A 42804-nucleotide genomic window follows, 5' to 3' on the forward strand; every position below is an offset into this window, starting at 1 on the left:
CGCTGGCGGGAAGAATATAACCATGACAGGACACATTCTTCATTAAATGATCTGACTCCGGCAGAATTTATCCGAAGTCACCAAAAAAGACAGATCCTCTAATTGATCCTGGGTCAGGATATGGGAGAGGTCAATTGATGCTCCACCTCTAATCGTGCGAGGCCCGTACTGGCGGGATGTTATGTCCTGCAAGTGTAGCGCTATTATGCGAAGCTATTTAGAGTGATTTAATTGTATTGATCCGATCAAGTAACGGCGGTTGCGCGTCTTTATCGATCAACACATCAATCACAGCGGGAACACCTTTCATGATCGCCGCACGCAGCGCGGTTTCCAACTCGTCCGCCTGTGCAACCCTGACGCCATCTGCGCCCAATGCGGTGGCGAACAACGAAAAATCAACTTGAGGAATAACACAGTCCAGCGGCGGGTTGCCTAACAAGCTCAATCCTTGTCGACACATGTTGTATTCACCGTCGTTCATTATCAGCCAAATAGCCGGTAATTGATAACGGACAGCCGTACTGATTTCATTATTCATCAGCATGGAACCATCACCGATAATACCGAGGGTCGTCTTTCCTGACGCACTCAGGCCAACGATCCCGCAAGCATAGTGGCCCATGGCACCCAGCGCGGTACAAATTCGATAGCGGTTCGGTTTTTGAAAATGTAAATATCGGTTTGCCCATACAAACGTATTTCCTGCTTCCGCAGCGATCAAGCAGTCATATTCTTCAATCGCTACCTTTTGAATAATCGCCATTACCTGCTGTGGATGAACGACTCCAACCTTAACCGATATCGGAGCGCATTGCTCAGGTTCCTGTCCTCTGCAGAACATCTGGGGATGATAATAATCGGCATTTTTTTTTACTTTATCGTATACCCCATGCAGGAAATGAGAAATTTCCGCCTCAATAATCACGGCGCTGGCGGGAAGGTTCTTATTAACATCCTCATTTCTCAGTCCAATATAATATATATTAGCATGGGTCATCTGATTTTGAATATATGAGGAACTGAGCTCCCCTAGTTTCGAACCCAATATAATAACTGTCTTCAATGATGAGTCGCTTAGCTTTTCCCTAAGTTTTTCGCCATTGGATCCTAACCCGGTGGTGCCAATGTAAAGCGCGTGATTTTCGGGGAATATGCCCTTCCCTCTTGGGGTCGACATTACTGGCGTATTCGTTACAACAGCAAGACGGGTTAATATTTCTGCGGAATGAAGGCAACCGAATCCATTCCATATAATGGCTCCACCTGTTGTAAGCGCATCCGCTATTTTTTGCTGTTGATTCTCAGCGCCATTGTCCTTTTTGTAAGAAATTAAAGTGTGAAGGATTCGCTTGCTATTTATTTTATTATTTTCTTTTAAAATTTCTTTTTGAATATTCGTCGGAATGAAAATGCCCAGAACATGACCATAAGATGTCGCAACATTATTGATGGCGGCTATTGCTTCCACTAATTTTTCTTGTCTGTCGACAAAGACAATGCTGTCAAAGAAACCACTGATGCCATCGCCTGCAAGGTCGTTGATATCTTGGCGGGTTGTTTGCTGCAATCCCCATTGACCATTGTGCTCCTCAATGGTGGTTGCAGAAATGAATATCACTTTAGCGCCATCCAACTTCGCCGCGCGCAATCCTGTCAAAGCATTGGTAATACCTGGTCCGGCCGTGGAAAATACGACAGAGGGAATATTGTTATATAAACTGTACTCAGAGGCGGAAAAAGCGGCTCCGCTTTCATGCCTGCAATGGATAACCTTGATGGATGAGTCCGATAGTGCTTCCCACAAAGGGACGATAAATCCGCCTGAAACGCCAAAAGCGGCGTCAACGCCTGCTTTTTTTACATTATCGACCAGTGTTTGTATGACCGTCAGCGGTTGTCCTTCGTTCATAAATCCCACCTATAAAAATATAAAGGTTTACCATCCTTTTATATGGCAGAGTTAAATGATTGACAATCAGAATACACTATTTTGATAAAATCGCCGCATGGATATAGATACATTGCTGGCTTCCCCCCCCCCGATGAACTGCGCTCTCTGGCGTTAAAATTACTAGCAGGCCTTGAGCAAAAGACGCAGCGAAACCAGGAACAGGCAGACTACATTCAGCAGTTGGAAGAGGCACTAAAAAACGCCCGTCAGTGGCTCTTCGGTCGAAAAAGTGAAGCCTTTTAGGGAGAACAGCGCAGCCTGTTCGAAGAAATATCGAGGCTAATATCTCCGATAGGGACTTTTTATCTTAAAATATAACCCAACAATTACTTACAATTCAGTAAAATAATCCACCACACAAATCATTGATACGTTATATCTCTAAAAATCTCTCTCATTTCTATATTTAGTTGTTTACTGCCCCACAATCTGAATCCGATTAAATTTTCCTATCTAATTCATCAGACTGGGGAACAAAAATGCCATTCCGTTGTTTTTTAACGCTATTGATCACGCTTGCTACACAATCTACCGCCGCACAGGCCATCATTTACACTACGGGAAAGTGGCCGGTGATCAGCCCCCAACCCGACACAGTAGTGCAAATACTGGAAGATGTACAAAATCGGGAGCAGACGCTGTTCCCCAATCTGTACACCAGCCCGGAACAGGCTGAACGGCAGGCGCTGCTGCGGATGCAACAGCCAGACTGGCAGGAGAAGGAGGCACGGTTAACTCGCGCCTATCAGGCATTGATGGATGCATGGTCTCTGGGCATCTCCAAAGTTCCGGCAGTGGTGTTTGAAGATAAATACGTTGTCTACGGCACGACGGATATCGGGCTTGCGCGGCAAAAGCTGGAAGCCTGGCGGGAGCGGCAACCATGAAATTGCGCCGTTCCCTCTCATACGCCCTGCTGGCCGTGACGCTGCCCGCCGCCGCCATCACCACGCCGCAGATTGTAGCTTCCTCACTGTCGCCGGACTGCCTGCGATATCGGGTAGTGGGACTTTGCTATTGGCTATTATGCACGCCCTGGGGCTGTAGCGTAAAAGTCTCTATCAAGGTTAAACACAATCTGCCTGAGCTGGTGGTGTCGACGTACACCACACCCGGCGATAACCCGTGGCGGGAGATGGCCTTTATGGGGACTGCGGTCACTGGTGCCGAAGGCGGCGGCGACACCAACCCGCGTCCGGAAAACATCAAAACCAAAATTCGTTTCAAAAACGCCGACGCCATCGGCCACCCCGGCGGCGAGGTATTCAATCGTTTTCTGGGCGCATTCGGTTACAGTTGCAGCAGCGATGTCGTTCCCTTCCAGCCCTACTTTCTCAGTACCCTCGATACGCTGGCCTGGCGCGGCGCCGTGCCGGAAATGCTTTATCCCGAAGCGTTAACTCCCGGTCTGCGTGAAGTGGGACAGACCGGCGATTTATGGGGCAACGTCTACCCCCGCGCCGGCGCGTTGGGACAAACCCACGATCACAAAGCCGCGGCGGTCATGGCGCAACGCGCAGCGGATATCGTCACCCGTACCGGCCAGTTGCACGTCTATCTGCCGCTGACCGCCTCATCCCGTCCCGGTTACTGGCCGCCGTCCCCGGTGCAGGAAAACCGCTCCAACAATCACGGCTGGCAGATGCTCGTTCCCCAAACAAGCAACCAGTGCATCACCTTTCCCGACCGCAGCATCAACGACACCTACGCCGACAGGCTTGCCATTGATGGCAACTACTCCTGGACGCTCTGGCGTCCTTATTCCTGCTGCAAACGTCGCGGTCAGATATTTCTCGGCAGTACCGGAGGAGAATCCAATGAAACTGAAGTTCGCTCTGATCCCCCTATTGTCCTGCTTCCTCGGTGACATCGTGCTGGCAGCTGACGACAGCTATAGTCTGGAACAACGTGGCGCTATTGCGGACAGCCTTTATTACCAGATCGGCGGCGGGTCAGTGATCACTCCCGCCCTGACGCGCCGCAACACGCAGCTACTGAATATGCAACTGGGCTGGAATGCCGATCTGATGTGCGGAAATTTTGATATCAGCACTACGGTCAAAAACCAGCTTAACGGCGTCACAAGCGGGTTTCAGGATCTGATGGGGCAGGTTATCCAGAATGCCACAGGGGCCGTGGCCAGTCTGCCTGCGATGATCATCCAGCGAGCGAACCCTCAGCTTTATGATTTGCTTACCAACGGCATCCTACAGGGGCGGCTCGACTTTGATAAATCCATGCTCAGTTGCCGCAGGATGGCGGAGAAAATGACCGATTTTGCTTCCGGCTCGATATGGACGCAAAGTGCAAAGGCCGAAAATTACCAGACCGTCGCCGCCAGTGAAACCGATGCGGTACGCGCGGAGCAGCAGGCCAGTCGGGAAGCGGCTAAAAAAGGAAAAACCTGGGTGGGCGGGCAAAAACGAGGCGGCGCTGGGCAACGCCCCATCAAACTTATCGGCGATACCGTCAAAGCGGGCTACAACCTCCTGAATCAGCGTGACGTAACGGATACCAGCAGTGTCTCAGGCTCCTGGTGCAAAGGCGAGCTTTGTCAGGTCTGGGAAAAACCGGAAGAGGTCGCCGCATGGACAACGCGCGTTGTCGGTGAACAGACGATTAATGTCGCTCCCGATAATGATGCCGCCGGCAACAGCGAGAATAAAACCGGCGCGCAGGCGGGCGTGGGGCTTTCGCCGCTGATAGAAGAAGAGCAGGAGAAAATCGCGCAGGTGCTGGCCGAACTGGTTAACGGTTCGCTTCGGCCCACGCACGAGAATCTGTCCAAAGCCAGCGGCGGCAAGCTGTTGCTCACACGCGGCGTGATAGAGGCATTGAAAGACGATCCCGACGCCGTGGTGCTGGTACAGCGATTATCGGGAGAAATGGCGCTCGCCAGGGTAATGGAACAGGCGCTGATGGCCCGCCGCACCCTGCTGGCCGGGATGCGCGAGCCCAATATCGCCAGTGAAAAAGAAGCGCAGTCACAACTGGGACAAACCGCCCTGCAACTCGAGCAGGAACTGAACCAGTTACGCCTCGAAATGGAGATGCGCCGTGCGCTGGCGGATAACGCCAGCAGCGTCATTCTGGAACGTCAGTCCTATCGCAATCTGACGCAGGGCCGGACTATTGATACGCATGATGACATGGATAATCGCATCAACAAACTGAATACCCCGGAACAGGAGAGCCACTGATGACATTCTCCCGAACCGGTAAAATACTGCTGTATGTTGTGGCGCTGATACTGGTTGCCGCGCTGACGACCTGGCTGGGAATACAGCTAACCGGCAGTGGATCTGACTGGCGCCATTGGCTGTATCAGGCACGCTTCGGCCTGCTTTGCTGGCGTCTGGCGTTGTACCTCTGTCTGGCCGCCTCCTGGCTGTCGCTGCGCAGAACACTTCTACAACGTTATCCCGCCTGCCAGCGCTTGTCGCTGCGTACCGCCTTCCTGTTTTTTCTGCTGGTCGCTGCCGCAGAATACAGCAATCTGGTATACCTCCGGGGAGATGACGCATGACGGCCAATACCTATCTGGAATACTTCCTCACGCTGCTGGGGTGGCTCGCCAATAACGGCATCTGGTCGGTCATCACCGCGACCGGCCTGTTCGCCTTCCCGCTGCTGGCGAAGCTCATTGAAATCTGGCTAAAAGCCCGCAGTCAGGGGGCTGACGAGGGAAATCAGGGAGGACTGGCGTTAGCCTGGATGGAGCACACGGTCTACACCGCGCTGGTGGTCATCATGTTTGCCTGCGTCCCTCTGCTGGATGTCCATCTGTCCACTCTCCGCTATGATGCCTCTCGTATCTCGCAGTGTGGCCGCACCGTCGTGCAACCCTCTGATTCGGGTTACGCCTCGCTGACCAACGAACTGGGCGGCCAAACCGCGGCGGTTCCGGTATGGTGGTATTTTATTCATGCCGTATCCAAGGGCGTCACTAACGCCGCGGTCTCCACACTCCCCTGCTCTCCCGACCTGCGGCAGATCCGCTTCGAGGTACAGCATAGCCGCATCAGCGACCCGACGCTGGCGCAGGAGCTCCAGGATTTTGTGGAGGAGTGTTATGCGCCTTCCCGAGCCCGCCTGAAAAGACAAGAAGCCGGTCTGGCGCTGGATATCAGCGATGACGTGGCCTGGCTCGGCTCTTCTCACTTCCTGACGACGTCCGGCTACTACGATACCGATCACGCACGTTCGCCGCGAAGCCAATGGCCGTATGACAGCACCCGGGACGCCGGATTATTTGATGCAGGCACCGGCGGCTATCCCACCTGCAAGCAGTGGTGGCAGGACGGTAGCATCGGCCTGAAAGATCGCCTGCTGGCGCTGATTCAGCCTACCGTCTGGCAGCAGCTCAACGCGCTGGGGCAACCGAAAAGCGTTTACGAAGCGTCAGTGCTGCGTTCTCTGGTCAGTCAGCGAAACATGCAGGCATCACAAAGCGGCTCCGTTTATGGCGGATATGGCGGCAATGCCGGAATGATCTCGACCACACAAGCACTAACGAGACTAAGCAGTCTGACGGGTACCGCCGTGTCCAGTCTGGCGATGTTTCCGGCATTCGACAGCATGCGCCAGGCGCTACCGATGGTACAGGCCATTCTACAGATGGCGCTGGTGATCTGCCTTCCCATGGTCATTCTGTTCTCCGCCTATGCGCTGAAAACAGTGATCACACTGACGGCGGTACAGTTCGCCCTGTTCTTCGTCACCTTCTGGTGGGAGCTCGCCCGCTGGCTCGATAGCTGGCTGCTGATTGCGATGTACGACAGCAGTACCCATAGCAGCGTTTCGCTGAATACGCTGAATTACGGATTCCAGAACAGCAGCGACGACATCATCGTCAATATCGTGATGGGTGCCATGTTTCTGGTACTGCCGGCTTTCTGGATGGGGGCGCTGGGATGGGCGGGCATTGCGCTTGGAGGAGCCATAGAGGGTGCAATACGCCAGGGAACACATAATAGCCAGCAAGCCGGTGGTTCCAGCATGAGCGTACTAAAAAACGCTATACGAAAGTAACTATTCCGGCAATTTTACACCATTACAATAATAACCAGGCCCTTCGGGGCCATCACCGTGGTAGCCATTCAGATTTTTTCCATCGTCAAATGTGTCAGGCACAAACGCCAGAAAGTCCAGAATCAATTCGCCGACAGGTACAGCCTGATCCTGCGACTCCGACGCGGGCGATTGATCATGGCTCTGCTGCATTTGCTGCATGGCTTCCCGGCATTTATCTTCATTGGTCCATTCGTTATCCGGTGCGCTTTGCAGCCAGTTTTTGAGGCTGTTTTTCATGATTTCATTCCCTTATCCGTGTCCGCCAGCATGATGAAAGTTTACCACTTCGCACAAAAAACGCACAATATTTGTTCATTTTTGCTGGTTCTTGCGTCGTATCGCATCCAGTTTTCTGTGGCAGGCATCCAGTACCCAGGCGGAGAAATTGGCGTTAGGATTATCCGTTTTTTCCTGCTCTACGCTGGTATTGATTTCGTCGATAAGTTCATGAGGGAAACGAACCCCCTTTGTTGTAGAACGATTGTTTTTAAAACCTGTAGGCATACCGTTTTTCCTTTGTCGGTGAAGGAACACTATACAGAGGAAAAGAGTTTTTAAAAATATTGACGTGTATATGCACCTAGCGCTATGGTGTATATACACCAAGATACTTTATGGTGAATAGCGAAGCCCGGCAGTGCGCCAACACTAACCGGGCCTCTGACCACAACGTTATAGGAGTAACGCTATGGCTGATGCCCAGTCTACCCAAGCTCGTCTTAAATATCAGTACCTTTTACAACTTCTTCCCATTCTGCGAAAGGCTACTGCTCGCCTGTTGGCTCAGGAGGCGGACTATGTACGATGATACGCCACTGGAACTGGACGAACTGATCGATCAGTGCCGGGCGCTGGTTTATGCCGCTGTGAGAATTGAACGAGAGGGTGTTCGTGAGATCCTGCTGTTCATTTTGCAGGAACGGATTGAATGTCTACACAACACTTGCCAGAAGCAAATCAAAGAAGAACTGGCTGAAGCGAATGCAACTAACGGGTAGTCAACGCCAGATTGCCGTTTCCGGTCATCATTCATTTCAATAAAATCATAGCCTGTTTTTCGTCACCTATAACGAAAAAACAGGCTTTTTGCTTACATAAAACCAGAGAAGAACCATCTGCCGGGAAGTATGAATAGCGGCGACCAGGCCATTTTGCAGATGGCGCGAGTGAGTCCTAATACCCGAGCCCCCTTCTCCATCACAGTAACCCGTTAAAAAACATCATTTCAGATATCCAGTTTTCCGTATATCCACGCCACTCCGTAATCCACCATTCCCCCGGCAAGTCGCTGCTGTCGCAGCACCCGGTGAACGCCGTTCACGCCCCCGAATGCTCATACACCTGAAAACGAGCGACGCCTTACGCGCTGGTGCATGCCCTTCACATTATTCTGATATCGGAGAACCAATATGTCTGAATTAATCCAATATGGCCTTTTTTCGCCTACGGACAAAATGCTGATTGCCCGAGCTATCCAGGCAATCGAAAAACAATTTATCGGTGCATCTGAGAATACGCCGGTTTTTACCGACAACCAGATGGCGGTTGATTATCTGCGTTTACAACTGTGCGACCATGACCGGGAACATTTTATGGTGCTGTTTCTTAACTCTCAGAACAGGTTAATTGCCGCAGAGAAAGTCTTCAGCGGCAGTCTGGCGTCTGTGGAAGTTCATCCGCGAATTATTGCCCGCAAGGCGCTCATTCATAATTCCAGAAGCCTGATTCTGGCGCATAATCACCCTTCGGGTAATGCACTTCCCAGCCAGGCGGACAGGGTGCTCACCCGTAATATGGTGCAGTGCCTTTCCCTCTTCGACATTAACATTCTGGACCATATTATTATCACGCCCGGCGATGCGTATTATGCCTTTTCCCAACATGGTGAAATATAATCTGAAAGCACCCTTCAATGGAGGGTGCTTTTTAATTATGCATTCATGAAAAATGGATTTTGTTATTATCTTTGACGAACTAAAAAGGGAAAGGGCCAACGGCAAGGGATAAAGGTTTTTAAGGGTAACAGGCTTTACCGAAAGGGCCAGAGGCAAAAGGCTATTTCCCTGAACAGGAAATCCTGTTTTCATGCATTCAGTCTTTAATAAAACATGCTGGATCTGTTTTTAATTAATTACCGACCAATTAGTGATTTTCCGTCAGAGTTTCTCTTGCATTCATTCTTTTGGCTTTTCAGTATTTCATGAATTCAGGAGATCTTATGATCATCAGCTTTATCAGCCAGAAAGGTGGCGTCAGCCGTTCAACGCTCGCCCGCGCCACTGCCGTTGAACTCATTCACTCAGGCAAAAAAGTACATCTCGCCGATCTGGACAGCCAGCAGCAAACGTCCGCCAAATGGGCGGAGCGCCGCGACAACGCCGGTATTTCTCCCGCAGTGGAAACCGGCGTTTATCGCCGTCACGACGTGGCGCTAAAAGTCGCAAACAGTTATCAGTGCCTTATCATCGATACCCGTCCATTTGTCGATATCTCCTCTCTCGATATCGCCCGTCAGTCAAACCTCGTCGTGATCGCCACCGGCACCTCGCTGGATGACCTGGAACCCTCACTGCTGTTGGGCCATGAACTGGTGCACAGAGGCATTCCCCACAACCGGTTGTTTTATGTGGTCAGCAAAGCGCCCAGCCAGGCCGAAGGCCGTTCCGCCTGTCAGACCATCACCGCCTGGCAGTTTGCCTGCGCGCACACGTTCCTCACGTTTAAACCGGGTTACAGCATTGCACTGGATGCTGGACTGTCCATCACAGAAACGCCGTGGAAAACGTTGAACCGACGCGCAAAAAACGTGATCCACGAAATTTGTGGTCGTGCAGCCCGTCCCCAGCCTTAATTTCTTCCTGCCTGAAAACAGGAAAGAAGAAAAATCGGCATTCATGATTTCAGGCTCTTTCGGCATTCAGGACTTCCGATATGGCAAAAAAATCCGTACTCAAGTTGACGCCCCTTGCACCCCGTCCACTGGAGGTAACGAGCACCGAGCACCAGACCGACAATACAAAACCCATTCAGATCCGCATCGATCCCCTGATGCACCGGGAAATCAAGGCGTTTGCCGCCGAGCAGGGAAAAACCATCACGGCATTTTTACTGGAGTGCTACCAGTTTTACCGCCAGATGAACAAATAACATCATGACAGGTCACCATCATGAAAACCGGCATTCATGCAAAACTGAAATGGCTCACCAGCAAAAAGTCAATACCCGAACCGGCAACAGCCCCTGTCTATCAGGAAATCACTACCGGCTGGCTATATCCGCAGAAAGCAGAAGCGCTGCTCGTCACCCCATTGCGCCGACAACTGATGAAAATCATCTGGCAGAGAACATCGTTACCCGTCGCATTATTCAAGGAACTGTATCAACGCCCGATTGCACGTTTTTCCGAACTGGTACAACAGTTCCCGGCCTCCGAATATCATCATCACTCGCATCCGGGAGGGTTGCTGGATCACACGCTGGAGGTCATGGCATTTGCGGCAAAGCTGCGCCAGCGCCATCTCCTTCCCGTTGGCGCGGCGCCGGAAGAGCAGGCCCGAGAAGCCGAAGCCTGGACAGCGGGGATACTTTATGCCGCTCTGCTGCATGATATCGGAAAAATAGTAACGGATATTGAAGTCATGACCGACGATAACCAGCGCTGGTTGCCGTGGATGGGGCCGCTGGCGCAACCCTATCGCCTGAAATACCAAAAAAACCGCGATCACCGGCTCCACCCGGCGATCGGAAGCCTGCTGGCCCTACAGATCCTGCCGGTTTCGGCGCTCAACTGGCTGGCGCAGTACCGGGAACTCAACGAATCCTTCCTGTATTGTATCAGCGGCCATTATGACAACGCGGGTGTACTGGGTGAACTGGTACAGGAAGCGGATCGCGCATCAGTGGCACAGTTTATGGGGGGCAATGCCAGCCAGACGCTGACCCGCCCGGCATCCTCGCTGCCGGAACAACTCCTCTCTGCCCTGCGGGAACTGGTGAGAGCGGAATTCAAGCTAAGTAACCCAAGTTCAGGCTCCGATGGCTGGCTAACGGACGACGCGCTTTGGCTGATCAGCAAAACCACCGCCGACAGAGCGCGGGCGTGGTTGTTGCAACAGGGCGTAACCAGCGTACCTGAAAGCAATGTCCGGCTATTTGATGAAATGCAGGCGCATGGGCTGATTGTTCCCACGCAGGACGGTAAGGCGGTCTGGTCATGCACCGTCACCGCTGACAGCGGCTGGACGCCGGGCCGCCCACTAACATTGTTGCGCCTAGCGCCATCACGGATCTGGCCGAACTCAGAAGATCGACCCACGCCGTTTTCCGGAAAAGTGATACCAGGTAGTACGGCGACGACCATAGCCACTGAAAGAGGAAAAGCTGACAGCCAAACCGCTCCCGACATTACTGCACCTGAAAACGAACTCAGTGAGTTGGCTTTTTCTCTGTTTGCACCACCGGAACAGGAAATCGATAAACACATCCTGCCCGCATCGACAGATATAGTTGATGAATTACCGAAAGTTCAGCCCGGACAGGTAGAAGCAGAGACAGGCGGCAGGGAAAACGTCAGTCGGCAACCAGAGACGCCACGTCCCGTTGCCGTACCCGAAACCGCTCAGGTTACGGATACCGGTTTTATCGACTGGCTCAGGGAAGGCATACGAACCTATAAAATTGCGGTAAACGACACGCTGGCAAGGATCCATATGGTCGAAGGCAAAGCGTTTCTGGTCTCACCGGAAATCTTTAAGCTGTACGTCAAAACCACTACCGGCGCAACCGGCGATGAATGGAAACAGGTGCAGAAAGCATTCCAGAAACTGAAACTCCACCAGCGCGGCAACGATGGCATCAACATTTTCGTTTGCGAAGTGAAAGGTCCGCGTAAAACGCGTCGGGTGAAGGGGTATCTGCTAAACAGGCCGGAAGATATATTTGATGAAGCTGTGCCAGAGGATAATCCTTATTTGTCGGTTGTTACGGACATTCAAAGCGGTAGATGACTTTAACCATATAGCGCTATTATCAGACAGTCGGGTATGGTTAAGGGACATAAAGGAATACATACGACCCGCCCAGAGCGTTCCCCACGATATACCTTACGCGGAGATTAAACTGCGAATTTATTTTACTTACCCATGTTAATCCAGAAGTATAATTTACCTTCATGCTAAAAATTAGAGTTATTGACTTATTTTTAAAGCACTGGTTATTTGTACATTGAAAAGGAAAAAAACAGACACATTTATAAGCTATCTTTCCGAGAGGGAGTTAGCGATGTCTGACGTAAGTGCAGTGAATAATTACAACGTTCGGATACTTAGTCTGAATGGTGGTGGGGCTAGGGGGATGTTTACTATCAGTGTCCTTGCAGAGATTGAGAGGATACTTGCCAGTAAACACCCTAGCCAAGACATCAAAATTGGTGACTATTTTGATCTCATTACTGGAACATCAATAGGCGGTATATTGGCTCTCGGGCTTGCTACAGGCAAGAGTGCTCGCGATCTGGAACGAGCCTTCTTCGTTAAAGCGAATGACATTTTTCCAACCAGATGGTGGCTGACCAACCTGGTTAAGTCACTTGTTGCTCCTATTTACAGTAGCTTGCCCCTCCGGGAAACCGTTGAAGAAATGATAGGAGCTGAAACCACCTTTAATGACCTGACCCGGCGAGTGATGGTTCCGGCAGTAAACCTTTCAACAGGAAAGCCGCAGTTTTTCAAGACACCACATAACCCTGATTTCACCCGCGACGGGCCGCTAAAATTGATTGATGCCGCGCTCGCAACCTCCGCCGCACCAACGTACTTTGCCCCGCACTATTGCAAAGATCTCCGCGCGTATTTTGCTGATGGGGGTTTGGTTGCTAACAACCCTAGTTACATAGGACTTCTGGAAGTGTTCAGGGATATGAAGTCTGACTTTAATGTAGCCCACAAAGACATACACATACTCAATATCGGTACTGTCGGTGAAGAATACTCACTTAGTCCAAGGCTTCTGAGCAAAAAATGGTGGAGTGGATACTGCCACCTGTGGGGAGTGGGTAAACGACTGGTGCTTACAACCATGACGGCTAACCAGCATCTTCATAAAAATATGCTCCTGCGTGAGCTTACTCTCCATGACGCGTTCGATAACTATATCTACTTGGATGAAGTTATCCCCAATGAAGCAGCCAGTGATATCACTCTGGATAATGCCACGAAGAGTTCCCTGGAAAATCTAAGCGCAAGGGGAACACAACTCGCTAATGTGCAGTTCGCTCAGAATCAGAAGCTTAAGAACTTTTTCACTACACCTGCAAAACCCTTTAGGCGCACAATCGCGCAGGAGATACTCTGATGCGTTGGGATTTTAACAATTACTACAGCCACAATGTGGATGGCTTAATCAGTAAACTCAAACTGGGAAAGACTGAATCCGATAAACTGAAAGCGCTTCGCCAGAAAGTCCGTGAGAGAACGAGAGATGTATTTAAGGAAGCCCGGGAAGTCGCTACTGACGTCAGAAGGCAAACATTGACACTTGAGAGCGTCAGGTTAAAACTGGAGCAAACGAATGTTCGCTACCTCTCGCCCTCAGACCGTGCTGATCTTGCACGGCTCATTTTTGAAATGGAAGATGAAGCACGAGATGATTTCATCAAATTTCAGCCTCGTTTCTGGACTCAGGGAAGCTTTCAGTACGATACGTTAAACAGGCCTTTTCATCCGGGGCAGGAAATGGATATAGATGATGGTACCTATATGCCCATGACCGTATTTGAATCCGAACCTAGCATTGGCCACACTCTGCTACTTCTACTCGTAGATACTTCACTGAAATCGTTAGAAGCTGAAAACGATGGATGGAGATTTGAAGAAAAGAATACATGTGGCCGCATTAAAATTCCTCATGAGAAAACACACATTGATGTGCCTATGTATGCGATCCCGAAAGAGCAATTTCAGACCAAACAAACCGCAGCAGATTCTGCACACGTCATAAAGGCAAATTCGATGTTTGAGTCTGTAGCTATGAATAGGGATTTGCGCGAGGCATATGTCGTTGAGTCCGACAAAGTCAATTTAGCACTACGTGATGGGGTAAAAAGGTGGTCGATAAGCGACCCCAAAATTGTTGAAGACTGGTTTAACGACAGTTGCAAGCGCATCGGAGGGCACCTTCGTTCAATTTGCCGCTTTATGAAAGCCTGGAGAGATGCTCAATGGGAAGTTGGAGGCCCTTCATCAATCAGTCTGATGACTGCCGTGGTAAACATCCTCGACAGAGAGGATCATAATGGTTCCGACCTCACCGAGACGATGAAACTCGTTGCCAGACTACTGCCTGATGAATTCTGTAGTGGTCTGGAAAGTCCCGACGATACTGATGACAAGTTACTGTTCCCGGCTGAATGCGATCATAATGTACACCAGAGAACCATCGTTGAAACTATGAGAAGCTTACAGGGTATTTTACTTGATGCTGAGAGCTCAGGCAGCAGAGAAGATGCGCTACATAAAATGAATGAAGCATTTGGGAAACGAGTAACTAATGCTTCGTTAATCACATCAATTGCTGCGGCTCCGGCATTTCACAATTTGCCATCTAAAGAGCCTGCACCCGTGAAAATCAACAAAACGATGGTAAGTGGCTGATGGAGGAAGGGCTACTTCATAAAGTGATGACAGGTTGCGGGTATCGCTATACACGTGCTCGCAATCTGCCTGAGAAGGCTATTCTGCACAGCCAGGATCGTCGGAAAGGCTTTTATACGAAAGAATACGAGACTATCGCAGGTAACTTTAATATTGCTCTTGTGATCCACTCTGACCCATTTACTGAACTACCGATAGCTTGCATTTTTGAACTCCCTGAGCAATTCAGAGACCGTCTTATGCCCCATGTCAGTCTTGAAGGGATCCTATGTTATGTAGAACAAATGGAGGCGGACTGGGATTCCAACGACCTAGAAGGAACATATAGAGAAGTTGATACACAGATACACAGAACTCTAGTTAACTCGGTATTAGCAGCTATAGAAGGGCAGAATGATAAGAGAGAACTGGAAGGCGAATTTACCACATACTGGCGACCCAGTGAGAGCCTGTTTATTCTGTCAAACGCAAGCCGGGAGACAAAACTTAAAACTCGTTTGTCGAAATCATTAACGCCTGATGGTACCCCCAGACTGGAGTATATAACGGTTGAGGAATCGTCACCGGAGGACTCGGAAAGTGTTATTACAAAATGGCTTAAGCAAAGGTATCTCCACCTGAGCTCGTTAAAAGAATACCTTATCAATACGCACTACATTTCTGTAAACCCCTGCCGCCTTGCCGGGATGAAATGGCCACCGGCTTCATTTCGGGACTTATTGGATTGGCTTGAAAAGGCGGATCGCAATGCCAGAGATAGAGTCATTGAACACATCAAAGCGGAAGGCAAGAAAAGGTACATTTTTCTCTTTGATATTTTCAACCAGGATATCTTTGCTATTTATGTTGAGTTCAACACAAAGTCTATTGATTTCAGGAGACATAAGAGATCAGCCAAAAACTCAACCGCCAAATTAGCTACAATGTTGGGTGGCAAAAGCGTTTGTACAGCGTATCAAAGACTGGAGGTTATTCGTGCGGATATTGCGACATTACTTAGCCGAAATTCCCGGCGAGAAGGGGCAGCAAATCTATCAGAAAAGTGTATAGCTCTGGTCGGCTGTGGAACAATTGGTGGGTATCTTGCGGAATTATTACTCCGGAACGGGGCTGGATGCGGTAAAGGTTTCCTGCACCTCTATGATGATGATTTATATAAACCAAGTAATTTTGGTCGCCATCCCTTATCGTCACATGATTTTGGGTGGCCCAAATCCCTTTCACTTGCAACAAGACTCCAGGACTCCGTGCATTTACAGACGAAGGTTGTCGGATTTATAAAACAATTCACTATCAGTACTGATGTAATGCAGAAATACGACATTATTATTGATGCAACAGGCCGTCCTCCGGTATCCAAGCGTATGGCTGCGATAGTAAGAGAGATTCCCCCAGAGCAAAGACCAATAGTTATTCACGCATTTAATGATGGTAACGGACGAGCATCAAAAGTTTTAATCGATGACGGTCGAAGCTGCTATGTGTGTATGGTTTCTAATCCCGCAAAATACCGCAACGAGATCGATTCACGATTTTACAATCTCGATATATCAAGTGAAAAAAGCAAAAGCTGTGGTAGCACTTACACACCTTATGATGCGGCGGTGAGTAGTATAACTGCATCTTTAGCTCAACTGGCGGTGTTGAGTATTCTCGAACCCGAGCTGAAGTGGACTTATAGTGAACATATGCTTGAGGGTGGACGTTCGCTCAAACCTCAATTTTTGCCACGCCAGCCTAACTGCCCTATATGTAATGAACATAAATGAATTGGTATTCATCGATGATTTTAACAATCATGTCGTTATCATGAGTGAGGTCGTGCAACGGCTCAATTCATATCGTCAAATGCATTATGCTAGTACCGAGGCTGGAGGGACCCTGATAGGAGAACGCCGGGGGCAACACATTGTCATCACTAACATTTCGGAGCCCGGTTCTGGTGATATCAGGTCACGTAATCAGGTAGATAGAAAAGGTGTTCACCATCAGCAAAAAATTGACGAATTATTTCAACAATCAGACGGCTTCCTTGTTTATTTGGGCGAATGGCATACACATCCCGAAGATTTTCCGCAACCATCGTATACAGACATAAAATCTTGGCTGACCGGGCTAAAAGTAACTGAACCAATGGTCATGCTTATTGTGGGCAGAAAAAGAGTATGGGGAGGTAAAAAATATTGTAATGACATAAAAATTTTAAAAGAGAAAATAAGTAATAGCCAGGATTAATGGCCCATATGTATTAGCTATATTAGCTCATAGCTGCTCTGAGATATTAGCCGCCATTAACTACTGGATATTTTGTGGATACTGTCCTGTCAGATATTTCAAGTTCGGAACGGCGGCGCTGACCTGTCAACGCTGTACGGTTATCCGTCTGATATCCGCAAGGCGATTTACACCACCAACGCTATTGAGTCGCTGAATAGCGTAATCCGGCATGCGATTAAAAAACGTAAGGTGTTCCCATCAGACGACTCGGTAAAGAAGGTGATATGGCTGGCGATAGAGACGGCGTCAAAGAAATGGACAATGCCGCTGAGGGACTGGCGGTTGGCCATGAGCCGCTTTATTATCGAGTTCGGTGATCGTGCGAGCGATCACCTTTAAATGAGATGGCGATTAAACAGAATCGTGGACAGGCTCCAAAAATGAAAAAGACGATCCGGAGCCTGTACATAAATTTGTGTAATTGCCTGATTTTGATATGTTCAATCCAGCATCAAATGAAGGTTAATTTATGGACGAAAAACAATTGCAGGCTCTGGCTAATGAACTGGCCAGAAATCTCAAAACCCCTGACGATCTCAGCCAGTTCGATCGCCTGCTGAAGAAAATCAGCGTTGAGGCAGCGCTCAACGCCGAAATGTCTCACCATCTGGGCTACGATAAAAACCAGGCCAAATCCGGCTCCAATACCCGCAACGGTTATTCCACAAAGACCGTTACCACCGTCGATGGCCCTCTGGAGCTGCGTACTCCCCGCGATCGTGATGGCTCTTTCGAACCGCAACTGGTGAAAAAAAACCAGACCCGGATCACCGGGATGGATAACCAGATTTTATCGTTGTACGCCAAAGGGATGACCACCCGCGAAATAGCGACTGCGTTCAAAGAGCTGTATGACGCAGACGTCTCACCTGCGCTGGTATCGAAGGTCACTGATGCGGTGATGGAACAGGTTATCGAATGGCAGAATCGTCCACTGGATGCAGTCTATCCCATTGTTTATCTTGACTGTATCGTCCTGAAGGTTCGGCAGGACAGTCGCGTCATCAATAAATCCGTGTTCCTGGCGCTGGGTATCAACATAGAAGGCCAGAAAGAACTGTTGGGTATGTGGCTGGCTGAAAACGAGGGCGCGAAGTTCTGGCTCAATGTGCTGACAGAACTCAAAAACCGCGGCCTGAACGATATCCTCATCGCCTGTGTCGACGGCCTGAAAGGCTTCCCGGATGCCATCAACACGGTGTATCCGGAAGCCCGCATCCAGCTATGCATCGTACATATGGTGCGCAACAGCCTGCGGTTCGTCTCCTGGAAGGACTACAAAGCCGTCACCCGCGACCTGAAAGCCATCTATCAGGCCCCCACGGAAGAAGCAGGCCAGCAGGCACTGGAAGCGTTCGCCAGCGCATGGGACAGCCGCTACCCGCAGATAAGTCGGAGCTGGCAGACTAACTGGGCCAACCTGGCGACGTTCTTCGCTTACCCGGCAGACATCCGCAAGGTAATCTACACAACGAATGCCATCGAGTCGCTGAACAGCGTGATCCGGCATGCCATCAAGAAACGGAAGGTGTTCCCGACGGACGACGCAGTGAAAAAGGTGGTGTGGCTGGCAATCCAGGCGGCGTCACAGAAATGGACGATGCCGCTGAGGGACTGGCGTATGGCAATGAGCCGTTTTATTATCGAGTTCGGTGACCGCCTGGACGGTCACTTCTGAGAAAAGGCATTTACACAGAATCGTGTACAGGGTCACGATCCGTTTTCCACAGCGGATCGCCCTCACTGGATAAATTCTGCTACAGCATTACTGCGCGTGCCGATTCATTAACTTTTCGCCCCCACCACTCCATAACCTCAACACGCTGCGAGAGATATGTGGAGCGGTTATAAGCGGCCCGCGTCTGATTGGTATCGACATGCGCCAACACAGCTTCAATCACATCCGGTGAAAATCCGGCTTCATTCATGGCCGTACTGCCCAAGGCCCGAAAACCGTGCGATACCAGTTCTCCCCCCAGTCCCATGCGATGTAAAGCCTTATTGACCGTTTCACTGTTCATCGGCTTGCTACGCTTCCCTCTGCCGGGAAAAACGAATGCCGAGTGCCCGCTAAACGGTTTAAGCCGCTCTAGTAGCACCATCGCTTGCGGTGACAGCGGTACTTGATGTTCACGGCGCTTCTTCATACGCTCTGGCGGAATGGTCCAGAGTTTTTTTTCCATGTCGATTTCACGCCACATAGCCCCGGCCGCCTCGCCGGGACGAACCAATGTCAAAAGTTGCCATTTCAGCAGATAGCGCGTCATCAGGCCCAGATTGGTCGTTTCAATGCGCTGCATTAGTTCCGGCAAACGTTCGGGACGAATGGTTGCCATATGCTGTTTCTTCGGCTTCTCAAACACCTTACCAATCGTGGATGCCGGGTTGGCATCAAGAAGCCCGGAATTGACCGCGAATACCATGATTTCATTGATACGCTGCGTCAGACGGCGCAGGGTTTCCAGCGCACCACGTACCCGTACCGGTTCAAGCGCGGCGATCAGTGTGTGCGCTTTCAAGTCAGCCACAGCTATCTGTCCAATTACCGGAAAAACGTCACGCTCCAGTGAACGCCAAATATCGCCGGCATGAACCTCGGAAATACCGCTGTTTTTTTTAATGGCAAACCACCTCGTTGCCACATTAACGAACAGGCTGTCTTTGGCTCTTTTTTCCTGCTCAGCCTCGTCCTGTTCCTGTTTTTTGGGGTCGATACCTTTGATCAAAAGCGAGATATATTCATCATGAAGGGTACGCGCGGCCGCCAGCGTCATGGAGGGATAATGGCCCAGCGTGATATTGGTACGCGTTGAGGAATTTGGTCGCTGGTAACGAAAACGCCAGATTTTCTTGCCCGTAGTCCTGATGGAAAGTGTCAGACCATGACCATCAGGCAGTTCATAATCTTTAGCGGCGGGTTTTGCTTTTTGTACTGTGACAGCAGAAAGCAGGCGGTGTGTTGCGGTCATCGTTCACTCCTTAGTTGTCGTTAAAAAACCAAACGACGGGAATGGTGTAATGTCCTGTATCCGCAACCCTTTCTCAGCCACAAAACCAAAATGGCCTACGAAATTTCTCTTTCCTATGCGTAGGCCATTTTGTGGGCCATTTCGCGCCGGATACCCCGATATGCAGAGGGTATCATAGAGACGAAAAAAAACCGTATGCCTTTGACAGCGATACGGTTTTCATTCATCCAGAGATGTATAGGAACATCCCGGAATAGATAAGTGGCGGAACGGACGGGACTCGAACCCGCGACCCCCTGCGTGACAGGCAGGTATTCTAACCAACTGAACTACCGCTCCACTCGCGCTCATTGAGCGCGGGTTGAATACTAAGATGGCAGTGCTATTACGTCAATGGTTTTATAACTAAGCGCTTCTGTTTGCTTATAATTTCAACTGAACGTCTATTTCCCCAGCAAGCGAAGACTACTCATTGCGCCATAGGCAACTGCCGCCTTTTTTCGCAATCAAATCCAGACGTTGTTCATGCAGTTGCAGTTCTTCATCGCTGGCGTACAACACCTTCAGAGCCGAGATTGGGCGGGTAATCCGCTGAATGCTTTCGCTTTCATTCTCCTGCCGCTGCGTTTCGCCTTCCATAGAGAACGTCAATGATGTCTGACCGCCCGTCATGGACAGATAAACTTCCGCCAGAATTTCGGCATCGAGCAATGCGCCGTGCAGCGTTCGTTTACTGTTATCTATCTGATAGCGATCGCATAACGCATCCAAATTATTCCGTTTGCCCGGAAATATTTTACGCGCCATCAACAGGCTATCGGTTATCTTACAGAAAGTTTCCGTCTTGGGAATGTCCCGGTTTAACATCCGGAATTCATAATCCATAAAGCCGATATCAAACATCGCGTTATGGATTACCAGTTCGGCGCCGCGAATAAACTCGAGAAAATCGTCAGCGATCTCCGCATAGGTCGGCTTATCAGCCAGAAACTCGTCGCTGATGCCGTGCACGTGATAGGCTTCCGGATCGACCAGACGATCGGGCTTGACGTACACATGGAAGTGGCGCCCGGTCAGACGACGGTTAACCACCTCAACAGCGCCAATTTCAATGATTTTATGTCCTTCATAGTGCACCCCCAGCTTATTCATACCGGTGGTTTCCGTATCCAGGACGATTTGTCGCGTAATTTCAGTGCTCATCGTTTTCGTTTATGTCAGACTTGCCATTTTCACCATAAGGAAGAGTCTACCAGAGATGCTTAAACAGGTAGAGATTTTCACCGACGGATCTTGCCTCGGTAATCCGGGCCCCGGTGGTTACGGCGCCTTGCTGCGCTATAAGCAGCATGAAAAAACATTAAGCGCGGGTTATCGGTTAACCACCAATAATCGAATGGAGCTGATGGCGGCCATCGCGGCGCTTGAAACATTAACCTCTCCCTGTGAAGTGGTATTAAGCACCGACAGTCAGTATGTCCGTCAGGGGATCACCCTTTGGATCCACAACTGGAAAAAGCGCGGCTGGAAAACAGCGGATAAAAAACCGGTGAAAAATGTCGATCTTTGGCAGCGCCTGGATCAGGCTATCCAACACCATACCCTGCGCTGGGAATGGGTAAAAGGGCATGCCGGCCATCCTGAAAATGAACGCTGTGATGAACTTGCCCGTAGCGCCGCCAGCGCGCCAACGCTTGATGACGTCGGCTACAAGCCCGAATGACCGGCGCTCATTTACGATAAACTTTGGTCGCGCCAACCGTGCGGCGCAAGGGGACTTTACACAACCGGGTACGCATTGGCGTAAAGCTCAGCGGGATGGTTCTCTTACGTGCGACGATCAATGACAGGCAGCCGAATACCGGAAAATGCTTATTCAGTTTTCCCCTGTTTTGGCGCCATGGCGTTACCTGAAGGCTGGCGTGATGCACCACCTCATAATTCAACAAACTGAGCCAGTCTATCATCCGCATTTGAGTAAACATCCGCCCGCAATAGGGCTGTCGCTGGTTTAAACCCGGGATGAGTTTTGCAATTCCCAGCAGGCTCACCGGGTTGAAACTGCTCAATATCAGCCAACCATCATCAATCAGCACCCGATCCACCTCCCGCAGGATACGGTGCGGATCGGCGGAGTAGCACAGCGTTTGCACCAGCAGGCAGGCATCAACCGATTTTTCAGAAAACGGCAGTTGATGCGGATCGGCAATAACCTGCACACTATCTCCAGCCGTCGCAACATTGACCTGATGCGCAATGGGGCAATCTTTTATCGTCGTTGCCGCACTCAATGGCCCGATTTTCAGCAGATGAAAACCGAATAGCTTCGGCCACCAGGGCAACAGCGCCTGCTCAAGCGATTCGCGGTAATATCGTCCCCAGGAGATGTCGTCCCATGAGCCGGGAACCGCAACAGTCTGAGATGTTTGTGCTGGCTTCATGTTCTATTCTTTCCTCAGGCTGATAGCAAAACGAGGTAATCCATGAATCTTATCAGTATTGCAGCGCTTCAGGACAACTACATTTGGTTATTGAGTAACAAAGAAAAACAGTGCGTCATCGTCGATCCCGGCGAAGCGCAGCCGGTATTAGACGCGCTCGCCAAGCATCAGCTTGCGCCGGAGGCGATTTTACTGACCCATCATCATCATGACCATGTCGGAGGCGTTGCTGCGCTTGTCGAACGTTATGCGAATCTGCCGGTCTTTGGTCCGCCGGAAACCCAAAAAAGCGGGGCTACGATCATTGTTGAAGAGGGTGAGACGCTGTCATTGTTAAATTCGGACTTTTCCGTACTGGCCGTTCCGGGCCATACGGCAGGACATATCGCCTATTATAGTCATCCTTATTTGTTCTGCGGCGACACGCTTTTTTCCGGCGGATGCGGTCGAATTTTCGAAGGAACGCCAAAACAAATGTATGATTCAATTGAAAAAATATCAAAACTACCTGATGACACGCTAATTTGCTGCGCACATGAATACACCCTTTCAAATCTGGAATTTGCTCATGCGATCTGGCCTGAAGAGCCAACTATTAGCAGCTATCTTCATAAAATCAGGCAGATACGTGAAAAGTCGCAATCTAGCCTGCCGACAACCCTGGGGATGGAGAGAAAAATCAATCTTTTTCTTAGATGTTATGATTTTGATTTAAAAAGAAAAATATCATCAGAACCTGAGAACATAGAGAATTGGCAAGCTTTTTCGAAGCTACGTAGCAAGAAAGACTGCTTCTAAAGGTTTATGTTGTGCTAATCCTCTAATCAAAGTATTATTGCTCGTCTTTTAAGCGACTATTGACACACATATGAAGGCTAAAGCGATGATAATCGCCTCGGTCTTGCTGGTCGGTTGTCAGGTACCGCCTTACGATACCTCTCAACCCAAGCAGCATGCACAGAGTCTGTCTTCGGCAAGTCAAAGTGAAGCAGTAAGGTACGCAGAGGGTCGAGAGACCTCGGCGCGATGGCTGGATGATGACAGCATCGCGCAACAAGATCTGTGGAACTTCATTGGCGACGAGCTGAAGATGGAGGTTCCGGATAACGCCCGGATCCGCGAGCAAAAAATGCGTTATTTAAAGAATAAGAGCTATCTCCACGATGTAACATTACGGGCAGAGCCGTACATGTACTGGATTGTCGAGCAGATTAAGCAACGTAAAATGCCGATGGAACTGGTACTGCTACCCATAGTGGAGAGCGCTTTTGACCCTCAGGCCACATCATCCGCCAACGCCGCAGGGCTATGGCAGATTATCCCTGGCACGGGGCGTAACTATGGTTTGAAACAAAACCAGTGGTATGACGGACGCCGCGACGTTGTCGCGTCGACGACCGCCGCGCTGGATATGATGCAACGCCTCAACAACATGTTTGACGGTGATTGGTTGTTAACCGTCGCCGCTTATAACAGCGGTGAAGGTCGCGTCATGAAAGCGGTTAAAGCGAATAAAGCAAAAGGCAAACCAACCAATTTCTGGGCGTTGGCGTTACCTCGTGAAACGTCAATCTATGTTCCAAAAATGTTGGCCTTGAGCGATATTCTTAAGAATAGCAAAAAATACGGCGTTAACCTGCCCAAACCAAACGAAAGCCGAGCATTGGCCAGAGTTGATCTTGGACAGCAGATGCAATTGACGCAAGCAGCAGAAATGGCTGGCCTGCCGTTGAACAAACTGAAGAGCTACAATTCGGGCTATAAGCGTAATGTGACCTCACCCAACGGCCCACATTACATCATGGTGCCGAAAGCTCACGTCGAGCGCTTGAAGGATTCACTGGCGGATAGCGATATCGCCGCGATCCAGCCAACGCGCCTGGCGCAGGAATCGCAGTATAAGGTTCGCTCTGGCGACACATTATCTACGATTGCCGCTCGACTGAATGTCAGCACAAAGGATTTGCAAAGCTGGAACAATTTACGCAGTGCAAATTCGCTGAAGGTTGGTCAAACCTTGCAAGTTGCTCAGGTGTCTGACGTTGACAACAGCAGTAAAGGCGGGTCAATCACCTATCAGGTTCGTAAAGGTGATTCGCTTTCCAGTATTGCCAAGCGTCATGGAGTAAACATCGCCGATGTTATGCGCTGGAATACGGTAATTAACAAAAATGCCAATATCCAGCCCGGCGATCGGCTGACGCTTTATGTCAGCAAAAACGCCCAACCGCAGTCTTAAGCGTTTTACATAAAAAAACTGCCTTCGCGGCAGTTTTTTTATGTCCTGACTTTGCTTTCCATCACCAACGTCGCGTAAATTTTTATGCTAGCTAAAGCTGGAACTCAACTAGCAAGGGATTATGGTCCGACGCCTGCGTAACCAGAATGGAAGACTGAACAACCCCTAACTGCCGATAGAACACAAAATCCAGCGGCCGGCCAAACACCTTGCGACGAAAATCGTCAGCAAAACCGACCTCCTGCAAATCCATCTTCATAGCAAACCGATAAAGCGCCCTAATTCGGGGCTGACTCCAGGCATTGAAATCCCCCGCCATAATTACAGGGCCGCGATGATGGAACAACTGCTCCCCAATGGTTTCCAGTTGCTTGCTATACACTTCAACGCCAAAACTGAAATTCACCGCATGAATGTTAATCACCATCAACTGTCGGCCATCGGGCAATGAATAAACCGTTACCAGTGCCGATTTGGATAAACGCAGCAAAGGTTCTTTTTCCCGTAAGGGACAACAGTACATTGGCTGAGCGGCAGACAAGGTCATTACACCAGAAGGGTGCTGTGGCAAAATAATTGCGGGCACCTGATCGGTAGAAAGGTAGTTCGAGGTTGCAAAGCGAATAAGTTCCGGCGAGCTTTGTGCCTCCTGGAGTAAAACCAACTGCGTATCTTTACCAAAGTTCTGCAAAACAGAAAGCCAGTTCATTCTCTGTTGCTTAAAGATATTCCACACCATGACGCGTAAAACATCTTTCTCCAGCAGCAGTGGACCTGACGGCAGCACTTGCTCCAGATGGCGCATGGTTCCAGGTGGAAAGATACGTTCTGCCGGCTGACCAGCTACATATCTCATCGCATATGTTTTTTTTCGCACGCCTCGCCTTGCTATAAATTCCGGTACGCCAATACACCTTCATAGATCAAAGGTACACTTCTGTTATAGAGATTGTATAGTAGACTTTCAATACATGGCAGCACTAATACGACCAACGCAATCGCAGAGTGTGAGAACCACGGCGAAGCCTCGTCGGGACTTTCGCAAAAAAGCCCTGAGCGTTAACTCAGGGCTTATGAATAAGTGACGGAACGGACGGGAATCTATCTTGTTGCTTATCTATTCTATGAAAGGAAAAAACTCGCCACATTCAGTCGTCGCTGTGAGCCAAGCCGAGTTGTATTGCAGACCATTTCGAAAGGAGTCTGCAAGCACGATTCTCGCGTTATTGCTCTAAGCGAGCGATTTTTTAGGCGCAGTATGATAACACCCGGATCGTTATGAATGGTTGTATTATTACCAATAATGCCCGAGTCCATCAGGAAAAAATGTACTGTGGACATACACCGATGGAAGCATTACATGATGAAAAACATATCTGGGCTGAAAAAAATTTAAGCCAGATGCTGTAATCTGACAGGCACCTGCATAAATAAGCGGTAACTGCCAGATTAACTCTGAGTTAATATAATTAAACTATGCCATCGCGGTTTCAATCATGACAAAGTGTTGCGTCAAACTACCCTTGATTAAGTTATCACCTATCACTTTGGCTGGTAGATAGCCGTTTCTCTCAAACAATTTATTGATATCACCAAGATAGAACCCATGAAATATCCCTTCATACATGTTTATTTCAGCTTTATTATCAATGAGCATGTTGCGATCAATTAGTCTTTTTTGTTGTTGATCCCACACTCTTCTGATCAATTTATAGTGGGGCAACTCGCTCAGAAGCCCTCCATTTTCAAGATATTCCCATGTCCCATCTTCATTCGCCAGCGCTTTCATGAAATCGACTTTCATCATCTCAATCACCAGCTTTCCATTGGGTGTAAGGTTTTTTCTGAGTTTATTCAACAATGCATCAATATTACTTAGATTGTTAATAATTCCAAATAACATAATGACAAGATCAAATTCCCCTTGGAAATTATATTCTTCAAGATCCATTTGTTGATATTTCTCTAAATCACCAGCACGCGCAGTAGCGTACTCAATGGCGGAAGGAGAAATATCCAAACCTGTCGCATATGCACCTTTAGCAGCAAAACGCGAAGTGTATAGACCGGGACCGCATGCCAGATCGAGTACCTTTTTTTGAGGCCGTAAGTAAGCATTGAACAAAAAATCCACTTGCCGATCTATTTCCTGAATCGTACGACTCGCGAATTCGCTCTCTTGACTTAAATGCTCTTTGAGCATTCTTTTACTGAACTCCGCATCGCCAAAGTTCATCAGATACTTTACCTGATGAATCGGAGAAATAAAATCCCTCAACATTTCAATATTCATTGAATATCCTTATGGTAAAATCAAGAAAATTACTTACTTAGCTTTCTAATTTTTTTAACTTTTTTGATGGCCATTTGATATTTTAGAGGTGATAAATAGTCAATAAATACTTTCCCATGAAGATGATCAATTTCGTGTTGCATAACTATAGCTAAATAACCATCATCTTCTACAAAAATCTCTTTCCCATCCCGGTCTAATGCTCTGACTCTCACTTTCTTATAACGATTCACTTGCGCATAAGTACCAGGAATTGACAGGCATCCCTCTTCACTCTTAATGTTTCCCTCTGTGATGATGATCTCAGGGTTCACCATGATAAGCGGCCGGTCTCTTTGCTCAGAAATGTCTATGATTATCACCGCATCTTTGTAGCCAATCTGCGGAGCGGCAAGGCCGATGCCATTATCTGTCGCATAGAGCGTATCTAACATGTCATCGATTAAACTTTGTACCGAGCTAATATTTTCAACATGAGAGTAGGTCACTCGCAAACGCTCATCAGGTACTTCTATAATATCTCTTACTGCCAAAATTACCTCCCTTCTATACCCGTTATACTTCAAGCTACAGGTGCATTGGCTTTTTTCGCTCCCCCGCTACCGGAAATTCGTTACGTTGCCGTCCTCCCGCAACTCAAATTATTTGGGGTATAAAACAATTATTGAGATCAAAAATGGATTGAATCTCAAGAGCCTAAAATCTGTCTAATCAAAATCAGACAACATAAATTGGTTTTCAGTTTGTTCAATCACTGATACAAATGTGTTAAACATTAATGGTAAGATCTCCGTTGAGTAAATATCGCGAGCACATTCCAGATCGGCAATAATGCCGCCCCCGGAATACGTCATATTGAAGACCGTATCAAATCGACAATATGGATTATCCAGGTCGACATCCAACCCATAAGCGCCGTTCTCTTCCGTTTGATGAAAAGAGAATACATTTTGTACCAGCGGGGCATAATATTCATGTCGCCGGATATCCGAGATAAAAGGGATGGTTTGCGTTGCAGGTCTTAGCTTAATGTAAAGGCGGTTATTTCGCACCAGCTCCTTAAGGAGCGATAGTGACCACTCAGCCCACCGCTCGAATTGAGTTCGCACAGGCAGCAGATCGACAAAATACCCAACCACATCAGTTATTCCCAGATCCACTCGTGGCGAATACGGAAATGCGACGACGATGTCATCTTGGCCGGAAATCAGTCCGACAGTGCGTTGATATAGCGCAAAAGTGACTTCAAAAACTGAGCATTGAAGAGTATACGCCAGTTTTTTGATTAACTCAACGTGCTGCTTTTGCAACCTGAATCGTTGACGATAACAGAGATGGTCAGGATAGTTTGTGCGTTCTTTAGTGGTGAATTTAAGTTTGCCCTGATAGTTTTTAAACGCTTCGCTCCAGTAAGTGTGAGACTTCTCCACCGAACCTCTCGCTGTAACGATATGCATATATTCACAATAGTCTAAATAATCGTAATGTGGTTTCGGAAGATATTGTTTATCATAATAATCAACGATAGAACTAAACAAATGATTAAGGCTCATCTCATCCGCGATGATATGATGGACGTTGATAAAAAGGAATGACTCAGCTGAGTTCTTTAGCGGTAAGTAGCAACATTCAATAAGCGGAAAATCATGAAGATCAAAAACCTTCTCAGCCAGTTCCCTCATTTTGCAATAAGCATCCTCTTTGTTTAATAAGGGGAAAACACTCAGTTTAAATTGGCTTTCTTCCTGCCTAACCATCAAGAGTTCTTCATTATTATCAAACCCAAACTTAAAATTCAATACACGTTCATTTTTAAATACCACCTCTACCGTTTTCTTCATCCTCTCAACTTCAAAATAGCGTGAAAAGCATCGAGAAACGGGAATGTTATATAAAGATTTGTTACTTGCCATTTCATTAGAAAAGTAAAGATTGAGTTGTTGCGACGTTGCCAAATAACTTTGTTTTTTAGTTTTAACAAGATTATTTCCATGATTACCTTGATGTTGTCCGGTATATTTTCCGAGATATTCCGATAGTTTGAAAACTGTCTGATACTCAATAACTTCAATAAAAGAAAGTTTAATACCTGTCAATTCAAAAATATGATGCACAATTTTAGGAACTAGCAGCGAGTGTCCGCCAATATCAAAAAAACGGTCATGTATGCAAAAATCATCTATCCCCAGCAACTGCAACCAGTAGGCATGCAACTGTTTTTCCAATTCACTTTTCGGAGCTATCACTGAATTTATGGGGGTTATGGCTTCGATAGGTAAACATTTTGTATCGACTTTTCCATTGACCGTCAGTGGTATTTCTTCAACAAATAGAATAACGGATGGAACCTGAAAAGGCTCAAGCTTGGATCGTAAATAAGATAAAATCTCAACGCGGAGTGAAGTATCATTTTCAACCGAATTCCTTTTGACAACATAAGCGAAAATCATTTTCACATCCCGCTCAACGACGCAAACATGCGAGTTTTTGATTTTCGGATGACCTGAAATGACTTTATTAATACCGCTAAGCTCCACGCGATTGCCGCGGATCTTCACCATTTTGTCACGCCGACCAATGTACTCGACATCCATTGTACCGTTGTAGCGGGCAATATCTCCCGATAAGTAAAGATAGCGGCAATCATCAAAATGATAATAGGGGTTAGATACAAACTTCTCGCTATTCAGCGCTTCCCTGCGGTTATAGTTCGGTCTCAACCAGGGAGCGCCAATAGCGATTTCTCCGACCTGGCCGGGATGACAGAGCATCATTTCACTATCGAGAACATAAACAAAAGTATCGTTTATCGGCTTACCGATGGGTACACAAGTATGACAGGAAGTGAGATTAAAAATATTAAACCACGTCGAAAATGTCGTACACTCTGTTGGTCCATAGCCATTCACAAATTGCTTGAGCCGACAATACGGGCTGGACATAAACGCTCTCACGATGGTGATATCCAGAGCATCGCCTCCGGTAAGTAAGTTATCGAGAGATTGAAGCGCCTGAGGGCGGGATGACGCAATGTCATTAAATAATGAAACCGTTAGCCACGCAGTATTAATTTCCTTGTTTTTTAATTGCGTCTCCAGCTTTTCATAATCCAATAGCGTCTCTTTTGCTACAGTGCCGCAGCTGGCGCCATTGAGTAAAGGTACAAAAATCTCCAATAAAGATGCATCAAAGGCTGGGGACGAAGTGACTAAAAAGCGATCATTCGAAGTCAGTTGCAAAAAATTGGGAGACTGAGCCAGCCGCATAATCGAATCAATACATATTTCCACCCCTTTGGGCGTTCCCGTCGATCCAGAGGTATAAAGCACGCATGCTTCCCCATGTCGCCCTTTTTTAAGAGATGACCTCGCATTACATGAAAAATCAAACGATGCATGATCAAAATCGCGCCTTTCTTCCGACGGTTTGTCGTCAATATTAATTAACAGGGTCCCGTAGATTTCAGCGTCATCGATAATAAATGAAAGCCTCTCGTTCGGGTAATGAGGGTCTAATGGTACAAATGAGCAACGATTTAATAAAATCGAAAAAATGGCGACAATATATTGATACGATGGTATGCCAGTCACGCCGATACGCATACCAGGCTGGACGCCCTGCTCATTTAGGAAATGACGTGTCCGCGAGATGTCTTTGGACATTTGAGAAAAAGAATATTCGCAGAGTTCATCGACAACCGCTATCGCACTAGCCCTCTGTTCAAATACGTTATTAAGACACGCTTCAAAAGCAATGGGCACTAAAGAAGGAGCGGTAACCAATTGAGCCAATCGAGAAGGGATATCAGGCTCACATGGATAGCCTGCCGACGCCATTAAGTGCTGTTTGAACAACGCCATAAGGCTTTTAACGTACGCTGAATAGATATAATCGCTATTGTACTCGAAAGTTAATAGCATCCCCTCATTAACCAATGTACAGTGGCAAAAGAGATCGAACATTGCTTGTTCTATAGGCATCTTCATAAATCGAGACTCGCACCCGGCAATCTCTAAGCAATTATCATGCCCACTGTTTTGCAAAACTATCCCGGTCTGTAGTGAATGTAAATTCACATCGCTATCATTATGCGTCATCTCATCCAGATACACTTGGGAATGCTGTAAACATTGCAGTATATTTTTATGCGCGTCACTAAGTGAGAGATTGTCTTTATAATTCAGCCGAACCGGGATAGTGTTTACAAACATCCCTATCGTCTGAGCAAACTCTTCACGATTTGCAACCGGTACGGCAACTACCACTTCATCCAATATGGCAAAATCAGCAAGCGCCTTACCAAAATAGAACAGCAAATAACTGAATAAACTGATATTTTCACGCTGTGTAGAGGCATAAATCGATCGCATGAGTTCTTTACTCAGAGATATTGAGTATTGATTTTTTTCGCGATGATTTTGTTGATTTACAGCGATCTTAGATTCTGCTCTTGGGATGATTGTTGGAATAACACACTGATTGAGATAGGACGCCCAATAAGAGAGGTCGTCTTTAAATCTTGGGCTGGCGCGATAGGCCAACATTTTCCGTGTGGCGCTCAGATAATCATTATCTGTTTTACCAGATAAAGGCAGCCCATTGCTTAAATTTTCATAATACGCGGATAATTGTTGAATCAATAACTTAACCGACCAGCCATCCAGTGCCAAATGAGTAGAAAAAATCAGTAAAGTATGCTGATCTGTACCGTTAGTGATAAAGCGAAAACGGATCAACGGCCCAACCGACAGGTTTATCGGCTGTTTCACTTCTTCGGCGTAAACCGCTTGCCAACACCTATCCGTGAGTATGATAAAATCCACATCAGCTACGGAAGATTCTTGAAATACCTCTCCTTCGGCTTCACAAAATACCGTCTGGAGCGCCTCATTATTTTCAACAACCGCACGACAGGCTACCTGAAGATTATTTGCATCTATTTCACCATCCAGCCTATAACCGAACACCAATAAATTTGGGGATATCTGTTCGTTTAATTGCTCAATATACCAAAGACGTTTTTGAGCTGGAGACATCGGAACGCGTGCTGATATAAATGTTTCAACGCTTTCGCAGTTGGTTTCGCCTTTGCTCATTTTTGTTCTGACTAATAATGCCAGCTCAACCGCACGGCTATGCTTGAGAAATTCATCCACCCGTAATCTGACACCAAAATTCGATGCAATATTATGAATTACCTCATAAATTTGTAGAGAACTCCCCCCCAACTCAAAAAAATCACATTCCGCGACGGCCTGTTTCGCTTGAGGTAGAAGACTCCGGTATAATCTCTCAATTTCGTTAGTAAGATTATCCGCTTGCTGCAAGCACTGCTCATCCTGAGTGGACTGTATATTTGATTCAATCGCGTTAATATCAACCTTACCGTTTCGGGTTAATGGGATCGCATTCAACAATACCATACGCTCAGGTATCATATAGCGAGGCAGGCGTTGAGCTAGGTGCGTATTAATTTCTGACGGAGTGAGCGGTATTTCTGCTGGAGAAACCTCAATATAGGCAACCAGCGTCTGGTTTGCCTGATCAGGATCTGGCCGGATATAGCACACATTGATGCCATTAATTTCCTGTAGGATTTGCTCAACCTGTGAGAGATTGACTCTCAATCCCCGTATTTTTACTTCATGGTCTTTCCGAGCGATAAACTCTAGGTTTCCACAGGGAAGCCGACGCACCAGATCGCCGGTTTTGTAATACCAACAGCCGTTAATCTCTACAAATTTCTTCTTCGTTTCCTGCTCGCACGTATATCCTTGGGCGAGCCCAAGGCCGCTCACCCATAGCTCCCCGACTTCGCCATCCACTATGGCATTGCCATGATCACTGACAATCATAACCTGCGTTCCATTGATGGGTTTACCAATAGGAACACTTGAATGATCCGGTGATAATTGGAAAATGTCATACGTTGTCGTAAACGTAGTATTCTCCGTTGGGCCATAACCATTAATAAAAGAAGTTAAATGACAATATGGGCTGGACATAAATTGGCGAACCAACTCAATATTGAGCGCGTCCCCGCCAATCAACAGATTTTTCAAATGAGAAAGCGCATTAGGATAGTGAGTAAAAATGGTATTAAATAACGCCACCGTCAGCCATAAAGTTTCGACGCCGCCAAAGATTAATTGTTGTTCTAGCCGCTCGAAATCAAGAACATCCTGCTTATCGATAACATATATTCGGCCACCGTTAAGTAATGGATACCAAATCTCAAACGTCGATGCATCAAATCCTATCGAGGAACAATGCGCCGTTGCTTCCAAACCATTACTATTTATATAATTGGCATTTACGACTAATCGTATAATGCCTGAGTGGTCCACTTTTACCCCTTTGGGCAGCCCTGTCGAGCCAGAGGTATACATAATATAAGCAGGGCTTTTCGGATCATATTCAGTATTCGGTTTTGCATCATTCTCATACTCTAAAAGAGATCGCGCAAGGCAAAACGTCAACTCTGTTTCAAGATGTTGATCGGATATCACGACAGAGGCATGGCTGTCTTGGGAAATATAATCTAACTGCGCCACGGAGTAGCTTTTATCAACAGGCAGATAAGCCCTGCCCGTCTTAACAATCCCCAATATTACAACCACAGCTTCTAAACTTCTGTCCATATATACTAAGACAGGCCGATTATCATGAGGAAAATGATCGACAAGATAATTGGCAACTCTATTTGATATACTATCAAGTTCATTATAATTGAGCTGGCGATGAGCATCAGACAGCGCCACGGAGTGCCCAGATTTTCCAACAATCTCAGCAAATAACTCGGCAGTCAAAGATAAACCTTGGTTTTTTCTGCTAAATGGTGAAAAACTGGTCATTATCCAAAAACTCCACTAACTTATAAATAAACTCTTCAGGTTTGGGAAATTTCATCCCTTGTCCGGTCATAATTTCTTCTGTATTAATAACATTCACATTTCTATAGTCATGGCTGATCACTGGCTTATCGTCATTCTGGTAGGTGTAATACGATAAAATGGGATATAAGGCATTCTCTTTGCCCACTTTGGCTAAATCCCGAATAAGCCAAGTTTTATGATCCGCTCCGTGAATAACATAGCCACGGCGATTCAATATATTAAATACGTCATTCATTTGTCCGATGTTTGGATTCGGAACATTGTATACCTTATTTTTATTGCTCAAACAGATAGCGATAATGAGTCGGGCCATAAAATCGACAGGGGTAATATTGATTTCATTATTAATGTCAGGGAAACTTCCTAACTGGAGACAACCTTTTATGAATAACCACAAATGATCGTGCTCAGCATTAAAAGTTCCAAGAGTCGAATGGCCGACAATGCTTGAAGGGCGCACAACATTAATGGAAAAACCTCTTTCCCGGGCTTGCCGCAGTAGAACTTCCGCCGCCCACTTGGAGCGAGCATAACCATTGGATTGAGGTTGTGGACGTGACGATAACGAGGGAAGTTGCTCTACGTACCGCGCACGTTCGTCCAATTCAAATACGCCGGCTAGCGTTGAAACAAAATGGATATTTTTCGGTCTGAATACCGAAGCAACCGCCAAGATTTCCAAGATGCTAAACGTATTGGTGCTCTTTAAACTACTATAGTCGAGAATATGGTTTACTCTGGCAGCATTATGCAAGATATCAGTGACATTCTCGCACACAGATTGATAATCCTCGTCTGAGAGACCCAGTCGTGGTTGTGACACATCACCACTTATCACAGAAAGCTTTGATAGCTCTTGCTCGGGTGCAAAACGGCTCAGTTGCGTTGTAACACGTTGATAAGCTGTCTGACCATCGTGTGCTCGAACCAACGCCACCACGCGAGTCACGCTTTCATTTCGCAGCAGCTCAAGCACCAGGTTACTTCCCAGCAACCCAGCTGCTCCCGTGACAAGAAACACCTTATTTAAATCGGAACGTGCGTCATTCATCAATGGTTCGACAGGGAATAAATCGTCAGGCAACAACAGATCATTATATTCACCGCCGGAATCGGATTCATCCATTGGACAAATTAGGTCAACGATACGACCTACCGTGGGGCGATCGATAAATCGGTGTAGAGCCAGCTCAAAGCCTAATTTGCGACGAAGACATTGTGACAATTGCGTAAAAATCAGAGAGTCGCCGCCGCAGTCAAAAAAATGACTATCCTCATCGACCGCGTCAATATGAAGCAAATCTACAAATATCTTCTTCACTACGGTTGAAACCCTATCTCTGTCGACAACCGTCTTGCCTAAAGTGTTAGTGATAACATCGATAATGTGCTCTGGCGTGGGAATATTCATGAATTCATGCAGCGGCAGCGCTACTCCCAGTGAATTCTTTATTTCTGCCATCAGCGACGTGAACATCACGGATTCCCCACCCAGCGAAAAGAAGTTGCTGTGATCATCAATCTCTTCTACTTCAAGCACTCGGCAAAAAACCTCACGTACGATTTGTGCTATCTGAGTCCGATCTAATGAATGGCGCGTATGTCCATTCGGTATTGGTCCACTCACCCATTGAGCTAAGCGTTGATGCAGGTTGTGAGTGGAAACAATAAAATGCCGTAGAGACAACAGATCGAACATTGATGAGAAAATCTCATCAGCATCCTGATTATTAATAGCTAATTGTTTGACTTCATTAGACAAGTTAGGATCGTCATGCAAATTCCATCCGTCCCACGATACGCTCAACCAGCGGGTTTTGGCACCACACCGGGTGAACACAAATTCATTCATAAACTGATTCACATATGCGTAGATGCCCAAGCCAATCCCGCCGAGTACCGTTGAGATAGAGGACATTAATACACAGAACTCTGGCTCATATTTAGCGCATATTTTTGTAAGCGAGGTCATGCCATCCACTTTTGCCTGATAATGGCGTTCAATATTCGATTCCGTTGCGGAAAACAGCGGCATTAATCCCTCTGGATTGGTGTAACCCGCGCAGTGTGCAATACCGACGATCGGCCCAAACCTGCAATTGAGCCGTTCAACGAGATCCTGAAAATCTTGTTGCTGTGTGACACAAAGCGAGGCATAAAACACCCGTTCAGAATGATGTATCGCTTCAAACGCAACATCATTTTCAATCGACGTAATGGCGCTTTCACTCAGTTGATAAAGCGGCCTGATTGGCGCATCGGCATATTTCCGCCCCGTGAGCACAACATTGAGTTCGGAGTGAGCAATAATATGCGCGGCCAAAATCAAGCCCACCTTTCCTAATCCCCCCGTAATGAGCACATATCCTTGCTCTGGCCAAACGAACGGATCTTTCAATGAAGGATCGACAGGAACATATTGTTTATACCAGAGGCGATCAGTATCAATATGAAGTACATTAGCTCGGTTCATCACCGTGGAAAGATCTGCATTCAGCACATGCTCCAAGGTGCCGGTATAACTAAGCAACTTCATGGAAAGCCCAGGATTTTCCTGTGGGATAACTTGACATAACGAGCTCAACGCTCGCCTATAACAATCCTGTTGCTGCAAAGCAAGTGGCTGGGGCGAATCTGAAATCACGACATAGGCGGTCATTTCGCATTCATGGCTGATGGCCTTAAATTCAGCCAAAAATATGTTCAGATGCTCCGGAGTGATGGCGTCAACGTCCTGGAAGCCGATATAAAAGAGTTCGTGTTCCCGGCGAAACCAATGGCGATATTCATTTAACGGTTCAGCCGTCGTGCAGCTTTTGAGAGAAGTTGGTTCAATTGCCCAACAGTCACGATATAACCATTGAGCGACAGGTAGTTTACCTTTGTGTCGCAAAGTGGCTGGCGTTGACTGATGGAAATATTCCTTTTGGTTAAAAACATAGCCTGGCAGGTTGCATTTTCGCCATCTTTCGGACAGCCTCCGTTGCCAATCTATAGCAATACCGTGAGTCCATAGCAATCCAAGTAGCGCAACCTCTCCTTCCTGAACCGGAACCGATCTCACCGCAACGAATCGTTCCCGGCTCGAGGGGTGACAGCCCAGCACAATTTGCTCCATTGCACCGCTCAGGCCAAGATCGACACAGACTGTTTTTTCGACTCGTATCGCCTCGACACAATTCAGCATTTGCACCGGTTGAAGTAATTGCTCCAACCAATATTCCTTATTGCACAGCGCCGTCAGCGAAACCTTTTTTCCACTCAAATTAGAATAAATACGGGCATGAACTTGTTGGAAAGTTATCGTGGCAAAAATACGTTTGAGCGGCTCAATAGCCTTTGCCAACAAAGGACTATGGAACGCCTTATTTGTAAGCAATCGTTTTGTTCGACGCCCTTCGTTCTTCAATTGTTGTTCAAGGGTATCAATGTCAGCATCACTTCCAGAGATGGCAACAAGATGCGATCCATTAATCGCCGCCACCGTTAGCGAGTTAAAAAGCCGGCTCCTCACATTTTTCTCTGTATCAAATACCGCCAACATAGCACCGTTGTCACAACGCTGTATCGCCACCGCCCGGCAGGCAATGAGACGAATGGCATCTTCAAAATCCCACAAACCGGCAATTGCGGCAGCTATCCATTCTCCCAGGCTATGACCAATATATGACGAAAAATGGACGCCTTCATCTTCCAGCATTTTTGCCAGCGAATATTGAATGGCAAACAATATCGGTTGTGCATAAAGTGTATGCTGCGTTGTGATATTTTTCTGGTAGTTCTTATCAAGCGCAACACATGCCAGGTCCTTAGGTATTCCAGGCTGAGACAAGAATTGCCGAATGCAACGCTCGAAATAATGTCTGAAAGCGGGGAAATATTCGTAATATTGGCCGGCGGCCCCTTTTATATTTCCTCCCTGCCCTTCAATAATTAGCAACGCTTCAGCGCCTGACGCCACAGTTTGTATCGGCGTTCTAGGTGCAGATAACGAGGCTTTAAGTTCCTTGATTGTTTTCACCAGATGAAAACGCCGCACATTTTCCTGAGGGCGGCAAAAAATCATCGTCCCTGCAATATCCGCTACAGAACAGCTATCATTTTTTTCTAGCCAGGCCAGCAAATCGCACTCAAGAGACGCTAATGAAGACGCATTCCGGCTGCTCAACGGTATAAGATACGAGTGACCCTCATTTTGCTTCTCTACCGGCTGCTTTTCTGGTTCCGGATGAGCTTCGAGGATCAAATGGCAATTAGTTCCTCCCATGCCAAAGGCGCTTATCGCCGCTTTAGGACAAGAATTTTGATAGACAATGTTCTCCCGAGGTACGTATAACGACGTACTCTCAATATCCAATCTCGGATTGTATTCCCTAAGATACGGCGAACCAACTATGGTATTATATTTCAAAGACATAGCAACTTTTATAACGCCAGCGACCCCTGAGGCAGAATCCGTATGGCCGATATTCCATTTGACACCGCCCAAAGCATAACCAGCCCCAAATTCTGGCTGGTTATATACCAGGTCGAGTGCGGCAATTTCGATCGGATCGCCTAAAGCGGTTCCTGTCGCGTGGCATTCAATATATTCAACGTCTTTTGCTGAAACATTACTTTGTCGTAAGGCCTGTTGAATAACCTCACGTTGTCCTTCAATGCTTGGCGCCGTATATCCGACTTTCCTCGCCCCGTCATTATTGACCGCCCCTCCTTTTATCACCGCATAGATCGGATCACCGTCTGTCAGAGCATCGGCCAAACGTTTAAGTACCAAGATTCCTACGCCGCTAGCAGGAACAGTGCCATCGCTTTCAGAGGAAAAAGGCCGGCATTGACCGTATTGTGAAAGGACGCTGCCTGTAACAAACTCATATCCCTGCCCTTGAGGAATATTGATGCTCGCGCCTCCCGCCAACGCAATGCCACTTTCGCCTATCGATAAGCTCCGACAAGCCTGATAAATGGCTACCAATGAGGAGGAGCACGCCGTTGAGAGCGTGTAAGCGGGACCTTGCAAGTTGAGATGATAGGCAACCTGGGTCGCAACACAATGATGGCTATTTCCTATTAATAAAGAGTACTGAAGATTTTCATCTTCGTAATAGGGCGAGTTAACAAGATTTTTTGTAAGGTATTGATTCGCGCCAACACTTAAAAATGTTCCAATCTTATTGTCGCTGAGATGCTCTGTGACATTGGCATCATAAAGCGCCATGACACTGTGTTGCAGCAACTGCCTCAATTGGGGGTCCATCAATTTGGCATCGCGGGGCGAAAGGTGAAAATAAGAGGCATCAAACATATAGGCGTTTGACAAAACACCTTCAGCAGGCACATTTCCTTTTTTCGCCGTTGCCAGCGGTATTTCAGTCGCAGTTTGATGGTGTTTGATCAGTTCCCAAAATTGCTCTTTATTTTCTGCGCCAGGAAATGAACAAGAGATCCCAACAATTGCAACATCGATAAAGCTTTTTTCGCTAAGGTTCATATTCTATATCTTTATTAATTTGACAAATTTCCCTTGAAAAAAATTAGAGATTTAATTATGAATAATAAGGCGATGATATTTTTGAGTTAATAAGCTCCGCTTGCTGCGAGATTGTGGCACTCGTAAATAGTTCATTCATTTTTATTTTTACGTTGAATTTTTTTATCATCTCTCGATGAAGCTTCAACATTAACACTGAATTACCACCAACTTCAAAATACTTATCATCATAACCAATATTTTTAGTTCCGAGTAATTTACGCCATATATCCAGAATGACGTCACATATATCCTCATCACCGATAAGGACAGGTTCAGTAGTAATATATTTTTCCGTCAAAACACTTACATCTACTTTACCATTGGTAGTCAACGGAAATAAGTCTATCTTTATTAGTCTGTTCGGGATCATATATTCAGGCAAACGAGAAGATAATTTTTTTCTTAACACATCTTCTTTCATTTCACACTGACAATAAAATGTCACCAACAGATCTCCCAACTCACCTTTATGAATAATTGTTTTAGATTGTATGGCAGCATCTAAGGATGCCATTTCATTATCAATTTCACCTAGATTGATCCGAAACCCATGAAGCTTAATAGTATTATCTGCTCGGTGGGAGAAAATAAGCTGCCGATTTTCATCCCAATACGCAATATCTGATGTTTTGAAATACCGCTCACCAGACAAAAGAATAAAATTCCGATGGGTTAGCTCTTCGTCCAATAAATATCCCATCGCAACGCAATCCCCACCTAAGTAAATTTCACCGTTGGTGTTACTCTCTCTGATTTCTCTGCCTGACTGATCCATAAGCTTCAGTTTGGAATTGGCCAATGGTTTCCCTAAAGGTAAAGGATCCATCACTTCTTTTACTAACTGAGACACATTCCAGACTGACGCTTCTGACGGCCCATAGCAGTGCATCAACTCGTAATCCAACATGCTAAAATCTCGAGCAATAGCGTTTGGCTGAACTTGTTCGCCACCAAAATACAATCGTCTAAAACTTGGACACCCTATAAAATTGGTTAACACGCCAGCATTCACTAAGGCGCTGGTTACAAAAGCCAACGTAATACCCTGCTGCCGTACAGTTTTTTGAAGCTCTTCGCGCTTTAAAAGAAGTTTGGGTGAAGTAAAGCAAAGAGAACCGCCTTTTAGCAACAGGCTCCATAGTTCAAACTGAAAAGCATCGAAAGAAATAGATGAGAATTGAGCCATACAGTCATTTTCATTGATATCATCTTGAGTATTAATAAAACTCAAGATGTTATCATGACTCAACATAACGCCTTTTGGTTGTCCAGTTGATCCGGAGGTAAAAATAACGCACATCAACTCATTATTCTGAGTAACTTGATGCTCAAAAGACGAGGATTCAAACAAAGAATCATAGCTAATAACCGGACATTTCTGAGTATTTAATGGTCTATCGGATATGACCGCTTTTGCATATTTCAAGATCATCTCTTTACGAAGCTGGGGGTTGCGAGTATCGAGACAAGTATATGAACCAGAACTTTTTAACACCCCTAAAATACAAACAACAAGCTCAAAAGATGACTCTAAATGTAAGCAAATCAACTTTCCAGACATATTATTTTTTATTAAATAATTAGCTACCTGAGTTGATTTTAAATCTAACTCAGAATACGTCATTCTGTCTGTATCATTTACTAGCGCAATATGCTGAGGAAACTTTTTAACAATTTTACCAAAACAATCAATAATCTTATTCAAAATTAACCGTCCTAAAAATCATTTAAAGCCTATCAATAAAAAAGCAAGAATTATACTAATAACTTTTACATATCAAATTAAAAACCGATAGATAACAGAAGATAACAAAACCCTATAATAACCAATCAACATTTATTAAATGATATACAATTTTATCGCTCGGAATATTAATACATGTAGTTATTGGTGTCTAGGGATTATAAAAAACAGGATTTTATACAAGTTCAATTTTTTATTTATTAGTTTGCGTTTAAACAATGAATATTAATAAAATCAATAAAAAAGTTAATCGTGGAATAAAAATTGCTTTTACATTTAATTCTACAAAAAACAAGAAATTAAGAATATTAAATTACGTTAAATGTAATTAAATAAATTTAATCCTAAAAAGATATTTTTTATATTTATTTTATTTTTTATAAAATTTTAAATATAAATTAAATATTGTTTTTATAATATTATTATGTGATTAATAATAATGTGTTTGTTTAGACTTGATCTGACAGTTAACGATTATTTATACAGGTATCTGTCAGGTTATATCTGGCTTAAAATTTTTCAGTCCAAATAATTTTTTCTTCAAACAATGTTTCCACCGATGATCTTGTAAGTACACTCGCTTTAATTTCATATGCTTTTTGAAATTTTTAGGTTTTCAGCCATCAGTCGGTATTCTTCCAGCGTCAAGCTATTCAGGGATTCATGGAAATGCTTGCGGTTGTATTCGTTCAACAGCGTTATGTGATTTCCCTGACATCATTCAGCGTCCAGGAAAAATACCCGCACTGGTTCAAACGCGGCAATCAGGGTAAACGCAGCCTCATCAGGCTGGCAGACAATACCGGAAACTCTGGCAGCACTGAGTGTCTATGAGGAGTTGCCGTGATGCATGAGCTGGAAACGCGCTGCTGGGTCGCCGCCTGAAGATGGAGCTTCTGAATTATCACGTCGAGAGTCTGCTGGAACAGGCTGCAAAAGGTTAGAGTGGGGCACCATAAAAAATGGCCTGTGAAATTTTTCTTTCCGCCGCGTAGGACTTTTACTCTGGATACCCGCTATTCTGAGAGAATCATTAGAGACGAAAAAAAACCGTATCCCTTTGACAGCGATACGGTTTTCATGCATCCAGAAATGTATAAAAAATTCCGGAATAAATTAGTGGCGGAACGGACGGGACTCGAACCCGCGACCCCCTGCGTGACAGGCAGGTATTCTAACCAACTGAACTACCGCTCCACCGATTCTTTTACGCGTATCGTCCTGATACCTGCCCTTAGGGCCAGCATTCCGCTGCTTAGACTCATCTCTTTGAGTCTGCCGATTATCAGATGTCACTCCGATAATCCGTGTTTGATGCCTGGCAGTTTATGAACCATTTCATGGTTCACCCTTCGGGCCGTTGCTCCGCAACGTTTAAAAGCCTGCGGCTTTTTTCCTACTCTCTATCGAGTAGAGAACCGCCCCTAGGATTTCACTGCAACTTCTTAATTTGATGCCTGGCAGTTCCCTACTCTCACATGGGGAGACCCCACACTACCATCGGCGCTACGGCGTTTCACTGCTGAGTTCGGCATGGGGTCAGGTGGGACCACCGCGCTATCGCCGCCAGGCAAATCTGTTTTATTCCAACCGTTACAGCTTTCTCTGTAACCACCGGAACCAATCTCAAAACAAGCTGAATATCATTTATCTTCTGCGTCTCTCACCAAAACACCTTCGGTGTTGTAAGGTTAAGCCTCTCGGGTCATTAGTACTGGTCAGCTCAACGTATCGCT

31 protein-coding genes, 2 tRNA genes, 1 rRNA gene and 3 pseudogenes are annotated in these 42804 nt (G+C 46.7%); 22 read left to right on the forward strand and 15 right to left on the reverse strand.

What is annotated here, in order from left to right; translation table 11 throughout:
* On the forward strand, positions 1-102 hold a 102-nt coding region (locus HOY33_RS20725), incomplete at its 5' end, for an integrase core domain-containing protein (protein ID WP_233356425.1).
* Between the two features lie 115 nt (positions 103-217).
* On the opposite strand, the gene HOY33_RS19600 is transcribed toward HOY33_RS20725, so the two are convergent.
* Positions 218-1912 carry a thiamine pyrophosphate-binding protein gene (locus tag HOY33_RS19600; protein WP_172291749.1) on the reverse strand — a complete coding sequence of 565 codons (1695 nt, stop codon included), beginning with the start codon at positions 1910-1912 and terminating at the stop codon, positions 218-220.
* Positions 1913-2433: 521 nt separating this feature from the next.
* On the opposite strand from HOY33_RS19600, the gene HOY33_RS19605 reads away from it, so the two are divergent.
* Genes HOY33_RS19605 through HOY33_RS19625 form a run of 5 tightly spaced genes read left to right on the forward strand, consistent with a single transcriptional unit; the run spans position 2434 to position 6985 of the window.
* Positions 2434-2841 carry a TIGR03757 family integrating conjugative element protein gene (locus tag HOY33_RS19605; RefSeq protein WP_112092787.1) on the forward strand — a complete coding sequence of 136 codons (408 nt, stop codon included), beginning with the start codon at positions 2434-2436 and terminating at the stop codon, positions 2839-2841.
* Positions 2838-3821 carry a TIGR03756 family integrating conjugative element protein gene (locus HOY33_RS19610; RefSeq protein WP_150437843.1) on the forward strand — a complete coding sequence of 328 codons (984 nt, stop codon included), beginning with the start codon at positions 2838-2840 and terminating at the stop codon, positions 3819-3821. The genes HOY33_RS19605 and HOY33_RS19610 overlap by 4 nt, the downstream gene beginning before the upstream one ends.
* Positions 3772-5154, forward strand: a complete 1383-nt coding sequence (locus HOY33_RS19615; protein WP_150437842.1) for an integrating conjugative element protein — start codon at positions 3772-3774, stop codon at positions 5152-5154. The genes HOY33_RS19610 and HOY33_RS19615 overlap by 50 nt, the downstream gene beginning before the upstream one ends.
* The gene (locus HOY33_RS19620) at positions 5154-5480 is read left to right on the forward strand and encodes a hypothetical protein (protein ID WP_112092790.1); all 327 of its coding nucleotides are present in this window, start codon (positions 5154-5156) and stop codon (positions 5478-5480) included. The genes HOY33_RS19615 and HOY33_RS19620 overlap by 1 nt, the downstream gene beginning before the upstream one ends.
* Positions 5477-6985, forward strand: a complete 1509-nt coding sequence (locus HOY33_RS19625; protein WP_172291750.1) for a conjugal transfer protein TraG N-terminal domain-containing protein — start codon at positions 5477-5479, stop codon at positions 6983-6985. Before HOY33_RS19620 ends, HOY33_RS19625 begins: the two co-directional genes overlap by 4 nt.
* On the opposite strand, the gene HOY33_RS19630 is transcribed toward HOY33_RS19625, so the two are convergent.
* Both HOY33_RS19630 and HOY33_RS19635 read right to left on the reverse strand, forming a co-directional pair.
* Complete coding sequence (locus HOY33_RS19630; RefSeq protein WP_150437839.1) at positions 6986-7264, reverse strand: hypothetical protein; 279 nt, start codon at positions 7262-7264, stop codon at positions 6986-6988.
* Positions 7265-7339: 75 nt separating this feature from the next.
* Positions 7340-7531, reverse strand: a complete 192-nt coding sequence (locus tag HOY33_RS19635) for a YlcI/YnfO family protein (protein ID WP_150437838.1) — start codon at positions 7529-7531, stop codon at positions 7340-7342.
* A gap of 293 nt (positions 7532-7824) precedes the next feature.
* Here HOY33_RS19635 and HOY33_RS19640 point away from each other — a divergent pair, with 293 nt between their 5' ends.
* The 11 genes and pseudogenes from HOY33_RS19640 to HOY33_RS19690 all read left to right on the forward strand — a co-directional run bounded on the left by HOY33_RS19640 (position 7825) and on the right by HOY33_RS19690 (position 18631).
* Positions 7825-8025: a hypothetical protein gene (locus tag HOY33_RS19640; protein WP_150437837.1), complete on the forward strand. Its 201-nt coding sequence runs from the start codon at positions 7825-7827 to the stop codon at positions 8023-8025.
* A gap of 411 nt (positions 8026-8436) precedes the next feature.
* Positions 8437-8922 (forward strand): RadC family protein, encoded by a 486-nt coding sequence (locus HOY33_RS19645; protein WP_150437836.1) that lies wholly within the window; start codon positions 8437-8439, stop codon positions 8920-8922.
* A 323-nt stretch (positions 8923-9245) separates the two neighbouring features.
* Complete coding sequence (locus tag HOY33_RS19650) at positions 9246-9878, forward strand: ParA family protein (protein ID WP_199379562.1); 633 nt, start codon at positions 9246-9248, stop codon at positions 9876-9878.
* Between the two features lie 80 nt (positions 9879-9958).
* Entirely contained in the window at positions 9959-10174 is a 216-nt protein-coding gene (locus HOY33_RS19655; RefSeq protein WP_121590240.1) for a hypothetical protein, read from the forward strand.
* Positions 10175-10194: 20 nt separating this feature from the next.
* Entirely contained in the window at positions 10195-12033 is a 1839-nt protein-coding gene (mobH, locus tag HOY33_RS19660; RefSeq protein WP_172291751.1) for a MobH family relaxase, read from the forward strand.
* Positions 12034-12307: 274 nt separating this feature from the next.
* Positions 12308-13378 carry a CBASS cGAMP-activated phospholipase gene (locus tag HOY33_RS19665; RefSeq protein ID WP_085690038.1) on the forward strand — a complete coding sequence of 357 codons (1071 nt, stop codon included), beginning with the start codon at positions 12308-12310 and terminating at the stop codon, positions 13376-13378.
* Complete coding sequence (locus HOY33_RS19670) at positions 13378-14676, forward strand: cyclic GMP-AMP synthase DncV-like nucleotidyltransferase (RefSeq protein ID WP_085690037.1); 1299 nt, start codon at positions 13378-13380, stop codon at positions 14674-14676. Before HOY33_RS19665 ends, HOY33_RS19670 begins: the two co-directional genes overlap by 1 nt.
* Positions 14676-16445, forward strand: coding sequence for an E2/UBC family protein (locus HOY33_RS19675; protein WP_085690035.1), 1770 nt, complete (start codon positions 14676-14678; stop codon positions 16443-16445). The genes HOY33_RS19670 and HOY33_RS19675 overlap by 1 nt, the downstream gene beginning before the upstream one ends.
* Positions 16432-16911, forward strand: a complete 480-nt coding sequence (locus HOY33_RS19680; protein ID WP_085690033.1) for a Mov34/MPN/PAD-1 family protein — start codon at positions 16432-16434, stop codon at positions 16909-16911. The genes HOY33_RS19675 and HOY33_RS19680 overlap by 14 nt, the downstream gene beginning before the upstream one ends.
* Before the next feature lie 123 nt (positions 16912-17034).
* Positions 17035-17292 (forward strand): annotated as a pseudogene (locus tag HOY33_RS19685) (transposase); the annotation flags it as partial.
* Positions 17293-17422: 130 nt separating this feature from the next.
* Positions 17423-18631, forward strand: a complete 1209-nt coding sequence (locus HOY33_RS19690; protein WP_172291752.1) for an IS256 family transposase — start codon at positions 17423-17425, stop codon at positions 18629-18631.
* Between the two features lie 79 nt (positions 18632-18710).
* Here HOY33_RS19690 and HOY33_RS19695 read toward each other — a convergent pair whose 3' ends face one another.
* The 3 genes from HOY33_RS19695 to dnaQ all read right to left on the reverse strand — a co-directional run bounded on the left by HOY33_RS19695 (position 18711) and on the right by dnaQ (position 21125).
* Positions 18711-19922 (reverse strand): integrase domain-containing protein, encoded by a 1212-nt coding sequence (locus HOY33_RS19695; protein WP_172291753.1) that lies wholly within the window; start codon positions 19920-19922, stop codon positions 18711-18713.
* A gap of 262 nt (positions 19923-20184) precedes the next feature.
* A tRNA-Asp gene (locus HOY33_RS19700) sits at positions 20185-20261 on the reverse strand.
* Between the two features lie 126 nt (positions 20262-20387).
* On the reverse strand, positions 20388-21125 hold the full coding sequence (dnaQ, locus tag HOY33_RS19705; protein ID WP_172291754.1) for a DNA polymerase III subunit epsilon: 738 nt from the start codon (positions 21123-21125) through the stop codon (positions 20388-20390).
* On the opposite strand from dnaQ, the gene rnhA reads away from it, so the two are divergent.
* Positions 21079-21645 (forward strand): ribonuclease HI, encoded by a 567-nt coding sequence (gene rnhA, locus HOY33_RS19710; protein WP_172291755.1) that lies wholly within the window; start codon positions 21079-21081, stop codon positions 21643-21645. The two genes, dnaQ and rnhA, sit on opposite strands and share 47 nt — an antisense overlap.
* Before the next feature lie 7 nt (positions 21646-21652).
* On the opposite strand, the gene HOY33_RS19715 is transcribed toward rnhA, so the two are convergent.
* On the reverse strand, positions 21653-22363 hold the full coding sequence (locus HOY33_RS19715) for a class I SAM-dependent methyltransferase (protein WP_172291756.1): 711 nt from the start codon (positions 22361-22363) through the stop codon (positions 21653-21655).
* Between the two features lie 42 nt (positions 22364-22405).
* Here HOY33_RS19715 and gloB point away from each other — a divergent pair, with 42 nt between their 5' ends.
* Together gloB and mltD are read left to right on the forward strand one after the other, a co-directional pair.
* Positions 22406-23161, forward strand: coding sequence for a hydroxyacylglutathione hydrolase (gene gloB / locus HOY33_RS19720; protein ID WP_172291757.1), 756 nt, complete (start codon positions 22406-22408; stop codon positions 23159-23161).
* Between the two features lie 70 nt (positions 23162-23231).
* On the forward strand, positions 23232-24602 hold the full coding sequence (gene mltD, locus HOY33_RS19725; RefSeq protein WP_172291758.1) for a murein transglycosylase D: 1371 nt from the start codon (positions 23232-23234) through the stop codon (positions 24600-24602).
* A 91-nt stretch (positions 24603-24693) separates the two neighbouring features.
* On the opposite strand, the gene HOY33_RS19730 is transcribed toward mltD, so the two are convergent.
* Positions 24694-25479, reverse strand: a complete 786-nt coding sequence (locus tag HOY33_RS19730) for an endonuclease/exonuclease/phosphatase family protein (protein ID WP_172291759.1) — start codon at positions 25477-25479, stop codon at positions 24694-24696.
* 394 nt (positions 25480-25873) lie between these two features.
* Between HOY33_RS19730 and HOY33_RS19735 the strand changes: the two are divergent.
* Positions 25874-26012: pseudogene (locus tag HOY33_RS19735) on the forward strand (IS481 family transposase); the annotation flags it as partial.
* Between the two features lie 64 nt (positions 26013-26076).
* Here HOY33_RS19735 and HOY33_RS19740 read toward each other — a convergent pair.
* The 5 genes from HOY33_RS19740 to HOY33_RS19760 form a co-directional block, all read right to left on the reverse strand.
* Positions 26077-26895: a bifunctional 2-polyprenyl-6-hydroxyphenol methylase/3-demethylubiquinol 3-O-methyltransferase UbiG gene (locus HOY33_RS19740; protein WP_172291760.1), complete on the reverse strand. Its 819-nt coding sequence runs from the start codon at positions 26893-26895 to the stop codon at positions 26077-26079.
* Between the two features lie 29 nt (positions 26896-26924).
* On the reverse strand, positions 26925-27428 hold the full coding sequence (def, locus tag HOY33_RS19745) for a peptide deformylase (protein WP_172291761.1): 504 nt from the start codon (positions 27426-27428) through the stop codon (positions 26925-26927).
* A 174-nt stretch (positions 27429-27602) separates the two neighbouring features.
* Positions 27603-33749 carry an AMP-binding protein gene (locus HOY33_RS19750; protein ID WP_172291762.1) on the reverse strand — a complete coding sequence of 2049 codons (6147 nt, stop codon included), beginning with the start codon at positions 33747-33749 and terminating at the stop codon, positions 27603-27605.
* Complete coding sequence (locus HOY33_RS19755) at positions 33727-39282, reverse strand: type I polyketide synthase (RefSeq protein WP_172291763.1); 5556 nt, start codon at positions 39280-39282, stop codon at positions 33727-33729. Before HOY33_RS19755 ends, HOY33_RS19750 begins: the two co-directional genes overlap by 23 nt.
* A gap of 55 nt (positions 39283-39337) precedes the next feature.
* On the reverse strand, positions 39338-41029 hold the full coding sequence (locus tag HOY33_RS19760; RefSeq protein WP_172291764.1) for a non-ribosomal peptide synthetase: 1692 nt from the start codon (positions 41027-41029) through the stop codon (positions 39338-39340).
* Positions 41030-41914: 885 nt separating this feature from the next.
* Between HOY33_RS19760 and HOY33_RS20865 the strand changes: the two are divergent.
* Positions 41915-42006 (forward strand): annotated as a pseudogene (locus HOY33_RS20865) (AAA family ATPase); the annotation flags it as partial.
* A 182-nt stretch (positions 42007-42188) separates the two neighbouring features.
* On the opposite strand, the gene HOY33_RS19770 reads toward HOY33_RS20865, so the two are convergent.
* Together HOY33_RS19770 and rrf are read right to left on the reverse strand one after the other, a co-directional pair.
* Positions 42189-42265: transfer RNA gene (locus HOY33_RS19770), tRNA-Asp, on the reverse strand.
* Positions 42266-42523: 258 nt separating this feature from the next.
* Positions 42524-42639 (reverse strand): 5S ribosomal RNA (rrf, locus tag HOY33_RS19775).
* Between the last annotated feature and the right edge of the window lie 165 nt (positions 42640-42804).

Source organism: Brenneria sp. hezel4-2-4, assembly GCF_013155275.1.
Lineage (GTDB): Bacteria > Pseudomonadota > Gammaproteobacteria > Enterobacterales > Enterobacteriaceae > Brenneria.

Excerpts from the sequence above, each read along its gene's own strand:
- HOY33_RS19690 (WP_172291752.1), top strand. The coding sequence starts at position 17,423 with ATGGACGAAAAACAATTGCAGGCTCTGGCTAATGAACTGGCCAGAAAT.
- HOY33_RS19620 (WP_112092790.1), top strand. The coding sequence starts at position 5,154 with ATGACATTCTCCCGAACCGGTAAAATACTGCTGTATGTTGTGGCGCTG.
- HOY33_RS19640 (WP_150437837.1), top strand. The coding sequence starts at position 7,825 with ATGTACGATGATACGCCACTGGAACTGGACGAACTGATCGATCAGTGC.
- HOY33_RS19645 (WP_150437836.1), top strand. The coding sequence starts at position 8,437 with ATGTCTGAATTAATCCAATATGGCCTTTTTTCGCCTACGGACAAAATG.
- HOY33_RS19680 (WP_085690033.1), top strand. The coding sequence starts at position 16,432 with ATGAACATAAATGAATTGGTATTCATCGATGATTTTAACAATCATGTC.
- HOY33_RS19665 (WP_085690038.1), top strand. The coding sequence starts at position 12,308 with ATGTCTGACGTAAGTGCAGTGAATAATTACAACGTTCGGATACTTAGT.
- HOY33_RS19635 (WP_150437838.1), bottom strand. The coding sequence starts at position 7,531 with ATGCCTACAGGTTTTAAAAACAATCGTTCTACAACAAAGGGGGTTCGT.
- gloB (WP_172291757.1), top strand. The coding sequence starts at position 22,406 with ATGAATCTTATCAGTATTGCAGCGCTTCAGGACAACTACATTTGGTTA.
- HOY33_RS19625 (WP_172291750.1), top strand. The coding sequence starts at position 5,477 with ATGACGGCCAATACCTATCTGGAATACTTCCTCACGCTGCTGGGGTGG.
- dnaQ (WP_172291754.1), bottom strand. The coding sequence starts at position 21,125 with ATGAGCACTGAAATTACGCGACAAATCGTCCTGGATACGGAAACCACC.
- HOY33_RS19605 (WP_112092787.1), top strand. The coding sequence starts at position 2,434 with ATGCCATTCCGTTGTTTTTTAACGCTATTGATCACGCTTGCTACACAA.
- HOY33_RS19670 (WP_085690037.1), top strand. The coding sequence starts at position 13,378 with ATGCGTTGGGATTTTAACAATTACTACAGCCACAATGTGGATGGCTTA.
- mltD (WP_172291758.1), top strand. The coding sequence starts at position 23,232 with ATGAAGGCTAAAGCGATGATAATCGCCTCGGTCTTGCTGGTCGGTTGT.
- HOY33_RS19750 (WP_172291762.1), bottom strand. The coding sequence starts at position 33,749 with ATGACCAGTTTTTCACCATTTAGCAGAAAAAACCAAGGTTTATCTTTG.
- HOY33_RS19695 (WP_172291753.1), bottom strand. The coding sequence starts at position 19,922 with ATGACCGCAACACACCGCCTGCTTTCTGCTGTCACAGTACAAAAAGCA.
- HOY33_RS19755 (WP_172291763.1), bottom strand. The coding sequence starts at position 39,282 with ATGAACCTTAGCGAAAAAAGCTTTATCGATGTTGCAATTGTTGGGATC.
- HOY33_RS19610 (WP_150437843.1), top strand. The coding sequence starts at position 2,838 with ATGAAATTGCGCCGTTCCCTCTCATACGCCCTGCTGGCCGTGACGCTG.
- HOY33_RS19630 (WP_150437839.1), bottom strand. The coding sequence starts at position 7,264 with ATGAAAAACAGCCTCAAAAACTGGCTGCAAAGCGCACCGGATAACGAA.
- HOY33_RS19740 (WP_172291760.1), bottom strand. The coding sequence starts at position 26,895 with ATGAATATTGAAATGTTGAGGGATTTTATTTCTCCGATTCATCAGGTA.
- HOY33_RS19655 (WP_121590240.1), top strand. The coding sequence starts at position 9,959 with ATGGCAAAAAAATCCGTACTCAAGTTGACGCCCCTTGCACCCCGTCCA.
- mobH (WP_172291751.1), top strand. The coding sequence starts at position 10,195 with ATGAAAACCGGCATTCATGCAAAACTGAAATGGCTCACCAGCAAAAAG.
- HOY33_RS19615 (WP_150437842.1), top strand. The coding sequence starts at position 3,772 with ATGAAACTGAAGTTCGCTCTGATCCCCCTATTGTCCTGCTTCCTCGGT.
- HOY33_RS19650 (WP_199379562.1), top strand. The coding sequence starts at position 9,246 with ATGATCATCAGCTTTATCAGCCAGAAAGGTGGCGTCAGCCGTTCAACG.
- HOY33_RS19675 (WP_085690035.1), top strand. The coding sequence starts at position 14,676 with ATGGAGGAAGGGCTACTTCATAAAGTGATGACAGGTTGCGGGTATCGC.
- HOY33_RS19600 (WP_172291749.1), bottom strand. The coding sequence starts at position 1,912 with ATGAACGAAGGACAACCGCTGACGGTCATACAAACACTGGTCGATAAT.
- HOY33_RS19715 (WP_172291756.1), bottom strand. The coding sequence starts at position 22,363 with ATGAAGCCAGCACAAACATCTCAGACTGTTGCGGTTCCCGGCTCATGG.